This window comes from Marinobacter sp. G11 (genome assembly GCF_021282325.1).
Taxonomy (GTDB): Bacteria; Pseudomonadota; Gammaproteobacteria; order Pseudomonadales; family Oleiphilaceae; genus Marinobacter; species Marinobacter vinifirmus.
This window is the reverse complement of record NZ_JAJSPB010000001.1, coordinates 113,429-169,947: the sequence shown is the minus strand read 5'-3', so window position 1 is coordinate 169,947 and position 56,519 is coordinate 113,429. Positions and strand designations below refer to the sequence as shown.

51 protein-coding genes (2 of these 51 running past the window's edge) are annotated in these 56,519 nt (G+C 58.5%); 24 read left to right on the top strand and 27 right to left on the bottom strand.

From position 1 onward, the window contains the following. Nucleotides 1-806: the 3' portion of a succinylglutamate desuccinylase/aspartoacylase family protein gene (locus LWH94_RS00765; RefSeq protein WP_058340343.1), read on the top strand. It extends 262 nt beyond the left edge of the window; the window shows 806 of its 1,068 coding nt (coding positions 263-1,068); the start codon falls outside the window, past its left edge; its stop codon occupies nucleotides 804-806. A 30-nt stretch (nucleotides 807-836) separates the two neighbouring features. Then, nucleotides 837-2,306, top strand: coding sequence for a succinylglutamate-semialdehyde dehydrogenase (gene astD / locus LWH94_RS00760; protein WP_232900813.1), 1,470 nt, complete (start codon nucleotides 837-839; stop codon nucleotides 2,304-2,306). Between the two features lie 7 nt (nucleotides 2,307-2,313). On the opposite strand, the gene LWH94_RS00755 is transcribed toward astD, so the two are convergent. The 7 genes from LWH94_RS00755 to LWH94_RS00725 all read right to left on the bottom strand — a co-directional run bounded on the left by LWH94_RS00755 (nucleotide 2,314) and on the right by LWH94_RS00725 (nucleotide 12,016). Beyond that, nucleotides 2,314-3,267 carry a biotin-dependent carboxyltransferase family protein gene (locus tag LWH94_RS00755; protein ID WP_232900811.1) on the bottom strand — a complete coding sequence of 318 codons (954 nt, stop codon included), beginning with the start codon at nucleotides 3,265-3,267 and terminating at the stop codon, nucleotides 2,314-2,316. Continuing rightward, a complete protein-coding gene (gene pxpB / locus LWH94_RS00750) occupies nucleotides 3,264-3,953 on the bottom strand; it encodes a 5-oxoprolinase subunit PxpB (protein WP_232900809.1) in 690 nt (229 codons plus the stop codon). Before pxpB ends, LWH94_RS00755 begins: the two co-directional genes overlap by 4 nt. Before the next feature lie 26 nt (nucleotides 3,954-3,979). Beyond that, the gene (locus LWH94_RS00745; protein WP_232900808.1) at nucleotides 3,980-7,078 is read right to left on the bottom strand and encodes a type I restriction endonuclease subunit R; all 3,099 of its coding nucleotides are present in this window, start codon (nucleotides 7,076-7,078) and stop codon (nucleotides 3,980-3,982) included. Next, on the bottom strand, nucleotides 7,075-7,992 hold the full coding sequence (locus LWH94_RS00740) for a virulence RhuM family protein (RefSeq protein WP_232900807.1): 918 nt from the start codon (nucleotides 7,990-7,992) through the stop codon (nucleotides 7,075-7,077). The genes LWH94_RS00745 and LWH94_RS00740 overlap by 4 nt, the downstream gene beginning before the upstream one ends. Before the next feature lie 154 nt (nucleotides 7,993-8,146). Next, entirely contained in the window at nucleotides 8,147-9,337 is a 1,191-nt protein-coding gene (locus tag LWH94_RS00735) for an AAA family ATPase (protein WP_232900805.1), read from the bottom strand. A gap of 1 nt (nucleotide 9,338) precedes the next feature. After that, complete coding sequence (locus tag LWH94_RS00730; protein ID WP_232900917.1) at nucleotides 9,339-10,439, bottom strand: restriction endonuclease subunit S; 1,101 nt, start codon at nucleotides 10,437-10,439, stop codon at nucleotides 9,339-9,341. Between the two features lie 14 nt (nucleotides 10,440-10,453). Then, a complete protein-coding gene (locus LWH94_RS00725; protein WP_232900803.1) occupies nucleotides 10,454-12,016 on the bottom strand; it encodes a type I restriction-modification system subunit M in 1,563 nt (520 codons plus the stop codon). Nucleotides 12,017-12,408: 392 nt separating this feature from the next. On the opposite strand from LWH94_RS00725, the gene LWH94_RS00720 reads away from it, so the two are divergent. The 4 genes from LWH94_RS00720 (at nucleotide 12,409) to LWH94_RS00705 (ending at nucleotide 18,856) form a co-directional block, all read left to right on the top strand. Further along, a complete protein-coding gene (locus LWH94_RS00720) occupies nucleotides 12,409-13,386 on the top strand; it encodes a TAXI family TRAP transporter solute-binding subunit (protein ID WP_094624636.1) in 978 nt (325 codons plus the stop codon). Nucleotides 13,387-13,465: 79 nt separating this feature from the next. Continuing rightward, nucleotides 13,466-15,661 carry a TRAP transporter permease gene (locus LWH94_RS00715; RefSeq protein WP_232900801.1) on the top strand — a complete coding sequence of 732 codons (2,196 nt, stop codon included), beginning with the start codon at nucleotides 13,466-13,468 and terminating at the stop codon, nucleotides 15,659-15,661. A gap of 94 nt (nucleotides 15,662-15,755) precedes the next feature. Next, nucleotides 15,756-17,507, top strand: coding sequence for a sensor histidine kinase (locus tag LWH94_RS00710; protein ID WP_232900916.1), 1,752 nt, complete (start codon nucleotides 15,756-15,758; stop codon nucleotides 17,505-17,507). Continuing rightward, complete coding sequence (locus LWH94_RS00705; protein ID WP_232900800.1) at nucleotides 17,504-18,856, top strand: sigma-54-dependent transcriptional regulator; 1,353 nt, start codon at nucleotides 17,504-17,506, stop codon at nucleotides 18,854-18,856. Before LWH94_RS00710 ends, LWH94_RS00705 begins: the two co-directional genes overlap by 4 nt. Nucleotides 18,857-18,862: 6 nt before the next feature. On the opposite strand, the gene LWH94_RS00700 is transcribed toward LWH94_RS00705, so the two are convergent. The 5 genes from LWH94_RS00700 to LWH94_RS00680 all read right to left on the bottom strand — a co-directional run bounded on the left by LWH94_RS00700 (nucleotide 18,863) and on the right by LWH94_RS00680 (nucleotide 25,019). Then, nucleotides 18,863-20,521, bottom strand: a complete 1,659-nt coding sequence (locus LWH94_RS00700; RefSeq protein WP_232900799.1) for an acetolactate synthase large subunit — start codon at nucleotides 20,519-20,521, stop codon at nucleotides 18,863-18,865. A gap of 52 nt (nucleotides 20,522-20,573) precedes the next feature. Beyond that, nucleotides 20,574-22,187: an FAD-dependent oxidoreductase gene (locus tag LWH94_RS00695; protein ID WP_232900797.1), complete on the bottom strand. Its 1,614-nt coding sequence runs from the start codon at nucleotides 22,185-22,187 to the stop codon at nucleotides 20,574-20,576. 110 nt (nucleotides 22,188-22,297) lie between these two features. Beyond that, nucleotides 22,298-23,683 carry a PhoH family protein gene (locus tag LWH94_RS00690; protein ID WP_206768803.1) on the bottom strand — a complete coding sequence of 462 codons (1,386 nt, stop codon included), beginning with the start codon at nucleotides 23,681-23,683 and terminating at the stop codon, nucleotides 22,298-22,300. Between the two features lie 24 nt (nucleotides 23,684-23,707). Then, the gene (locus tag LWH94_RS00685) at nucleotides 23,708-24,199 is read right to left on the bottom strand and encodes a CBS domain-containing protein (protein WP_232900795.1); all 492 of its coding nucleotides are present in this window, start codon (nucleotides 24,197-24,199) and stop codon (nucleotides 23,708-23,710) included. A gap of 82 nt (nucleotides 24,200-24,281) precedes the next feature. Next, nucleotides 24,282-25,019 (bottom strand): START domain-containing protein, encoded by a 738-nt coding sequence (locus tag LWH94_RS00680; RefSeq protein WP_094624643.1) that lies wholly within the window; start codon nucleotides 25,017-25,019, stop codon nucleotides 24,282-24,284. Between the two features lie 137 nt (nucleotides 25,020-25,156). On the opposite strand from LWH94_RS00680, the gene LWH94_RS00675 reads away from it, so the two are divergent. Further along, the gene (locus LWH94_RS00675) at nucleotides 25,157-26,164 is read left to right on the top strand and encodes a DUF2804 domain-containing protein (RefSeq protein WP_022988928.1); all 1,008 of its coding nucleotides are present in this window, start codon (nucleotides 25,157-25,159) and stop codon (nucleotides 26,162-26,164) included. A gap of 14 nt (nucleotides 26,165-26,178) precedes the next feature. On the opposite strand, the gene minE is transcribed toward LWH94_RS00675, so the two are convergent. The 5 genes from minE to LWH94_RS00650 form a co-directional block, all read right to left on the bottom strand. After that, nucleotides 26,179-26,430, bottom strand: a complete 252-nt coding sequence (gene minE, locus LWH94_RS00670) for a cell division topological specificity factor MinE (RefSeq protein WP_094624645.1) — start codon at nucleotides 26,428-26,430, stop codon at nucleotides 26,179-26,181. Between the two features lie 3 nt (nucleotides 26,431-26,433). Beyond that, on the bottom strand, nucleotides 26,434-27,246 hold the full coding sequence (minD, locus tag LWH94_RS00665; RefSeq protein ID WP_094624646.1) for a septum site-determining protein MinD: 813 nt from the start codon (nucleotides 27,244-27,246) through the stop codon (nucleotides 26,434-26,436). 65 nt (nucleotides 27,247-27,311) lie between these two features. Further along, nucleotides 27,312-28,082 carry a septum site-determining protein MinC gene (gene minC, locus LWH94_RS00660; protein ID WP_232900793.1) on the bottom strand — a complete coding sequence of 257 codons (771 nt, stop codon included), beginning with the start codon at nucleotides 28,080-28,082 and terminating at the stop codon, nucleotides 27,312-27,314. A gap of 23 nt (nucleotides 28,083-28,105) precedes the next feature. Next, the gene (locus LWH94_RS00655; RefSeq protein WP_058340326.1) at nucleotides 28,106-28,468 is read right to left on the bottom strand and encodes a HopJ type III effector protein; all 363 of its coding nucleotides are present in this window, start codon (nucleotides 28,466-28,468) and stop codon (nucleotides 28,106-28,108) included. Then, complete coding sequence (locus tag LWH94_RS00650; protein ID WP_232900791.1) at nucleotides 28,468-28,746, bottom strand: DUF1244 domain-containing protein; 279 nt, start codon at nucleotides 28,744-28,746, stop codon at nucleotides 28,468-28,470. The genes LWH94_RS00655 and LWH94_RS00650 overlap by 1 nt, the downstream gene beginning before the upstream one ends. A 114-nt stretch (nucleotides 28,747-28,860) precedes the next feature. Between LWH94_RS00650 and dinB the strand changes: the two genes are divergently transcribed. Next, nucleotides 28,861-29,925, top strand: coding sequence for a DNA polymerase IV (gene dinB, locus LWH94_RS00645; RefSeq protein ID WP_232900790.1), 1,065 nt, complete (start codon nucleotides 28,861-28,863; stop codon nucleotides 29,923-29,925). Here dinB and LWH94_RS00640 read toward each other — a convergent pair. Both LWH94_RS00640 and LWH94_RS00635 read right to left on the bottom strand, forming a co-directional pair. After that, the gene (locus LWH94_RS00640; protein WP_232900788.1) at nucleotides 29,900-30,481 is read right to left on the bottom strand and encodes a phosphatase PAP2 family protein; all 582 of its coding nucleotides are present in this window, start codon (nucleotides 30,479-30,481) and stop codon (nucleotides 29,900-29,902) included. The genes dinB and LWH94_RS00640 overlap by 26 nt on opposite strands. Beyond that, on the bottom strand, nucleotides 30,447-31,694 hold the full coding sequence (locus LWH94_RS00635) for a glycosyltransferase family 4 protein (RefSeq protein WP_232900786.1): 1,248 nt from the start codon (nucleotides 31,692-31,694) through the stop codon (nucleotides 30,447-30,449). The genes LWH94_RS00640 and LWH94_RS00635 overlap by 35 nt, the downstream gene beginning before the upstream one ends. Before the next feature lie 101 nt (nucleotides 31,695-31,795). Here LWH94_RS00635 and LWH94_RS00630 point away from each other — a divergent pair, with 101 nt between their 5' ends. The 4 genes from LWH94_RS00630 to LWH94_RS00615 all read left to right on the top strand — a co-directional run bounded on the left by LWH94_RS00630 (nucleotide 31,796) and on the right by LWH94_RS00615 (nucleotide 36,187). Next, nucleotides 31,796-32,833, top strand: a complete 1,038-nt coding sequence (locus LWH94_RS00630; RefSeq protein WP_232900784.1) for an NADP(H)-dependent aldo-keto reductase — start codon at nucleotides 31,796-31,798, stop codon at nucleotides 32,831-32,833. A gap of 196 nt (nucleotides 32,834-33,029) precedes the next feature. Beyond that, the gene (locus tag LWH94_RS00625; protein WP_058340321.1) at nucleotides 33,030-33,383 is read left to right on the top strand and encodes a hypothetical protein; all 354 of its coding nucleotides are present in this window, start codon (nucleotides 33,030-33,032) and stop codon (nucleotides 33,381-33,383) included. 114 nt (nucleotides 33,384-33,497) lie between these two features. Next, complete coding sequence (locus LWH94_RS00620) at nucleotides 33,498-35,711, top strand: acetyl-CoA hydrolase/transferase C-terminal domain-containing protein (protein ID WP_232900782.1); 2,214 nt, start codon at nucleotides 33,498-33,500, stop codon at nucleotides 35,709-35,711. Beyond that, a complete protein-coding gene (locus LWH94_RS00615; RefSeq protein ID WP_232900781.1) occupies nucleotides 35,711-36,187 on the top strand; it encodes an FKBP-type peptidyl-prolyl cis-trans isomerase in 477 nt (158 codons plus the stop codon). The genes LWH94_RS00620 and LWH94_RS00615 overlap by 1 nt, the downstream gene beginning before the upstream one ends. Here LWH94_RS00615 and LWH94_RS00610 read toward each other — a convergent pair. Together LWH94_RS00610 and LWH94_RS00605 are read right to left on the bottom strand one after the other, a co-directional pair. Continuing rightward, nucleotides 36,147-36,959 carry a lysophospholipid acyltransferase family protein gene (locus LWH94_RS00610; protein WP_232900779.1) on the bottom strand — a complete coding sequence of 271 codons (813 nt, stop codon included), beginning with the start codon at nucleotides 36,957-36,959 and terminating at the stop codon, nucleotides 36,147-36,149. The genes LWH94_RS00615 and LWH94_RS00610 overlap by 41 nt on opposite strands. Nucleotides 36,960-36,965: 6 nt before the next feature. Continuing rightward, nucleotides 36,966-37,727 (bottom strand): GNAT family N-acetyltransferase, encoded by a 762-nt coding sequence (locus LWH94_RS00605; RefSeq protein ID WP_232900777.1) that lies wholly within the window; start codon nucleotides 37,725-37,727, stop codon nucleotides 36,966-36,968. 243 nt (nucleotides 37,728-37,970) lie between these two features. On the opposite strand from LWH94_RS00605, the gene LWH94_RS00600 reads away from it, so the two are divergent. From LWH94_RS00600 to glpK, 3 genes are all read left to right on the top strand, one after another. Further along, nucleotides 37,971-38,705 (top strand): response regulator, encoded by a 735-nt coding sequence (locus tag LWH94_RS00600; protein ID WP_094624656.1) that lies wholly within the window; start codon nucleotides 37,971-37,973, stop codon nucleotides 38,703-38,705. A gap of 53 nt (nucleotides 38,706-38,758) precedes the next feature. Beyond that, the gene (locus LWH94_RS00595) at nucleotides 38,759-40,327 is read left to right on the top strand and encodes an ATP-binding protein (RefSeq protein WP_232900775.1); all 1,569 of its coding nucleotides are present in this window, start codon (nucleotides 38,759-38,761) and stop codon (nucleotides 40,325-40,327) included. Nucleotides 40,328-40,586: 259 nt separating this feature from the next. Then, nucleotides 40,587-42,068 carry a glycerol kinase GlpK gene (gene glpK / locus LWH94_RS00590; RefSeq protein WP_094624658.1) on the top strand — a complete coding sequence of 494 codons (1,482 nt, stop codon included), beginning with the start codon at nucleotides 40,587-40,589 and terminating at the stop codon, nucleotides 42,066-42,068. Nucleotides 42,069-42,079: 11 nt separating this feature from the next. Here the strand turns inward: glpK and LWH94_RS00585 are convergent, their stop codons facing one another. Both LWH94_RS00585 and argF read right to left on the bottom strand, forming a co-directional pair. Beyond that, nucleotides 42,080-43,153, bottom strand: a complete 1,074-nt coding sequence (locus LWH94_RS00585) for an ABC transporter ATP-binding protein (RefSeq protein WP_232900774.1) — start codon at nucleotides 43,151-43,153, stop codon at nucleotides 42,080-42,082. Between the two features lie 3 nt (nucleotides 43,154-43,156). Further along, nucleotides 43,157-44,071, bottom strand: a complete 915-nt coding sequence (gene argF, locus LWH94_RS00580) for an ornithine carbamoyltransferase (protein ID WP_022988909.1) — start codon at nucleotides 44,069-44,071, stop codon at nucleotides 43,157-43,159. A gap of 207 nt (nucleotides 44,072-44,278) precedes the next feature. On the opposite strand from argF, the gene grxD reads away from it, so the two are divergent. Beyond that, nucleotides 44,279-44,605, top strand: coding sequence for a Grx4 family monothiol glutaredoxin (gene grxD, locus LWH94_RS00575; RefSeq protein ID WP_036219402.1), 327 nt, complete (start codon nucleotides 44,279-44,281; stop codon nucleotides 44,603-44,605). A gap of 9 nt (nucleotides 44,606-44,614) precedes the next feature. On the opposite strand, the gene LWH94_RS19365 is transcribed toward grxD, so the two are convergent. The 4 genes from LWH94_RS19365 to LWH94_RS00550 all read right to left on the bottom strand — a co-directional run bounded on the left by LWH94_RS19365 (nucleotide 44,615) and on the right by LWH94_RS00550 (nucleotide 49,864). Further along, nucleotides 44,615-45,367, bottom strand: coding sequence for a TonB family protein (locus tag LWH94_RS19365; RefSeq protein ID WP_269802438.1), 753 nt, complete (start codon nucleotides 45,365-45,367; stop codon nucleotides 44,615-44,617). Between the two features lie 5 nt (nucleotides 45,368-45,372). Then, entirely contained in the window at nucleotides 45,373-47,574 is a 2,202-nt protein-coding gene (locus LWH94_RS00560; RefSeq protein WP_232900772.1) for a DUF1631 domain-containing protein, read from the bottom strand. Nucleotides 47,575-47,701: 127 nt separating this feature from the next. Further along, nucleotides 47,702-48,982, bottom strand: a complete 1,281-nt coding sequence (locus LWH94_RS00555) for an HlyC/CorC family transporter (RefSeq protein WP_232900770.1) — start codon at nucleotides 48,980-48,982, stop codon at nucleotides 47,702-47,704. 75 nt (nucleotides 48,983-49,057) lie between these two features. Further along, entirely contained in the window at nucleotides 49,058-49,864 is an 807-nt protein-coding gene (locus LWH94_RS00550) for a cytochrome C assembly family protein (RefSeq protein WP_094624664.1), read from the bottom strand. A gap of 159 nt (nucleotides 49,865-50,023) precedes the next feature. Here LWH94_RS00550 and ffh point away from each other — a divergent pair, with 159 nt between their 5' ends. The 8 genes from ffh to LWH94_RS00510 form a co-directional block, all read left to right on the top strand. Further along, nucleotides 50,024-51,409, top strand: coding sequence for a signal recognition particle protein (gene ffh / locus LWH94_RS00545; RefSeq protein ID WP_232900769.1), 1,386 nt, complete (start codon nucleotides 50,024-50,026; stop codon nucleotides 51,407-51,409). A gap of 164 nt (nucleotides 51,410-51,573) precedes the next feature. Then, the gene (gene rpsP / locus LWH94_RS00540) at nucleotides 51,574-51,813 is read left to right on the top strand and encodes a 30S ribosomal protein S16 (protein WP_058340306.1); all 240 of its coding nucleotides are present in this window, start codon (nucleotides 51,574-51,576) and stop codon (nucleotides 51,811-51,813) included. A 29-nt stretch (nucleotides 51,814-51,842) separates the two neighbouring features. Further along, nucleotides 51,843-52,370, top strand: coding sequence for a ribosome maturation factor RimM (gene rimM, locus LWH94_RS00535; protein WP_022988901.1), 528 nt, complete (start codon nucleotides 51,843-51,845; stop codon nucleotides 52,368-52,370). 3 nt (nucleotides 52,371-52,373) lie between these two features. Next, nucleotides 52,374-53,132: a tRNA (guanosine(37)-N1)-methyltransferase TrmD gene (trmD, locus tag LWH94_RS00530; protein WP_058340305.1), complete on the top strand. Its 759-nt coding sequence runs from the start codon at nucleotides 52,374-52,376 to the stop codon at nucleotides 53,130-53,132. A gap of 25 nt (nucleotides 53,133-53,157) precedes the next feature. Further along, nucleotides 53,158-53,514, top strand: a complete 357-nt coding sequence (gene rplS, locus LWH94_RS00525; RefSeq protein WP_022988899.1) for a 50S ribosomal protein L19 — start codon at nucleotides 53,158-53,160, stop codon at nucleotides 53,512-53,514. Between the two features lie 99 nt (nucleotides 53,515-53,613). Next, the gene (gene xerD / locus LWH94_RS00520) at nucleotides 53,614-54,525 is read left to right on the top strand and encodes a site-specific tyrosine recombinase XerD (protein WP_022988898.1); all 912 of its coding nucleotides are present in this window, start codon (nucleotides 53,614-53,616) and stop codon (nucleotides 54,523-54,525) included. Between the two features lie 127 nt (nucleotides 54,526-54,652). Further along, nucleotides 54,653-55,387 carry a DsbC family protein gene (locus tag LWH94_RS00515; protein WP_232900767.1) on the top strand — a complete coding sequence of 245 codons (735 nt, stop codon included), beginning with the start codon at nucleotides 54,653-54,655 and terminating at the stop codon, nucleotides 55,385-55,387. Between the two features lie 145 nt (nucleotides 55,388-55,532). Next, nucleotides 55,533-56,519, top strand: the 5' portion of a protein-coding gene (locus LWH94_RS00510; protein WP_058340303.1) for a homoserine dehydrogenase. The gene runs 315 nt beyond the window's last position; only the first 987 of its 1,302 coding nucleotides appear in the window; the start codon lies at nucleotides 55,533-55,535; the stop codon falls past the right edge of the window.

Here is a 56,519-nt window from a genome sequence, read left to right as displayed (position 1 = left end):
TCGTCAACATTTTCGGCTTTGTGCAGCGCACCCGCTACCTGCCGGACCGGCGTGACCTGAACCGGTGTTTCCCCGGTAGCGAGAGCGGTTCGTTGGGTGGCCGTATTGCCTACCTGCTGCGCACCCAGATCATGGAAAACGTGACCCATATTATCGACCTGCACACCGGGGCCATTCACCGGTTCAACCTGCCACAGATCCGCGCCGAGCTGAAAAACCCGGAAACCTCCCGCATGGCAGACGCCTTTGGTGCGCCTATCATTATCAATGCCGGTTTGCGGGAAGGCAGCCTGCGGGCCTACGCCGACTCACTGGATATCCCGGTGATCACCTTTGAAGGTGGCGAAGCCCTGCGCTTTGATGATGTAGTGATTGCCAGCGGCGTAAAAGGCATCATCCGGGTGATGCGCGAGCTGGAAATGGTGCCTGCCAAGAAAGGCCCGAAAGCGCCGAAAAAACGCTCGGAAACCGCTGCGAACTCACAGTGGGTGCGGGCAGATATGGACGGCATCATGCGCCCGGTGGCCAGCCTTGGCCAGAAAGTGCGTAAAGGCCAGAAGCTGGCCATGGTGGCGGACCCCTTCGGCGAAACCGAAGTGGCCATTACCTCGCCCTGTTCCGGTATTGTTATCTGCGTGAATAACCTGCCGCTGGTGAACGAGGGCGAAGCCATCTACCACATCGCCCGCTTTGACGAGCTGGGTGAGGCAGAAAAAGCCATGGACTATTTCCGAAGCTCGTTCGAGAGTGAAGTATCGGAAGACGCAGTGGTGCCCGTACACCCGTGGGATGAACTGCAGAAATAGTTGTGATGGCCGCCCAAAGGAGTGCCAGATATGACATTACCGGTTCTTATCAATAACCAGTGGCAAGAAGGCAACGGGCCTTCGCTATCTTCCCTGAATCCGGCCACGGGAGAAGTGCTCTGGCAGGGTAATGCGGCCGATGAAGCCCAGGTGGCCAGTGCCGTAGAAGCCGCCCGGGCGGCCAGTACTGGTTGGTCCCGGGCCGGGTTTGAACATCGGGTGGCCATAGCCCGCCGTTTTGGCGAACTGCTGGGCGAAAATAAAGAAGCCATGGCCCGCTGCATCGCCTCGGAAACCGGAAAGCCGTTCTGGGAAGCCCTGACCGAAGTGGCGGCCATGATGGGCAAAATCGAAATTTCGGTGAAAGCCTACAACGAGCGAACCGGCCAGCGCAGTACCGATATGCCGGGCGCAAAGGCCGTGCTTCGGCACAAACCCCACGGCGTGGTTGCAGTATTTGGCCCCTATAACTTCCCCGGCCACCTGCCCAACGGGCATATTGCTCCGGCCCTGATTGCCGGCAACACCGTGGTGTTCAAGCCCAGCGAGCAGACGCCGGCCGTCGCCGGCAAAACGGCCGAGCTGTGGCTTGAAGCCGGGTTGCCCGCCGGAGTCCTGAACCTGGTGCAGGGCGCCAGGGAAACCGGCATCGCCCTGGCCAATCATCCGGATATTGATGGCCTTTTCTTTACCGGCAGCTCCCCGACCGGTGAAATTCTGCACCGGCAATTCGCCGGCAATCCGGGCAAAATCCTGGCCCTGGAAATGGGCGGCAACAATCCGCTGATTGTGGATGACACCGTAGACGTTACCGCCGCGGTGCATGAAACCATCCAGTCTGCCTACATCACTTCTGGCCAACGCTGCACCTGTGCCCGACGTCTGATGGTGCCGGCAGGAGAGTGGGGCGACAACTTCCTGGATGCCCTGGCCCGGGCCGTGGAAGCGATCCAGGTGAGTGGCGCCTTTGACGAGCCGGCGCCGTTTATGGGCAGTGTTATTTCCGAGGCGGCCGCGCAGGGTGTGCTTGAGGCCCAGAGCCGGCTGCTGGAACTGGGTGGCCGTGCACTGGTAGCGAGCCAGCACCTGAAACCCGGCACAGGCCTGCTGTCACCGGGGCTGATTGATGTCACCTCTGCTGTGAATGTGCCCGACGAAGAGATCTTCGGGCCGGTACTTCAGGTTTACCGCTACCAGGACTTTGACGAAGCGATTCGACAGGCCAACAACACCCGTTTCGGGCTGTCTGCCGGTTTATTCAGTGAAAGCCGGGAGCGCTTTGAAGATTTCTACGACCGGATTCGGGCCGGCATCGTTAACTGGAACAAACAGCTGACCGGTGCCTCCAGTGCCGCGCCCTTCGGTGGCATCGGCGCCAGCGGCAACCACCGTGCCAGCGCCTACTACGCGGCAGACTACTGCTCGTATCCGGTGGCGGGTATTGAGGCCGACAAACTGGCGTTGCCGGCCAGCCTGTCGCCCGGCCTTAAAATTACTTAAACAGGCTTTAGCGCCGGCTTCCGGTTGCGGCGAAGAAGGAGAGAAACTGTTTCTCCTCGATCTGAGCCTCGTGCAGCGTAACCGGCCGGAACCTGAGCGTTGTGCCCGGTGTTCGCTGGGCCAGGGCATCCAGGCTGCGGGGTGTAACGGCTCCGAGCTTTGGATATCCGCCGATGGTCTGGCGGTCATTGAGCAGCACGATGGGTTGCCCGTCGGCCGGAACCTGAATGGCGCCCAGGCTGGTGCCTTCCGATATCAGGCGTTCTCCCAGCGGTTCCAGTGCCGGGCCTTTCAGGCGCGCGCCCATACGGTCGGTTTGCCGGGTCAGGGTGTAGGGATTGTTGAAAAAGGTGTCGAGAACGGACGCAGGAAAACGGTCGACCTGGGCGCAAGGAATCACCGAAAGCACCAGCTCTTCCTTATAGTCCGGCCGCCAGCGCTCCGAGACTTTTCGGTTCAGAACCCTGGCGCTACCCGCGTGGCAGGGCAGGTGGTCGCCTTCCTGCAGTGGGCGACCGTCCTGATTCAGGCCTCCGAGGCCCTCCCGCGTAAACGTGGCACAGCTGTTACCTAGCCCCGGCGCTACCTGAAACCCGCCAAGCACTGCCAGATAGCTTCTTATCCCAACCTTCGGTGCACTGAGGGCAATTCTGTCGCCGGCCTGAATATTGATAACGCTCCAGAGCGGCCGGGACTCGCCGTTAACCCGGCATTGTACTTCTGCTCCGGTAATCGCGATCTGGGTAGCAAGGTGACTGGTGAACTCAACCCCGCCGAAGGTGATTTCCAGCGCGGGCGTGCCGAAGGGATTATCCAGCAACCGGTTGGCCCAGGCCCAGGCGTTGCGGTCCATGGCGCCGCCAGTCGCCAGCCCCAGGTGCATAACACCCCGACGCCCGCCATCCTGCAGCAAACTGAGAAAGCCGGGTTTTGTAAAAGTCAGGCCTGGCTGGGTGCTCATAGCTGGCCTCCGAGTGCCAGGTATTCCTCCCGGCCGATGGGCCGAAAGCGAACCCGCTGGCCGGCTTGCAGCAGGGAAGGCTGGCCCCGGCCAGGATCAAACAGCGTCAGAGGCGTTCGGCCGATCAGGTTCCAGCCACCGGGGGACTGCAGCGGATAGATGGCGGTTTGGGTATCTGCAATGCCCAGGGTTCCGGCTGGTACCCTGGCGCGTGGCGTTGCCAGGCGAGGCGTTGCCAACTCCGCCGGTACTTCGCCCAGATAGGCAAACCCGGGCGCAAAGCCGATGGCAAACACGTAGTACTCTTCAGCAGAATGCTTCTGGATGACCTGTTCCCTTGATAACCCGGCCCTGGCCGCAACCGCGTCGAGGTCCGGCCCTGTGGAGGGATCATAGTAAACCGGAATTTCAACAACACCGCCTTTGGCCGCGTTGGTTGCAACCTCGGGAAGTGTTGCTAACGCGTCGGTGATATCCGCCACCAGCGAGGCCAGGTCATCTTCCAGCAAGTTGTAGCGCAGCAGCAGCGTGGTATAGGAAGGCACCATATCGATCAGCCGGGGCCCCAGCCTGTGCGAAAGTGCCTGGGCGGCCCGCTGGATCCGCTCGGTCAGCGCAATATCAATAGCGTCACCGAAGTGAAGCGTAATGGTATCAACGCCGGTTACTTCATATCGCCAGAACATTGCGGCTGTTCTCCGGAAAAAAATCCCTAGACCTTCCCGCCCACGCCTTTGAACTTCTCTACAAACGCCGAAACTTTTTCGAAAACGCTTTGTTTCTTGGTGAGGTATTGCGGGTTCAACGGGCTCATTTTCGGCAGAATGTTATTGAGCTCCGTGCCATTGTCGCTGGCATGCTCTCGTTTCAAAGACGTGGCGATGTAGCGCCTGGCCGCTTCCGCGTTGAGCTTCTCGGCCGTAATCAGTGCCTGTGCTTCACGCTGTTGTTCGGATCGTGCGTAAGTGAAGAATGCGTCAATGACACTCGCTTTGTCTGGAATCTCATCCAGATCTGCTTGGTTGATAAAATCGACCACCAAACTTTCCTTGGCTCTGTTGCCAAGGCTGGCCCGAATCAGGCGGCGCACTTCGTCAATCAGGTCTGACTTGCTTTTAGTTTTCTTATTGTGCTCAAAGATCAGCTCCAGAATGTAGTCCAGATTGATTTCCTGTGACTTGAGCAGATCCACCTCGAAGACCACATCATCCCATTCGATGCTGGACTGGTTGTTATCGTTGCCGGCTTTTTCGCGGCGCAACCAGTCGCGAATGTCGTTGTAGGTGGAGCGATAATCCTGAATCTTGCGCTCGGAGGGTAATCGGATGTTCTGTAAGACGGCGAGATCATCATCGCTCAGATAATGTTTCGCCTTGAATGCCTCCACCTCTTCAGGGTCACTTGTATCAATCGTTTGCAGCGCTTTCAGGCTGGCAAATTCATCGAAATTCTGCAGAATGTTTTCAACGCGCAGGTACTCGCCGAACAGCTTGGCAAACGCCTTCTTATCTTTTTCTTTGATAATCTCATCCGGGGCAGGGAAGCGCTGTTCCAGCTCCGCTACCACAGTCATGAAGCCCCGCCGTGCTTCGCCGGTGACGAGATCGGTGAAGCCTTCCATGTATTCCTTATAACTCTTCTCCAGCACCACGTTCTTGGTGTTTTTGTCGCCAAACAGTGTGATGGCGTCAATGGTCGCTTGCTCCAGATCACGGAAGGTTACGATATTGCCAAAGGTTTTGGTGGCGTCATAAATCCGGTTGGTGCGCGAAAAGGCCTGGATCAGGCCGTGGTAGCGCAGGTTCTTATCCACGAACAAGGTGTTGAGCACTGGCGCATCAAAGCCGGTCAGGAACATGCCCACCACAATTAACAGGTCGATGTCTCTGGTTTTAACGCGCTTGGCCAGATCGCGGTAGTAGTTCTGGAAGCCGTTGCTGTCGACACTGAAGCTGGTTTTGAATAAAGCGTTGTAGTCGGCAATCGCGGCGTTTAAAAACTCCTTGGCGCTGCTGTTCATAGCCGAGACTTCAAAGCTCTCGTCAGCAATATCGCCAATGGCATCCTGTTCCTCGTTGGCGGCAAAGGAAAAAATGGTGGCAATTCTGAGTGGTTTATCACTCTCGGCTTGAAGTTTGTTCAGCGATTCATAATAGAGCTTTGCGGCGTCCACGCTGCTGACGGCAAACATTGCGTTAAAGCCTATGGCACCCGCTTGTAAACGATGGGTCTTCTGCCGATAGTGATTCAGAATGTACTGCGACACTTCCCGGATACGTTCGGGGTGCAGCAAGGCCTGCCGATTTTCCGCTGCCGTCAGTTTTGTCTCGTCCTGCTCGGTTTCAATGGCTTTGAACTGGGGGCGCACATCGTTGTAGTCCACCTTGAACTTGAGCACCTTTTCATCGCGAATGGCGTCGGTGATCACATAGGAGTGCAATTCACGACCAAACACGCTGGCGGTGGTTTCTGCACCCAGAGCGTTCTGGGGGAAAATGGGGGTGCCGGTAAAGCCGAACTGATAGAACCGCTTGAACTTCTTCTTAAGGTTTTTCTGGGCTTCACCAAACTGACTGCGGTGGCACTCGTCAAAAATAAACACGACTTGCCTGGTGTAAATTGGCAGGTCGTTTTCGCTCTTCATCAGGTTATTGAGCTTTTGAATGGTGGTGACGACGATCTTGTTATCTTCTTTGTCCAGATTGCGCTTCAGCCCTGCGGTGCTGTCCGAGCCGTTGACGCTATCGGGGGAGAACCGCTGGTACTCCTTCATGGTCTGGTAGTCCAGATCTTTCCGGTCCACCACAAAGAATACCTTGTCGATAACGTCCAGCTCGGTGGCCAGTCTTGCTGCTTTGAAGCTGGTCAACGTCTTGCCGGAGCCTGTGGTATGCCAGACATAGCCCCCGCTTTCTGGCTTGCTCCAGTTCTTGCTCGCATGGGAGCTTTTTATTTTCCACAGGATACGTTCGGTCGCGGCAATCTGGTACGGGCGCATTACCAGCAGGGTGTTGCTGACATCGAAAACCGAGTATTTCAACAGCACTTCCAGCAGAGTGTTCCTCTGAAAGAAAGTGGTGGTGAAGTCTTTCAAATCCTTGATCAGGCTGTTGTCGGCCTTTGCCCAATGCATGGTGAAGTCAAAGTTGTTCTTGTCCCGCTGGGTGGTGTTAGCAAAGTAGCGGGTATCAGTACCATTGGAAATCACAAACAGCTGCAGATACTTGAACAGGGAATGCTCGCTGTTGAAGCTCTCTTTGCTGTAGCGATGTACCTGGTTAAAGGCCTCGCGAATGGCTACACCGCGTCGTTTCAGTTCCACCTGCACCATGGGCAATCCATTGACCAGAATGGTGACATCGTAGCGATTGGCATGGCTCCCAGTTTGCTCAAATTGCTTGATGACCTGTAGCTTGTTGCGGGTAACGTTCTTTTTATCCAGTAGGTAAATGTTCTGGATTCGGCCATCATCGAATACAAAGTCGTGAATATAGTCGTTGTGAATTTTGCGGGTTTTATCGATGACGGTTTCACTGGGCCGATCCAGAAAAGTTTCCACAAAGCGCTGCCATTCGCTCTCGGAAAACTGCAGTTTGTTCAGGGTTTGTAGTTGCTGGCGCACATTGGCCAGCAGTGCATCCGGGGAGTTGAGGTCCGGCAGATATTCATACCCCTGGTTTTCAAGGTCGGCTATAAATTCCCGTTCCAGGTCGTATTCACTTTGATAGGTTTCACTAAGCTGAACGCACTTGGTATATCTATCCAGAACGATAAATTGATTGGTTTCGGCAATGGCCTTGTAGTCAATCACGTATCCGCGTCCTTTCTTTGAAGCAGCTTTTTCACTTCGCGATCGAAGTCCGATTCGATGTGTTGCTGCTTGTTGAACTTGTCATACTCCGCAAAGGCCTTTTGCTCAGCCTGCTTTCTGCTAACGGTGCCGTAGCCTTCCAGTATGCGGTACTCATTGAAGGCAAGAAATTTGTTGACGCTCTCAGCAAAGCTTTCCATCGTGAAACTGTTTCGCCGCTCGATGATGCCTTCGATATAGTCGAAAAAAGCCGAGACTGCCCGCTCGAGTTTTTTGATCTCGGCTTCGCTCAAATAATTCTTCGCGACCACGGTATCTGACTTTAACACCCGGCCAGCCGGTGCATTTTTGTACGTGTTCATGCCCATCAAAGGCTTGCTGGCATCGGCTTTGAGTGAAATGATTTCTGCGGCGGTGTGGCCAGTAATGGCGTAATGAAACTTGTCCTGAACGTGGGCATAGAACAACTGGGTGGTTTTCGATCTGGGGTCGTAATCAATGCTGCATTCAGCAAAAATATCGGTAATCTTCTGGTAGATGCGCCGCTCACTGGCTCGAATGGAGCGCACCCGCTCCAGTAATTCGCGGAAGTAATCTTTACCAAAGTAGCGGCCATTTTTCAGGCGCTCATCATCCATGGCAAAGCCCTTGATGATGTACTCTTTGATCAGCTGCGTCGCCCAGATGCGGAATTGGGTGGCCTGTGCCGAGTTGACCCGGTAGCCAACCGAAATCACGGCATCCAGGTTGTAGTATTTGACCCTGTTAGTCTGGGTTTTCCCGGCCACAGCGCCGTGTTCAGTGGTATGTTCCAAAATGGAACATACCACTGATTCCTCTAACTCTCCGCTTTCAAAAATGTTCTTCAGGTGCTTGGTAATTGCCGGGCGCTGCACACCAAACAGCTCAGCCATTCTTTCCTGAGTCAGCCAGATGGTCTCATTGCTGAGCACCACCTCTACCTTTATCTTGCCGTTGGGTGCGGTGTAGAGCAGAAATTCTGTGGTTTGATCTTCCAGACTTAGATTGGGCACAGGGTTCCTTCCTTATGCATTAATGTCAGTGAGTTCAGTCATTGGCTTCGACCTGCTTCCAAAAGCCATATTCATTCTTCAAGTGATTAAGCAGTAACTTAACAGTCTGCTTCTCGGGTTCTGTTGGCTCGGTGACCGTGTCATTTGTCAAGGTTGAATGACTGGAGAACTGGATGATGCGGTTCAAATACGCCTGCTGGTCACCCGGTAAGAGCTCAGACCATTTCGGATAACCGAGGAAGCTTGCTGTTTTCTCGTACAGGTTACGCAAGAGCGTAAAATGGTACCTTTGCACCTGGTTTTCCGCGACTGCCTGCTCAAGAACCTGTTTTAGATATAGATGGTAGGAAAAGCTCTGGTTGGAATCCCCATATTTGGTGTTCAGAAGGTAGCTGCCATTCTCAAAACGTTCCAGTAGATAGCAGCCTTCTTTTTTACCATTTTTGTTCAAACCAAGTTCATTATGGAGCACGTTATAAAAAAGAGGGCTGTGAGTTGTGATAATAAACTTCAGCCCAGACTGACTGGATTTGATCAAGCCCGCCAAGTTGACGGCCAACTCAATCAGATGATTTTCATCCAGTGAGCTGACCGGATCATCAATAAAGACATATTCCAGCTGGTCAAACTGGTTTGTCTCACGCTCAGTGGGCTCAGCAACGTTGAGAATTGTAATAACCTGATCCAACAGGGTGTAAAAAATGCTCCAGATAAAGTTGCTCTCTTCACCTTTGGAGATTTTCAGGTTGCCGGAATGTTCGTTATCGCCACGCTCAAGTGAAAAGGCCACTTCGGTCAAGTCTTCGCTAAAATGCGGGGTTAATTTATCATTGGCATAATGTTGAAAGTATTTAATAATATTCGCATCTTGCCCCAAGTCTTTTAGTAGCGTAAGCAGCCAGTCGGTGTAGGTGTTGGGCTGGATTTTCAGCTTAGGGGCGGAATCCCCTTCCAGATCGTTATCCCAGTAAAAGAGATCCTCAGTGAAAGCGTTATAATACAGGATCTTTTCCCGGGGCGATGTTTGGTCTCCATCGTTACTGATTTTCGAAGTGATATTTCTCTTGAATTCACGGGACAGGCGCGTTTTCCCTGTCCCGTTAAAAGCATAGATGATTTGTACTTTTGGGACCTGTGCTGTTACCTGAACTTTGGTCGTTTTCTTACTCCTGACCTGCCTTGGTGTGCTCAACTGCTTTGCGATGTCCGTCAGTGTCTTGCCCATATCAGTTAGCCACCTCGACAGACTCGGGGAAGCTCATCAATAGGTCCCGATAGTATTCATATTGCTTCTGGCTCAATTCGATTTCTCGGGGTAAGCCTTGGCTGATAGAGCTTATCAGGGTATCGAATTTGTCGAGGATGACTGCTATGCGCGCCTGTTCTTCAAGCGATGGCATAGGTATTGGGAAATTTAAAAACATTGGCCTACGAAGGGAGGTGACTGATGAGCTAACCGATGCTTTTTGGATGTACGCGTGAAAGTATGCTGCTATGTAGTGATATACAAATCTTGGTTCCATAAATTCATTTGGGACAATGCGATACGCTCGCTGATGCAATGCATATTTCCCTTGGGCATAATGGAATACTTTTCCTACCCCAGCGCCGTCTCCAGCAGTGATGATTGCGGTTTCATCAAAGTCAAATACGTTCAGTCTTAACGGATCTCGACCGCGCGCATAAAAAACATAATCACCATCCTCTATGGCATCTTTTGTATCATGATTACCCGTACCGATTACGGCCACCTCTCCAAGATTAGTCCATTTTATATCGATGCCTTCAAAACTCAGAAGCTTTTCACGGTAGTAGTTGAACTGTTTTTTTCTTAAGGTAAGCTCGGCTGTAAGCTCGGCTGTAAGGGAGGTAAATGCGTCCAAAACTCGGACGAGTTCTGCTTGAATCTCAAGGGATTTTTCAGGGTCTTCTGAGCACGGGATGGGGACCTGAATTTGATTCAAGATTGCCTGTGTCAGGCTGGGCCTTCCCGACCCAGTATCCAAAGCCATCAAATCGATGGTTTTAATAAAATAGTACAGAAACTTTGGAACCATTTTGTTGGTGTCGATTTCTGTGTAATAAATCGTGTCGACATTCCAGAAGGGTGTCTCGACATAGAAAATATTAGTGATCGAGCCTTTTCTGGGTATCAGGACTGTTGGTTTGTCGTAGGAACACTCACCGACATAACCCATGATACCCCCGGAGCCATAGACAGGAATTTCGCCTAAACTAAGGCCTTTCCAGTCCTTGCCATGCTTGATCTTGGCGATACTATGTAACGGCTGCCACTTTACTGATCTGCCATCCAGCAGTTTCTCCATAAAACTCACGTGGCTCATACCTCCGGCCCTACACCTTCAATCTCCGTCACAATGGCATCAATCTCGGTGCGCAGTTGGTCGATTCTGGCCACGGTGGTTTTCAGCTGAGCATTGAGCTTAGCAATGTCGATCTGCTCCCGTGTGTCTTTGGCTTCTACATAGCTGCTTACCGACAGGTTGTAGTCGTTGTCGGCGATCTCCTCAAGCGGCACGGACCGTGCAAAGTGCTCAATGTTTTCCTTGCGGTCGAACGCCTGCATGATGTCTTCAACATGCTGATCGGTCAGGAGGTTGGTATTGGTTTCTTTTTTGAAGTACGCCTCGCCGCTGGCATCAATGAACTGTGTGGTCGTGTCAGTTTTGTGTTTGGATAACACCAGGATGGTGACCGCGATGGTGGTGCCATAAAACAGGTTGGGGGCGAGCGAGATCACCGATTCTACGTAGTTGTTGTCTACCAGGTACTGACGAATTTTCTTTTCAGCACCGCCCCGGTAGAAAATGCCAGGGAAGCAGACAATCGCTGCACGGCCTTTAGCCGATAGATAGCTGAGCGCGTGCAGCACAAAGGCAAAGTCGGCTTTGGATTTAGGGGCCAGCACCCCGGCCGGGGCAAAGCGGTCATCGTTTATTAAGGTAGGGTCGTCGCTGCCGATCCATTTCACCGAATAGGGTGGATTGGAGACGATGGCGTCAAAGGGTTTTTCATCGCCAAAATGCGGATCGGTCAGGGTGTTGCCCAGCTGCACGTTGAACTTGTCGTAGTTGATGTTATGCAAAAACATGTTCATGCGAGCCAGGTTGTAAGTGGTGTGGTTAATCTCCTGGCCGAAGAAGCCCTCTTCAATAATATGGGCATCGAAGTGCTTCTTTGCTTGTAGCAGAAGCGAGCCGGACCCACACGCAGGGTCGTAAATCTTGTTAACGCTGGTTTGCTTATGCATGGCGATCTGTGCAATCAGTTTTGATACATGCTGCGGGGTAAAAAACTCGCCACCGGACTTGCCTGCATTGGCTGCGTAGTTGGAGATCAGGAATTCGTAGGCATCGCCAAACAGATCGATATGGGCACTGTCAAAATTCCCGAAATCCAGGCCGGCTACACCTTTGAGCACAGCCGCCAAGCGGTAGTTCTTTTCCTTAACGGTGTTGCCGAGTCGGTTGCTGGTGGTGTCGAAATCGGCAAACAGGCCCTTTATGTCGCCCTCCGATGGGTAGCCGTTAGCGGAGGCTTCGATGGCAGCAAAGATGGCCGCGAGATCGGTATTCAGGCTTTCGTTGTTGTTGGCACCCTTGGCAATATTGACGAACAGCTGGCTTGGGTAAATGAAGTAGCCCTTGGTTTTGATGGCATCGTCTTTGATGTCCGGCGTGATGACGCTGTCGGGCAGCTCTGCGTAGTTGATGCTGTCGTCATCGGCCTCGATGTAACTGGCAAAATTCTCGCTGATAAAGCGGTAAAACAGGGTGCCCAGCACATACTGCTTGAAGTCCCAGCCGTCGACAGAGCCACGTACGTCGTTAGCGATCGCCCATATCTGGCGTTGCAGGGCTGCGCGTTGTTGGGTGCTTGTCATTCGGTTTTCCTGTTTCAATCCGGTTTAAATCGCCGTCGGCTCAAATCTGAGGTGGGTAGTATACGAGATAAGGCGCACCAAACTCATCGTTCGTTGCTCGCTACAACACGGGAGGGCATTGATGTCGGGAGTTGAAAAGCAACTCTACAGACTAACTGTCTAGTGAAACAGTAGTTGGTAGCTGGGGCAATGGGTGGATATTCACCCATTGCCAGGTTCCTTGTGGGTGGTTAACCACCCAAGAATAGTTGGTTGTTTTTCTGTCGATATTTCAATTCTTTGTTTTATAAGTATTTTTCCTGACTGGCCCGCTACTTGCTCCCTTATTTTCTAGCGAGGCCATCATGGTCTCTCCAGCACCCAACCAACAAAATGAATCGGGAGCATTCTTTATGAAACTTCAAACCGTTCTGGCGGCTGCGCTCGCCACCTCCGTTGTTGCAGGCCCTGTGGTTGCCCAGGACCGTGACGGCTGGCCGGATAACTTCACTGTCGGTACGGCCAGTCAGGGCGGCACCTACTTTGCCTACGGCTCTGGCTGGGCGAACTTCGTGGCTGAGAACCTGGGCGTATCCGGCGGTGCCGAAATCACCGGCGGCCCGGTTCAGAACATGGCGCTGGTGCACACCGGTGACCTGAAGTTTGGCCTGACCACCATGGGCCCGGCCCGGGAATCCCGTGACGGCGAAAGCCCGCTGGCTCCGGGTATGAAGATGGATAACGTGTGCGCGATGTTCCCGATGTATGAAACCCCGTTCTCCATTACTGCCCTGTCCAGCTCCGGCATTGCGTCTATCTCTGATATCCCGGATGGCGCCACCATCGGCTTTGGCCCGGCCGGTTCAACTTCTGACACCTACTTCCCGCGCATGATGGAAACCCTGGGTGTGAAGTTCGAGCGTCGTAACGGTAGCTGGTCTGATCTGGGCGGCCAGCTGCAGGATGGCCTGATTGATGTAGTGGCCTTTGCCGCCGGTATTCCGATTCCGGCTGTTAGCCAGCTGGAAGTGCAGACTGACGTGAACATCATCGGCATGAACGATGACGAGGCGAAGAAAGTGATCGAGAACTTCCCGGTCTCCGAGTTCATCATCCCGGCCAGCACTTACCAGTCCCTGGAGGAGCCGTCCCGCGTGGTGTCCATGTGGAACTTCGCCATGGTCAACTGCGACATGCCGGAAAGCTTTGTGTATGAAATCACCAAGCTGACCATGGAAAACAATGACAAGATGGTGTCTATCCACAAAGCCGCCCGTCATTCCATTCCCGAGAACTACACCAAGAACAACGTGCTGCCCTGGCATCCGGGTGCTGCCCGCTGGTTTAACGAAAACGGTTACACCATCGAAGCAAGCGCCATCAAGCAGTAAGGCCTGAGCCCGGGGTGCCTGCATGGCGCCCCGGGACTGGTTGTTCGAATTACCGCCTTACCTCCAGGCAGGACTTAACATGACCAAAGAACACACGCATTCCGAGGGTGAACAGCAACTGGCTGAGAACCTGACGATCAACGAAGACCACCTGCTTGCCCACAACGTGGATGAAGAGCCGGTTGAAGCTAACCGACGCTTGTTCACCGGGTTGCTGCTCAAGTTTGTGGTGATGCTGGCCATCGCTTACTCGGTGTTCCACCTGTACACCCTGAACGTAGCGCCCATGGAAACCTGGTCGTTCCGGATTGTGCACGTTGCCGGTGCCCTGGTGCTGGGCTTTATCCTGTTTGCCGGCGCCCGTTTTGTATCGGCCGAGGAAGGCCCCGCCCGACACAGGTGGACCACCTGGATTGCCGGCGCAGCGATGATTCCTGCGTTGTACGCCCTGTATCAGACATGGTCGTTCAACCAGATGATCCAGAGCGGCACCATGCGTATTCCGGCCGAGCTGGAAACCTGGCACTTCGGCTGGCCGTTGCTGGCGGCCTCTGCCATTGGCATTGTGATGAGCTGGTTTCACCAGCGTGACCGCGCCCGCTTCAGCGTGCCCGACCTGGTTCTGATAGTGTGCTCCGTGGCGGTTGCCGCGTACCTGCTGATTGTCTTTAACACTTCCATGCGGATGACCACCGGCACGGCGTTTGCCCCGGTCGGCATTTCCTTTGCCGCAGTTGCCGGCACCGCGCTGATTATGGAACTGACCCGCCGGGTGGCTGGCCTGGCCCTGGTGGTTATCGGGCTGGTGTTCCTGGTTTATGTGTTCGCCGGGCCGTACCTTCCGGGCTTCCTGGGCTATCCGGGGCTGTCTGCCCAGCGCTTTTTCAGCCAGGTGTACACCGATGCGGGCATTCTTGGGCCCACCACAGCGGTGTCGTCTACCTACATTATTCTGTTCATCATCTTTGCGGCCTTTTTGCAGGCCTCCAAGGTGGGTGACTACTTTGTGAACTTTGCCTTTGCGGCAGCCGGTCGCTCCCGTGGTGGCCCTGCCAAGGTGGCGATCTTTGCCTCCGGCCTGATGGGCATGATCAACGGCACCAGTGCCGGTAACGTGGTGTCTACCGGTTCCCTGACCATTCCGCTGATGAAGCGGGTAGGGTACAGCAAGGAATCGGCCGGTGCGGTGGAAGCTGCAGCGTCTACCGGTGGCCAGATCATGCCGCCGATCATGGGTGCCGGCGCCTTCATCATGGCGGAGATTACCGGTATTCCCTATACCGAGATTGCCATTGCCGCGATTATTCCGGCCATCCTGTACTTCGCGTCTGTGTTCTTCATGGTGGACTTTGAAGCCAAGAAGCTGGGCATGCGCGGTATGCGCAGTGACGAACTGCCGAACCTGCGGCTGATGATGCGCCAGGTGTACCTGTTTGCGCCGATCATTATCCTGATTGTGGCGCTGTTCCAGGGCTACTCCGTGATCCGGGCCGGCACCCTGGCGACCGTATCTGCAGCGGTGGTGAGCTGGATTTCGCCCAACAAGATGGGTTTGAAGTCTATTCTTCGGGCCTTTGAAATTGCTGCCTACATGTCTATCCAGATCATCGTGGTGTGTGCCGCGGCCGGTATCATTGTGGGGGTTATCTCCCTGACCGGTGTGGGTGCGCGTTTCTCGGTGCTGCTGCTGGATGTGGCTGCCCACAGCCACCTGCTGGCACTGGTGTTTGCCATGTTCATCTCGATCTTGCTGGGTATGGGCATGCCAACCACGGCCGCCTATGCGGTGGCTGCCTCTGTGGTAGCGCCGGGCCTGGTGCAGCTGGGTATCGAGCCGCTGACCGCGCACTTCTTCGTGTTCTACTTTGCCGTGGTGTCTGCCATCACGCCGCCGGTTGCCCTGGCGTCTTACGCTGCGGCCGGTATTTCCGGTGCCAATGCCATGTCTACCTCGGTAGCGTCGTTCCGTATCGGTATTGCCGCGTTCATCGTGCCGTTCATGTTCTTCTATAACGGCGCGCTGTTGATGGAAGCCGGCTGGGTCGAGATTGCCCGGGCACTGGTTACCGCTACCTTTGGCGTGTACCTGTTGTCTGCCGGTGTGCTGGGCTGGTTTGCCCGCTCTGCCGCCCCGGTTCTGGTGCGCCTGTTGCTTGTCGCCGCTGCGCTGATGACCATCGAAGGCGGAGTGTGGACAGACCTGGCCGGTATCGGGCTTGCGGTGGTGGCGTTCCTGATCCAGCGCAAGCGGGCACCCGGGTTGGCTGCGGCCTGATATGGCAAGGCAAGGGCAGGGCAGCGGTCATGACGGCCTGTTGTCCTGCCCGGATTCCGGCGCTAGTCTAGAGGCTTTGCCGGAATCCGAACTCATGCTTAACCGGATCAGCATTACGGTTGTTCTGATTATTACCCTGCTGCTGTCCTGGCTGCTCGGGGGCTGGTCTGGTTACCGGCAACTGGAGCAGGACAGCCTGCAGGAAGCCTTTCGTTATCGCCAGCTGGTCGCCAACGAGCTTAACCGCTACCTGCCGGTGCCTGCCCTTATTGCCGAACACCCCCTGCTGGCGGACGCCCTGAAAGAACCGGATAACGCCGTTACCCTGCTCCGCGCCAACGAGCAGATGCAGCGGATGGCCACCATTGTGGGCGGCTCCGATATCTATCTGATGGACCTGACCGGGATGACCATTGCGGCCAACAATTTTGGCCAGCCAAATACTTTTGTGGGCAACAATTACGCCTTCCGGCCGTATTTTTCAGAAGCGGTTGCCACCGGCGGGTCGGTAGCCTACTTCGCCCTGGGCAATATCTCCTCGGAGCGGGGCCTGTATTTCACCAACCCGGTTCGTGACCAGCGCGGCAATATGCTGGGTGTTGTTGCTATCAAGGTTCTGGTACACGAGCTGGAATCCCAGTGGCACCGGCCGGAATCCCGCCAGCAGGCGGAGATGGTGGTGCTGGACGGCGACGGTATCAGCTTTTTGTCCAGCCGGACGGACTGGCTCTATCGGGATTTCAGGCCGACGGATAATGCCGAAGAGAATGCCAGGGTTCGCCAGCGCTATCCCGAGCGGGAACTGAAGCCCGTTGACTTTGTGGAGCAGGGCAAGCCCTGGGTGCTGGCGGACGAGTCAGCCCGCATCCGGTTAAGGGAAAGTGACAAGCCCGGAACCTACCTGACGGTTGAAACCGGTTTGCCCCGGCTGGACTGGAGCCTGCTGGTGCTGACCGACACCCGGCCAATACTGTGGACCCGCATCGGGTTTATGGCCGGTGGCCTGGCCCTGTTCCTGGCCTGTTTCTTGACCTGGCTGTACCTGCGAGAGCGTTACCGCCGGGAGCGGGAGCTGGCGCTCAGGGGTGAACAGCTGGAGCGCCGGGTTGCCCAGCGCACCGCAGACCTCCGTGAAACCCAGCAGGAGCTGATCCAGGCCGCCAAGCTGGCGGTGTTGGGGCAGATGTCTGCCGGCCTGAACCATGAAATCAACCAGCCCCTGACGGCGATCCAGGCCTATGCCCGTAACGGCCGGAAGTTCCTGGAGCGGGGTGCCACCGACATGGTGGATGCCAACCTGGGAGAGATTGTTGCCCTGTGCGACAAGATGGCGGAGCTGATCCGGCAGTTCAAGGTGTTCGCCCGCAAGTCTGAGGGGCCGCCGTCCGTGGTGGATCTGCGCCTGCCGGTTGATGCGGCGCTGAAAATTATCCGCGCCCAGAACGCCAGCGAGGGCATTAACATTCGCTGGCAGCGACCGGACAACCCGGTGATGTGCCACGGTGACCTGATCCGGGTGGAGCAGGTGATGGTTAACCTGCTGGCCAATGCGGTCCAGGCGGTGGAAGGCTGCGAGCAACCGCAGATTGATATCCTGGTTGCCGATGAAGACGACGACTGGCGATGCGTGGTGAAGGATAACGGCCATGGCTTGCCGGGGAATTCCGAGCAGGTGTTCGAGCCGTTCTTTACCACCCGTTCGGTCAAGCAGGGGCTGGGGCTCGGCCTGTCGATCTCCCGGCAGATTGTCGAAGCACTTGGCGGCAGCCTGACCGGCCAGAACCGGGTCGACGGCCCCGGGGCGGAGTTTGTTCTGACACTGAAACAGCGTAAGGCAGAGGGATGACAATACCATCAGTGATTTTTGTGGATGATGACCCGGATATCCGGCCGGTGATGGAACAAACCCTCACCCTGGAAGATATCCCGGTAGCCTGTTTTGCCGACGGAGCATCGGCGCTGAAGCTGGTGCAGCCAGAGTTCGAAGGCATCGTTCTGTGCGACTACAACATGCCGGGCATGGATGGCATGCAGCTGTTGCACGAGGTACGGAAGATTGATGAAGACATCCCGGTGATTCTGCTCACCGGCCAGGGCGACATCAGCACGGCGGTGTCGGCCATGCAGCAGGGGGCCTATGACTTCATTGAAAAGCCCTTTGACCACGATGAGCTGATCGAACTGCTGCGGCACGCCCTGGAAAAACGGCACCTGGCACTGGAAAACCGGCGCCTGAAGGCCCAGTTGCGGCAGCTGGCCAAGCCCGGGCCGCGGGTTTTGGGTGATTCGCCGGCGATGCAGGCGGTGATGTCGACCATCGGGCCGATCCTGGATATTTCCGCAAACGTGCTGCTGCATGGTGAAACCGGTTCCGGTAAGGATGCCCTGGCCCGGTACATTCACGAAAGCAGCCCCCGCAGTGCCCACAACTTTGTTGCCATCAACTGCGGCGCGGTGCCCGAAAACCTGATCGAGAGTGAACTGTTCGGCCACGAAGCCGGGGCCTTCACCGGTGCCGAGAAGCGGCGTATCGGCAAGATTGAGCATGCCCACCGGGGCACTTTGTTCCTGGATGAAGTGGAAAGCATGCCCATGGCGCTGCAGGTGAAACTGCTTCGGGTACTTGAGGAGCTGCGGGTGGAGCGGCTGGGCAGCAACCAGTCAATAGGTGTGGATGTGCGCATTATTGCCGCCACCAAGGCCGACCTGAAACAGCTCAGCGATGAGGGAGAGTTCCGGTCTGATCTCTACTACCGGCTGAATGTGGTGAAGGTGGATATTCCGCCCCTGCGGGAGCGCAAGGAAGACATTCCCACGCTGTTTCACCACTTTGCCCTGATTGCCGCCGCCCGTTACGACCGGGAGAGCGTTCCGCTGGATGCCCGCCAGGCGGCCCGCCTGATGCAGCACTCCTGGCCGGGCAACGTGCGGGAACTGCGGAACCTGGCGGAGCGTTACGTGCTGCTGGGGCCGGCAGCCCTGGATGGTGGTGACAGTTCCGAACAGGGCAACCTGTCCGGGCGCCAGACATTATCCGAGATGATGGACGGGTTTGAACGCACGGCCATCGTCAGCGCGCTCAACGCCAGCCATGGCAGTATCAAAGACACCATGCTTCAGCTCGGAATTGCCCGCAAAACCCTGTACGACAAGATGAAGAAGCACGGCCTGGACAAGGCCCAGTTCAAGGATTAGCGCCCCTCAGGGCGCAATCTTTTTCTTAAGGGCCTTGGTCAGTGGCCGTGGCAAGCTCGGCAGCGACTTCAGCAGCCAGGGCAGTACTTTCCGTTTAACGCCATTCAGCGATTCCGGCACCACTGCTTCAATCAGGTGCGGCCCGGGGTGCGCCTGGGCGTACTCCATGGCTTTGATCAACTCTTCCGCCGTGCGCACTCGCACACCGTGCACACCCATGCTCTGGGCCAGCTGGGCGTAGTGGGTGACCGGCCCGCTGATATCCAGCTGGGACTTGGCCTTGACGCCGGCTTCTTCTGCGCCTACTCGTTCCAGTTCCACGTTCAGGATGGAGTAGGAAGCGTTGTTGAAGATGATGCTGGTGACGTTCAGGTTTTCCCTCGCCATTGTCCACAGGGCCTGGATGGTGTACATGGCGGTGCCGTCGCCGATCAGGGCGAACACCGGGCGGTCCGGGCAGGCGATGGCGGCGCCCACGGCATTAGGCAGACCCTGTCCGATGGCGCCCCCGGTGAGGGTGATCATGTCGTGGCGCGGAGCGCCTGCGGTCATGGCGTTGAGCATCAACCCGGAGGTGATGGATTCATCCACGATGATGCTGTTCTCCGGCATCAGCTCGCCCATGGCCCGACACACTTTTTCAGCGGTCAGCTTGCCCTTGGGCAGGCCCGGCCGGCCTTCGGCCTGCAGCCTGGGCTCGGCACCGGCCGCGCCCAGGGCTTCAGCCAGCTTATTCAGGCTGGCGGCGGCGTCTTGCTCCGGAGTACTGAGCGTGTGGGCGGTGCAGTTGTCCGGCACCAGGTAACTCTGCTTGCCCGGGTAGCCAAAGAACGACACCGGCGCCTTGGCGTCTACCAGCACCAGGTGGTCGAATTCAGACAGCTGCAGGGTGGCCAGTTCAGCCAGGTAGGCAATCCGCTCCACCGGCGGCAAGCCGGCTCCCCGTTCAATTCGGGTCGGGAAGGTTTCGGCAAACAGGGTAACGCCTCTGTGGGCGGCAATGCGGGCTGCGGCCAGCAGGGCGGGCTCCCGCAGGGCCTGGCCACCAAGCAGCAGGGCAGTTTTCTTGCCACTGCGAATGGCTTCGGCGGCGGTCTGTATGGCGTCGTCGCCGGCTACCGGGGCTTGAGGTTGGGCTGGCACAGTGACCGGGGTGCCGCCTTCGCCCCAGGAAACATCCGCTGGCAGAATCAGGGTGGCCACTTGGCCGGGCAGGCCGCGGGCGGTGGTGATGGCTTCGGCGGCGTCCTGGCACAGGGCTTCGGTGCTTTGAGAGGTACGCACGAAACCGGGTGAGACGTTGCGGGCCACGGTTTCGATGTCGGATTGCAGCTGGGCGTCGTACTTCACATGGTAGGTGGCGTGGTCGCCGACAATGTTCACCACCGGCACCTTGCCTTTGCGGGCATTGTGCAGGTTGGCCAGGCCATTGCCCAGGCCGCAGCCCAGGTGCAGCAGCGTAGCTGCCGGCTTGTCGGCCATGCGGGCGTAGCCGTCGGCGGCACCGGTGGCTACGCCTTCAAACAGGGCCAGCACGGCGCGCATTTTGGGTTCGCTGTCCAGCGCGGCCACAAAGTGCATCTCGCTGGTGCCGGGGTTGGTAAAGCAGACTTCAATGCCGGCATCGACCAGAGTTTTCATCAAGGCTTGGGCGCCGTTTGGCATGTTCTCTCTCCTGATCCTGTCGGATTCTTGTTTTCGTTTGATAGTCGGTTACTTAACGGCCGCTGACGATGGACCTTGCCGCCGCCCGGGCGGTCATGATGCAGCCGGGCAGGAAGGTGCCTTCCAGTGATCGTTTACCATTGGCGCCACCACCACCAAAGCCTGCGGCTTCGCCTACACAGTAAAGCCCACTGACCGGCTGGCCGCTGGCGTCCAGAACCCGGCTTTGCAGGTCGGTACGCAGGCCGCCCAGGCTTTTGCGGGTGGTCAGCTGCATGTGGATAGCGATAAACGGCCCCGCGCCGGGTTTCTGCAGCGGTGCCGGCTTGCAGGTGCGCAGCTTGTCTGGCCCCCACTGGCGGGCGTGCAGGATTTTGCGGATCTGCGGGTCGTTATTCAGCTGGCTGCCCTTGCTGAAATTGGCGTCGAAGGCATCGGCGGTGGCTTTCAGGGTGGCGGGGTTGATGTCCAGCGAGCTGGTGAGCGCGTTCATTTTCTCTGCCAGTTCTTCCAGGGTGTCGTCCACCAGGAAGTGCGGGCTTTCGTGGGCCATCTGGTTGACCAGCGGTTTGTTGCCCAACAGCAGTTCTTTCAGGAACAGCGGGAACTGCTTGTCGCGGATGCGGGCGTTGTGTTCGGCGCCGGAGATGGCAAATTCTTTCAGGGCAATGCGCCGGTTCAGCAGGTGCCAGGTCCAGGGCTTTTCCTGCTCGGCTACGCGCTGGCACAGCCAGTGGGTGTCGAAACCGGTTACCAGGGGCTCCGGCCCGATGCGCTCACCACGATGGTTCAGCCACAGGGCGGATTTGCACGGAATGGTCGACAGACCGTGGCCGGGAAAGTGCGGGTAGGGGTGGGGAAAGCCTGCTGCGTAGTTCCACATTTCGCCGGCGTGGGTGATTTTGGCCCCCAGGTGGTCTTCGGCCCAGTGGTGCAGCTTGCCGTCGGCAAAGGGGTGGGCGCCATTGAGTAGGGTGGCCGGTTGTGGTCGGTTTTCGGGCCAGTTGGCCCGGCATTCGGCATGGCTGCCGTTGATGCCACCCATGGCCAGTACCACGGTGGGTGCGCTCAGCCGGACTTCCTCGCCGGTGGATTCCTTGATGGCTACGGCGCCGCTGATGCTGCCCGCCTGTTGCTCCAGGGCCGTTACCTTGTGTCCGTGCAGGATGGTCAGGCCATGCCGGGTGTCGGCGTTGTGCAGGGCGTCGATCATGCAGCGGGTCAGTTCCCGGGACGTGCCCCAGACTATGTGGTAGCGGGGTACGGAGTTGCCGTCACCAAACCGGCCGCGTTCTACCCAGTTGACCGCCGGCATGAATTTCAGGCCTTCGTTGATCAGCCAGTCGTGCACGTCGGTGAGGGAGTTTTCCACGTAATAGCGGGCCCACTGCATGGGCCACTCGTCGGCCGGGTCCAGCTCGCCGAAGCTTATCCAGTCTTGCAGGGCCCGTTCCGGGGAATCGGCAATTTTCATGCGCCGCTGCAGGGGGGTGTCGATCAGCGCCATGCCGCCAAAGGCCCAGAGTGCAAGCCCGCCAAGGCGCTCCGGAGTGTCCCGGTCGACAATGGTCACGGTTTTGCCGGCCCGCAGGGCTTCCAGGGCGGTGACGATGCCAGCCAGGCCGCCTCCGGCAATCACGATGTCTGAGGCTATGTGTCTGGCCATTAACGCTATCCCCTTTGTTTTTTGGTGTTTTTATAGAAGAGACAATATACCGCAAGACAGGATTCTGAATTGACCTTCGAGGCCAACATGGTTGGCCTCAAATGCCATGGTCAGAGGTTGGCTTCGGCGAACTCGGCCAGTACCGAGCGCGGTACGCCCTGCAGGTGGATGTGGCCACCATGGCGGAAGCCCTTGAAGCGTTCGGTCATGTAGGTCAGGCCGGAGCTCAGGGGGCTCAGGTACGGGGTGTCAATCTGCGCCAGGTTGCCCAGGCAGATCACCTTGGAGCCGTTACCGGCCCGGGTGATGATGGTCTTGATCTGGTGCGGGGTCAGGTTCTGGGACTCGTCAATAATGATCAGGCTGTGCTGGAAGCTGCGGCCCCGGATGTAGTTCATGGACTTGAAGTGCAGCGGCACCTTGCTGAGGATGTAATCCACGCTGGCGGTCATGTTCTCGTCGTCTTCATGCAGGGCTTCGAGGTTGTCCACGATGGCGCCCAGCCAGGGCTCCATTTTCTCTGCCTCGGTGCCCGGCAAAAAGCCGATATCTTCGTCCAGCCCCTGGGTAGATCGGGTGGCGATGATGCGCTTGTACAGCTTGCTGGCCACAGTCATTTCAATGCAGGCTGCCAGGGCCAGGATGGTTTTACCGGAGCCGGCAGAACCGGTCAGGTTCACCAGGTGGATATCCGGGTCCAGGAGCAGGTGCAGGGCCATGGCCTGGTAGATGTCCCTGGGTACCAGGCCCCAGACTTCTTCGTTCATCAGGTCATGCTGGTGCAGGTCTTTGATCACCAGTTGGTCGTCCGAGATATCCACCACCTGGCCGATAAAGCCCCGCTCATCGATCACGAATTCGTTGATGTTCAGCCTGGCCAGTTCGCCTTCCCGCTTAAGCAGGTGTTCGGTTACCCCTTCCCGCTGTACGGTTTCCACCTTGGCAATGTTGTCCCAGAAGGAGTTCGGAAATTCCTTGTAGCCCCTGGGCAGCAGGTCGATGTCGTCCAGCAGCTGGTCGTTGTGGTAGTCCTGGGCTTCTACGCCAAAGCCCCGGGCTTTCAGCCGCATGTTGATGTCTTTGCTGACCAGGATGATGTCTCGGGATTTGTGCCGGGCCTGCAGGGCAGCCAGGGTGTTGATGATCTTGTTGTCGTTCAAGTGTTCGGGCAGCGAATGGGTGCCGGCACCCTCGGTACTCATGATGATCGACAGGCTACCCAGTGGATCCGCCTTTTTGCCGCGCAGAATGGGTACGCCTTTTTCAATGTCCTTCGGGCTGGCATCGCCCAGCAGTTTGTCGATGTTGCGAATGGCCTGGCGGCAGTCGGCCGCAACGGTCTGTTTGCCGGACTTCAGGCTGTCGAGTTCTTCGAGGACGGTCATCGGAATGATGACATCGTGTTCTTCGAAATTCAGGAGGGCATTCGGATCGTGGATCAGGACATTGGTGTCGAGGACGTACATCTTCTTGCGAGCTTGCGGTGCTCTGGGCATAGGGTGAGTTACCTCTCTGGTGGCTCAGTCGTTCTCGGCGCAGCGCCGGCTCAGTTCCTGGTCGGAAACCAGCTTCAGCATGTCGTAGGTAGTAATGATGCCGGTGATTTTTGAATCCTGGGTGACAAAGATCCGGTGCAGGTGCTCGCGCATCATGATGTTGGCAATGTCTCGCACCGGGGTGTCCTCGTCAACCGAGAGCACGATGGGGGTCATGATATCGCGCACTTCCACCGGTACCTTGCCCATTTCTTCGAAAATCACCATGCGCAGCCGCCGGGCTTCTTCCTGCTCTTCTTCGGTGAGCTTGGGCTGATCTCCGGAGCGGGCAGCATTCCAGCGGAATTCGGTGATGTCTTTGAGGGTGGCAATGCCGATGATATCGCCGTTGTCATCGGTTACCGGGCTGCCGGTAATTTCGTTATCGGTGAGGAATCTGGCCAGCCTGTCCATGGTCCAGTGGTGGGGGACGGCTTTGATGGTGGGGGTCATGATCTCATGGGCGAGAACAGTCATTGGCAGGCGTCTTCCATTTGCGGTGCTTTTGCTGAAAGCTTAGCCGTTCCGTGGCCTGCCGTCACCCTTGTTTGTGCGCCGGTCAGCGGTTGTCAGGCACAACGCCTTGCAGGTTGCCGTCTTCGGCCCACTCCAGCCGGTAGCCCTGATACTTTTCAGACCGAGCCACCGCTTCCAGTGCTTGCATGGATTTCACCGGGATGTCCACCAGCAGGTTGTTCACCAGCCAACCGGGCAGGGAGCCGTTGGGCTCGGTGTGCTGTACCCATACCATTTGAGTCTCTTCGCCCCGGGGCGTGAACTGGTAGAGAGTGTTGGAAACATCTACCCGCACCCGGCTGCTGTACTCTGCCCGCATGCCGGGGGTTGCGTTGAGGTCCATGATGATCTGGCCGGTGCCGGCGTCGCCCCGGGTGCGGATGCGCAGAACATAGTCCCGGTCGGTGACCGGCCAGGGCATGTCGTTGACCGAGTAGGCGTAGCGGTCGTGGAAATCTCCCTGGCCAAAGGCATAGGATTCCGAGCAGTTGAGCACCCATTCCTTGCAGGATTCCGGGTTGATCATGACCGCCATCAGGTTTTCGACAGAGGCGTCTAGTTCGGCGACGGCTTTGAAAGCCTGGAAGCCGGAACCGGGCTGGTCCATGGTGTAGATGCGTATGTTGTCGACTTCTTTCTGCAGGGCCCATTGTTCGGCGTCGATGGCCGGCAGGCTGCCTGGTTCGGCGCCAGTGGCGGAGGCAGACAGGACAATGCCGGTAACAAGGCCGGCCAGACTGATCAAGGAGGCCCTGAAGCCAAGGGCTCTGGTAAACAGCATAAGCTACACTTTGATGAGGAAGTTGGCGGCAGTCTAGCACGGAGCCCTGGCGGCCTTTGCTGCCGGAACAAGGGTTTGTGAACCAGGTAACTTACTGAATCGCCCGAGGGCGCAATTGGCCTGATCTGACGGAAAATATGACAAAACAAACACTGATCGATGCAAAAGGGCGGTTTACCCCCGGGGTTCTGGACCAGCCGGTGGAAACCATCAATTACCTGGATTACGACCTGCGTACGGTGATGGACAAGCCGCGGTCCCGGCTGGCAAAGCGCTGGCGGTTCAACCAGTTCCAGTTTGTCAGTGCCATGGCGCCGGGCTGGGTGTTCGGCATGGCGATTGTGGACCTGAAGCTGCTGGGCAGCGGGTTTTTCTACCTGTTCGATTTCGAGAGCGGGCAGATGTTCGAACAATCGTTCATGCAGCCGTTGGCCCGGCACACCGTGATCGAGCCATTCCCGGAACATGGCGCGTCCCGCTTTCGCAAGGGCGAGGTGAGCCTGTCCATCGAGCCGACGGAGGGTGGCCGCAAGGTACAGGTGACAGCACCGGGAACAATCCGGGTAGACCTGACGTTGCAGGATACCGACCAGCCCCTGCGGCTGGTGTGCCCGGCTGGTTACAACGGCTGGGTGTTTACCCGGAAATCCGCCGGGCTGGCGGTGGAAGGGGAGGTACGCTGGGGCGGGCAGGCGTGGCGTTGTGACGAGCAAACCCGGGCGTCCATCGACTGGAGTTGTGGCTTTATGCGCCGGGAAACCGCCTGGAACTGGGCCTGCCTGGCCGGTGTGGCCGAAGATGGCACATCCATCGGCCTGAACCTGGCTGCCGGGGTAAACGAAACCGGTATGACAGAAAACGCCCTGTGGCTGGATGGCCAGTGTATCAAGCTGGGGGCAGCCCGCTTTGTGTTCGACCGGTACCGGACCGGCAGTGAATGGCGGGTAACCACCGGGGACGGCCGGGTAGACCTGGCCTTTGAGCCGGCTGGCGTGCGCAAGGAGCGGCTGAATGCCTGGGTGCTGGCATCCAACTTCCGGCAGTTTGCCGGCACCTTTCGCGGTACGGTGACGGATGAGACGGGCAAAAAAATCCCCGTAGCCGGGCTACGGGGATTGGTGGAAGATCACTTCGCCCGCTGGTAACGCGGGCGCTGCCGTTATTTTTCCGGCAGGGTGACGTTCAGTTCCAGTACCGAGCAGCTTTCGTTACGGTCTACATCTACCTGGACCATGTCGTCGCTGATCTGCACGTATTTGCGAATCACATCCAGCAGTTCCTGCTGCAGCTGTGGCAGGTAATCCGGCATGTCGCGCTGGCCCCGTTCGTGGGCCACGATGATCTGCAGGCGTTCCTTGGCCACGCTCGCGGTGTTGTTCTTCTTGCTTCTGAAGTAATCCAGAAAACTCATCCCTTAGCCCCCCTTGAACATCCGTGAGAAGAAACCCTTTTTCTGGGCCGTCATGAAGCGGTGCTCCCGGTCTTCACCCAGCAGCCGCGCTACCGCGTCGTCATAGGCCTGGCCGGCATCGCTGTTTTCTTCCAGGATCACCGGAAGGCCCTGGTTGGAGGCGTTCAGTACCACCTGGCTTTCCGGGATAACGCCCAGCAGGGGGATGGCCAGGATTTCTTCAACGTCTTTTACAGACAGCATTTCGCCACGGTCTACCCGGTCCGGGTTGTAGCGGGTCAGCAGCAGGTGTTCTTTCACCGGGTCCTGGCCCATTTCGGCGCGGCGGGACTTGCTCTGCAGAATGCCCAGGATGCGATCAGAATCCCGCACCGAGGACACTTCCGGGTTGGTCACCACGATGGCTTCGTCGGCATAGTACAGGGCCATCTGGGCGCCGTGCTCGATGCCGGCCGGGGAGTCGCACACGATGTAATCGAAGGTCTGCGACAGCTCGTTGATGACTTTCTCTACGCCTTCCCGGGTGAGGGCTTCTTTTTCACGGGTCTGGGAAGCCGGCAGGATGTACAGGGTTTCCACCCGCTTGTCCTTGATCAGCGCCTGGTTCAGGGAGGCTTCGCCCTGGATCACGTTTACGAAGTCGTAAACCACCCGACGCTCGCAATTCATGATCAGGTCGAGGTTACGCAGGCCCACATCGAAGTCGATTACGACGGTCTTGTGGCCGCGCTTGGCAAGGCCGGTGCTGATTGAAGCGCTGGTGGTGGTTTTACCAACGCCGCCTTTTCCTGAGGTAACGACAATGATTCTAGCCAAGGTTCAATTCCTGTTTCGCAGTGGATTCGTCATGTCTTCATATGTTGTTTTTGGCTGTCACAACATCAGGCCTTGTCCAGTGGCGTTACCACCAGCAGGTCGTCCCTGAGCTGGATCTGCACAGCGCTTTTCCAGCCATTGTCCTGAAGATCTTCGGAGATTTTATAGTGTCCGGCGATGGACACAAGCTCCGCTTCAAGTGACTGGCAGAATACCCGGGCGCTCTCGGCACCGTGGATACCGGCCAGTGCCCGCCCGCGCAGGGGGCCGTACACGTGAATATTGCCTGCGGCCAGTACTTCGGCACCTGCCTGCACCGGCGCCAGGATAATCAGGTCTCCCTCCGGGGCATACACCTGCTGGCCGGAACGCACCGGCTGGCTGATGATGCGGGCCGGGGCCGGTTCTGCGGTTGACGCCGCAGCGGCCGGCACTTCAGCCACCGGGGCCTCTTCGGCCGCGGCTTCCGGTTCCGGGGCTGCCGTTTGTGGCTTTTCGCGTACCGTACCGCCTGGCAGCAGGGCCAGGGAAGCGCCCCGGGCCAGTCGGCGCTGGTCTTCATTGCCGGCACGAACACCAATCACGTGGATGTTGTGACGGCGACAGGTACCGATGATCTTGAAGAAATCCAGTTCGCTGTCCAGGCCTTCGTATTTTTCCAGGCTGATGATCAGCGGGATGTCTTTGAAGAAACCCGGTGCCTGGCTGATCTTGTCCCGCAGGTTGGCTTCGAACTCATCGTTGTCGAAGTAGTAAAGCTCCAGGGCCGTCAGTGAGACGTTTGCGCTTTTCAGCTGGAAACTCTGTTTTACCCCGGAGGTGGCGGTATCGCTCATGAATAGCAGTCTTCCCTGGTGTTTTACGAGTTGGTTTCGTTTCTCGGGCGCAATGGCTGGCCGTCAAAGCGGATTCCGGACCAGCCGGTACTGATGAACTGGCGGATGTTACCGTGGCTGTCGCCGGCCGGGTCGCCCAGTACCTGCTGGTAGTGCTGGGCAAACAGCTGGAGGGTATCGGCTTCGTTCAGGTTGCAGTACTGGCCCAGGGCAAACACCCGGCAGGAACCGGCGTTCTCGCCGGCCTCGTTACGCAGCGGACCGTTGTTGAAACCGGTGGGCTGGAACTCGAAGTGCTGGTCGATCAGCGCCAGGGTGTCGTCAAAACTGGCGTGGCCGCCCTGCAGTGAGGCCAGGTGAATGCGAACGGCTTCAGCTGCGTTCATTATTTGTGGTCCTGTTTCGGGCCGGTCTGGTACTTCGCTTTCCAGTCTTCGTACGGCATGCCGTAGATTTCTTCGCGGGCGGCCGGGTCTGTGATCTCGAACCCGCGTTCGGCGGCTTCGGCGCGGTACCACTTGGACAGACAGTTGCGGCAGAAGCCGGACAGGTTCATCAGGTCGATGTTCTGTACGTCGGTGCGCTCGCGCAGGTGCGCAACCAGGCGGCGGAAGGCGGCCGCTTCGATTTCAGTGCGATCGTTCTCGGGGATGGGATTAGTCATGGAGCCTCACAGTGATGTACCGGGTTATGTTCTGGGTTTCCTGACATTCTCGGCATGTTACCGTAAGATACAAGGCTGTATAAACGTACAGATTGTTAACGTGAGCCTGCCTGTATGGCCCAGCGCAAGATCATCCATGTAGATTGCGACTGTTTTTACGCCGCAGTCGAGATGCGTGACGACCCGTCTTTGCGGGACGTTCCGCTGGCTGTGGGCGGCGCCGGCGGCCGTGGTGTGGTGACCACCTGCAACTATAAGGCCCGGGCTTTTGGCGTGCGCTCGGCCATGCCGGGCAGCGAAGCCCGGCGCCTGTGCCCCGGGCTGGTGATGGTGCCACCGGACCTGGGCAAGTACCGGGCGGTTTCCCAGCAGGTGATGGCCATTCTTCGTGATATGACCGACCTGGTGGAGCCGCTGTCGCTGGATGAAGCCTTCCTGGATGTCTCCGACATTACCGACCATAAAGGCAGTGCCACCCTGATGGCCCGGCACCTGCGGGAGCGGGTGAAGCGGGAGGTGGGCATCACCGTTTCCGCCGGTGTGGCACCAAACAAGTTCCTGGCCAAGATTGCCAGCGACTGGCGCAAGCCCGACGGCCTGTTTGTGATCACACCGGAGGAGGTGCAGGCGTTTGTAAAGGCGCTGCCGGTGGAAAAACTGTTTGGTGTGGGCCAGGTAACGGCAGGCAAGTTGCACGCGCTGGGGGTCGAAACCTGTGTTGACATGCAGGCTTTAGGCGCCGATGTGCTGATCGAGAAATTCGGTAAGCAGGGCTACCGGCTGTTCGAGATGGCCCATGGCCGGGATGAGCGCCCGGTGGTGGTGTCGCGGGTAGCGAAATCGGTCAGCGTAGAGCGCACCTTCTCCCAGGATTTGCCGGGCAAGGAGGCCTGTGAATCGGTGATGCCGGCGCTGGTGGCCGATCTCAACCTGCGCCTGTCCCGCAAGGGCCGGGACAAGCCCATCCACAAACTGTTCGTGAAAATCCGTTACAGCGATTTTTCGACTCACACCCTGGAGCGGGTGCGGGATACGGTGGCGGAACCGGCTCCGGAGGATTACCAGCCGTTACTGGATGAGCTGGTCAGCAACAGGGATCGGCCGGTGCGGTTAATGGGGGTAGGGGTGCGTTTTCGGAACGATGAAGCGCCGGTTACCCAGCTGCGACTGTTTGACTGAGCTGCAGCAGATCGCCGAACAGCTGTACCGAAGTCCAGCCCATCAGGCCGCCAATCAGGGCGCCGGCCGCCACGTCACTCGGATAGTGCAGCCCCAGTACCACCCGGGAGGCGGCTACAGACAGGGTAAATGGCAGGATGGCCCAGGCCAGCGCCGGCAGGGTGGCAAACAGCATGGCCTGGAAACACACCGCGTGCAGGGTGTGGCCCGACGGGAAGCTGTAGCGATCCAGTGGGGGTGTAGTGCAGTTGATGGCCGGGAAAGAAATAAATGGCCGCTCGCGGATCAGCCAGTGCTTGAGGCCTTTATAGCTAATGGTGCAGGTCAGCCCGGTAAACGCCATCAGTACAGCGATGTTCTGGCCGTGGGCCGGTGCCATAAAGGGAATAGAGAGAATCAGTGCGTACCAGAACCAGCCATCACCCAGCCGGCTGACCAGCTGGAAGTAGCCTTTTACCGGCCGGAAACGAATGGTGCGGTTGATAGACTGGCACAGGGCGTATTCACGCTGGTCTGCCAGTTCAAAGAGTCTGGATGCTTTGCTTGTTGACGCCATGGTATCGGGCCTGTGCAGGTTGGTTGAGTACCAGTTGTTCGAATTGTTCTATCTGGCTGTGCCAGCTCAGCTCCAGTGCGTCCAGCCGGGCCTGGGCCCGAATCCGTTGCAGCAGGCTGGGTTGGTCTGCCAGTCGCAGGGCGTTGTTGATAAAGCTTTCGTCTTCGGTGAGCGGCGCTTTCAGGCCGTTCTCCTCGTGCCGGATGTGTTCCGCCGCAGCGGCATCGTCAAACGCCACTACCGCCAGGCCGCTGGCCATGGCTTCCAGCACCACGTTGCCGAAGGTGTCGGTTTTGCTGGGGAACAGGAACAGGTCGCCGGAGGCATAGTGCCGGGCCAGGTCGTCGCCTTGCCGGGTACCACAGAAAATGTAGTCCGGGTGTCGCTCTTCCAGCTGACGCCGCAGTGGCCCATCGCCCACTAGGATAAACCGGGCGTTGGCATGCAGGCCTTTGATGCGCTCGAAGCAGGCCACGGCTTTACGGATGTTTTTTTCCAGTGCCAGGCGCCCCACATAGAGCACGGCCTTGTCGTTTTCGCCCAAGCCCCAGCCCTTGCGCAGGCCTGTATCACGCTTGTGGGGAGCAAAGCGCTGACAATCCACCCCCCGGGCCCACAGGCCGGCGTTGGTGATACCCATGCTGCGGGTAACCGCCTGCATTTTCCGGGTTGGCACCAGGGTGAGGGCCGTGCGGTTATGGAACCAGCGGCCGTAGGCGCACAGCAGGCGTTCCAGTGCGCCCACGCCGTAGTAGCGGGAGTAGCTGTGAAAGTTGGTGTGGAAGCCGGAGATGACCGGGATCTGCAGTTTTCGTGCAGCAGACACAGCGGCAATCCCGAGGGGCCCCTGGGTTGCCACGTAAACGGCATCCGGCCGGTGGTTCTGCCACAAATTCTTCAGGGTGGCGGGGCGGCACAGGCCGAACTGCAGGTCTTTGTAGCCGGGCAGGGGCAGGCCGGAAACAATCAGCTGCCGGGAACACAGGCCGTCGCCGTTACAGTCGAACAGGCCGTTGCCTTCCCGGCGCTGGCCAGGGCGAACCACCGTAACCACATGCCCACGCTGCACCAGCCCCTGGCACAGGTGCTTCATGGTGTTGGCCACGCCATTGATTTCCGGCGGAAACGTCTCGGAAACAATGGTAATGTGGTGCGCGCGCCGGTCAGTTGGCGGGAGTTCTGTCACGGCTTGTCCTGAAGGTTTTTCTGTCATGCCTCCACTATGGAAACCGACCATGACAGTAATGCGACAGCCCTGTGACAATCCCTTTACGTATTGTGGTTACTGATCTCTCATTAAAACGAGGAGAATTCATGCAAACGCGAAAACTTGGAAACACCGACATTGATGTCAGTCTGATTTGCCTGGGCACCATGACCTGGGGCGAACAGAATACCGAGCAGGAAGCGTTTGAGCAGCTGGACTACGCCACCGGCGCCGGCATCAACTTTATCGACGCCGCCGAGATGTACCCGGTGCCGCCCCGGGCTGAAACCCAGGGCCTGACCGAAACCTACCTGGGCAACTGGCTGGCCAGCCGGGGCAAGCGAGATGACCTGGTGATTGCCAGCAAGGTGGCAGGGCCCGGCAATGGCCTGGGTTACCTGCGTGGCGGCCCCAGGCTGACCCGGGATCACATCCGTGAAGCCTGTGAAAGCAGCCTGAAGCGCCTGCAAACGGATTATATCGACCTGTACCAGGTGCACTGGCCGGACCGCAGCGCCAATTTCTTCGGCAAGCTGGGTTATGTGCGCAACCCCGGTGAAACCATGACGCCGATCGAGGAAACCCTGGGTGCCCTGGACGAGCTGGTCAAAGAGGGCAAAATACGCCACGTGGGCCTGTCGAACGAGACGCCCTGGGGCACCATGGAGTACCTGCGGCTGTCACGCGAGAATGGCTGGCCCCGGGTGGTGTCCATCCAGAACCCGTACAGCCTGCTGAACCGTTCGTTCGAATCCGGACTGGCCGAGTTTGCCCACCGTGAAGGCACCGGGCTGCTGGCGTATTCGCCGCTGGCCTTTGGCATGCTTACCGGCAAGTACCTGGGTGGCAAGTGGCCGGAAAAGGCGCGGCTGACCCTGTATGAGCGTTTCAGCCGGTACACCGGAGAGCATGCTGCCGACGCCACCCGGGCCTATTGCGAACTGGCGCACCAGAATGGATTGTCGCCGGCCCAGATGGCGCTGGCCTGGGTAAACAGCCGGGAGTTTGTTACCAGTAATATCATCGGCGCCACCAGCATGGAGCAGCTGAAGGAGAACATCGGTTCTGCCGAGATTAACCTGAGCCAGGACCTGGTCGCTGCGATCGAGGCGATCCACGCCGAGTTCACCTACCCCTGCCCGTGATCGGTGTTGCCCGGGTAACCGGGCAAATGTTACAGAATGCAAAATAACTGATCATTTCTTGACAAAAAAGTGCCGCAAATGCGCCAGATTGCTGGCGCATTTGTGTGCAAATTCACATCAATTTCGTGGATAATCACTAGACTTTCGTACAGTAGCCTTTCGGCCAATTTAACGAACCCAGGTCTGTTGTGTTGTCATGATTATCCGCCTGTTTCTGATTCTTCTGGTGCTCAACCTGGTTGCCTTCGCGGTACGCGCAGAGGCGGCAGAACCGGTTTTATCCGAGCCCATGCTGTCGGAACGCATGATGGCCGAGCGTGATGGTGCCATGTCGCCCGAAGATATCTACGAATTCCAGGAATGGATGTCTGGGGATGTTGAAGAAGACCGCAGTGATGCCTTTGCAGCCATTGGCTCCAGGCTTCTGAGCCTCGGCCTTGTGCGCTCCCGCAATTCCGGTAAATCCTACGCATCTGACGGTGCCCAGGCTGACCACGGTATCGCCCTGCTCAATGAAGGTGCGTGCCTGAACCTGCGCTGGAATTTCTGATCCCCTTTTTTACCTCCGCTTTCTGCCGTTTCTCCTGATCTGACGCATTGTCAGCCTCGTTTGCTCGTGTGATCATCACGACTGTTGAGATTCTCATCGAACGAGGAGCCGGAAATGGCCGAGCAGAACGGAATCTATTCCGATAACGCAAATGACTGTGTAGACCGCGTGATCGAGCGGGTAGGCAAGCGGATTACCCTCGGGTTGCCGCTCGGGCTGGGCAAACCGGTGCGCTTTGTGAACGCCCTCTACCAGCGCGCCAAGGACGACCCGGAAATTCAGCTGCACATTGTCACCGCTTTGTCCCTGCTTGCCCCGGAAGGCAGCTCCTCCCTTGAAAAACGCTTTATGGGCCCGTTTGCACGGCGGCTTTACGGCAACATTCCCGAGCTGGCCTACGCCCGGGATGTGACCAACAACCGGTTGCCGGCAAACGTGACCGTGTCTGAATTCTTCTTCAAAGCCGGCAGTTACCTGAATAACCGGGACCAGCAGCGCAATTACGTATGCACCAACTACACCCATGCGGTGCGTGACCTGATGGCCCAGGGCATCAACGTGATCGGCCAGTTGATGTCGCCGGGCGCCGAACACGACCGGCCCGGCGATTTGAGCTTCAGCTGCAACCCGGACCTGACGCTGGATATCCTGCCTTTGATGCGGGAGCGGGAAGCGCAGGGCACCCCGGTGGCCATCGTGGGCGAAGTAAACAGCAACCTGCCCTGGTTCGGCCACGACGCGGCGGTGCCCGAGAACCAGTTCGATGTGGTGCTGGCAGATTCCAGAACCGATTATCCCCTGTTTTCAGCACCCCAGATGGCGGTCAGCCCCGCCGACCATATGATCGGCTTTTACGCCAGCACATTGCTTAAAGATGGTGGCACGCTTCAGGTGGGCATCGGTTCCCTGGGGGCCGCGCTGGTGCACAATGCCATTCTGCGCCACCACAGCAATGACGCCTGGCAGGCGGTGTACAAACACCTGAACGTGGCAGATGAGTTTCCGGTGGCCAGCGAGTCTGGCGGTACCGGCCGCTTTGACGAGGGACTGTACGGCTGCAGCGAAATGATGGTGGACGGCTTTCTGTACCTGATGCAGGAAGGCATCCTGGAGCGGGAGGTGTTCGACGACGCCCGCCTGCAAGAGCTGATCAATCAGGGCGATATCAGCGGGCAGCCTTCGCTGGATATGCTGGATGCACTGCTCAAGGAAGGGCTGATCGAGTCACCCCTTCGGGCCCGGGACCTGCAGTGGCTGATCCGCTACGGGGTGATCCGAGCCGGTGTCGAGTTGCGCGGCGGGCGCCTGGTCCTGGATGAACAGCTATCGGTTCAGGCCGACCTGGCCGATGCGGAAACCCGTCAGGCACTGGCAGAGCATGCCCTTGGGGACAAACTGGCGGGCGGCATTGTCATGCACGGCGGTTTCTATGTGGGCCCCGAGAAGTTCTACCAGGCCCTGAGGGAATTGCCCCCGGAGCAGCGGGACCGCGTATGCATGACCAGCGTGAACTATATTAACCACCTGTATGACCACCGCTTCGGTAACCAGCGGCTGAAAGCCGCCCAGCGGGTTCACAGCCGGTTTATCAATTCTGCGATGATGTACACACTGAACGGCGCGGCGGTGTCTGACGGCCTGGCCGATGGCCGCGTGGTCAGCGGTGTGGGTGGCCAGTACAACTTTGTCTCCATGGCCCATGAGCTGCCGGGTGCCCGGTCTATCCTGGCCCTGCGGGCAACCCGTGTATCCCGCGGCGAAACCGTTTCCAACATCGTCTATAACTACGCCCACTGCACCATTCCCCGGCACCTCCGGGACATTGTGATCACCGAATACGGCATTGCTGACCTGAGGGGCCAGAGCGACGAGCAGGTGATGCTGCGGCTGATCCGCATTGCAGATGCCCGTTTCCAGGAAGGGCTGCTGAAACAGGCCAAGCAGGCCGGCAAGGTGCGGGCTGACTTCAAGATACCGGCACACTGGAAAGACAACACGCCGGCGGCCGTGCGTAACGCCATGAATGCGGCGGGTGAGGGCGACTGGTTCCCGGCCTTCCCGTTCGGCCGGGATTTCACCGACGAAGAACTGACACTGGGGAAAGCCCTTAAGGGGCTGAAGGCCGCAACCGGCTCCCGTCGTGGTAAACTCGCCACCCTCTGGCAGGCCCTGCGGGCCGAGGATGAGGAAGGTCGCTACCAGGCGCTGCTTGAGCGCATGGGGCTGCAGCGGCCCTCCGGGTTGCGGGAAAAGCTGGATCGCAAGCTGGTCATCCACGGCCTTGAACGCCTGGAAACTCCGACACCGACAGGAAAGCCGAAAAACTGATGCAAGCACAAACCCCGCAAGAAAAGCCGGAAGTCTTTACCGTCCACTATGTGCTGAAAAACCGCATTGGCGAACTGGTGGATACCTCGGAAGGCAGCGAGCCGCTGCACTTTCTTTATGGTTCGCCAGAGATTATCGAAGGTATCCAGGAAGCGGTGAAAGACCGCAAGGTGGGAGACTGCCTGGAAGTGACGATTCCGCCGGAGATGGCCTACGGTGAATACCGGGACGAACTGGTACGCAAGGTGCCCCGCTCGCTGTTCGAAGGGGTGGAAAACCTGGATGTGGGTATGCGCTTCCAGACCAATTCCGGTGACGAAGCCCAGGTGGTCCAGGTGGTCGCGATTGACGGCAACCTGGTGAAGGTTGACGCCAACCACCCGTTGGCAGGATTCACCCTGTATTTTGACCTGGAAATCGTCGGTCGCCGCGAGGCTACGGAAGACGAGATAGCCCAGGGCCTGCCGCTGTTCTGACCGGCAGCGGTTCGCAGGTATCGAATTCGCCGGAATGAATCCGCTTCAGGCCGGCGCTGATCTCCTGGTGGATATGACGGCTAAGTTCGTTCACCGGCTGGTCTGCCGTGACCGGCGGGTGAAACACGATCTCGATGCAGGTTGGCGGCAGGCTGAGCAAGCGCACCAGGTGCCGCTGGAAGCTGTCGTCACCCACGAAGGGCGCAACCGGGTCTGGCCGCTGGTTACGCCGGTAACCGATGGTGACCGGCTGAACAGGAACCCCGGCGTCCCGCGCCGCAGTCAGCAGTAACCCGTGCATCGGCAATACCGCAAGCCCGGAACTGGTGGTGCCTTCCGGGAACACCAGGACCGATTCCCCCGCCTGCAGGTGCTCCACCATTGTTTTCTTTATTCTCCGTGCCTGGCCGCCACCGCGTTTGATAAACAGGGTGCCGGCCTGCCGGGCCAGCCAGCCGATCACCGGCCAGTTGCCAACTTCAGCCTTCGACAGAAACCGCAACGGGGTGAGGCTGCCGAGTGCCGGAATGTCTGACCAGCTGATGTGATTGGCTACGTACAGGGCATTGCCGGAGGCGGGCTGGCCATGCACCTGTACCTGCCAGCCCAGGCACCGGCAAGCCTGCCGGAAACAGAAGGTGGCCCAGGCATTCTTGTCTGTGGGCTGCTTTCTGACCCGGTCGGCCGCTAACAAAGCCAGGGTCAGCACACAGGTGCCACACAGGAACACGGCAAAGGCCAGCAACCGGGTGACCAGTCGAATCCCGCTCATCGCGGCTCAGGCCGGTTTGCGCAGGAAGTGCCGGCTGTAGCGGCCGGCCAGGTTGCTGACTTCCAGCAGTACCAGCACATCCGCACAACGGAACTCCGGGTCCCAGCAAGGCTCGCCGCAGACCTTGGCGCCCAGGCGCATATAGGCCCGGATGAGCGCGGGGATGTCTTCGGCTTTATGGGTTTCCGGATGGGTCAGGTGGGGCAGGGGGCGCAGCGGAGTAACCCGGCACTCCTGCGCAGATAAATACTGCTGCTGCAGGTGTTGGGCAATGCGCCAGGCCCGGCCGCCACCGTCCGCCATGCTGATGCTGGCACAGCCGATCAGGTAGTCGACCTGTCTTTCGGTGAGGTACTCGGCAATGGCCGCCCACAACAAGGTTATGGTGCCGCCATTGCGGTAATCCGGGTGCACACAGGTGCGGCCCAGCTCGGCCATGGTGCCGGGCAACTGGCCCAGGGCGGCCAGGTCAAACTCTCCGGCCGAGTAGAATCCGCCGATGGCAGCGGCGTTCTGCTGGTGCAGGATTCGGGTGGTGGCAACGGGTTCGCCGGTGTCTTCGTCCGTGACGATCAGGTGATCACACACAGCGTCGTAGGCATCGGCATCCAGCCCCGGAACCGTGGCGCCCAGGTCGCTGCCGTATTCCTCGGAAAACACCCGGTAACGCAGGCGCTGGGCGGCCTCTACCTGGTCCGGGCTGCGGGTCAGGCTGATTTTCAGGTTACGGCCGCGGCGTGGTTGCGTGCGTGCAGTTTGTGCGGTCATGGCGTTGCCTCGTTGTTTCTTGTTCAGGTCAAGGCTATGAACCGCGTATGACAGGCCGGTGACTTACCGGTGACGTGTCTGTGACAGCCGCAGGGGTGTGGCAAAAAGAGGAACTGTGTCACAAGCTGTAACCCCTTGCCGGTTCCATGTATATTTCTGAATAGCATGTATAATTGCTGTAACTGAACGTTGCCTGTATTGTCAGGGGCTGTAACCCCGAACAACGGTCACATAACAACAGAGATGGATGGCGTGGAGCAGACAAACGAGAGTTGGCGAATCCTGATCGTAGAGGATGACGAGCGGCTGGCGGATCTTACCCGCGAGTACCTTGAGAGCAATGGCCTGACGGTCTCTCTGGAAACCCACGGTGGCGCCGCCGTTGAACGTATCCGCAATGAGCAGCCGGATCTTGTGGTTCTGGACCTGATGCTGCCCGGAGAAGATGGCCTGTCGATCTGCCGGCGGGTTCGGCCTTACTATTCCGGCCCGATCATCATGCTGACTGCCCGCACTGACGACCTCGACCAGGTTCTGGGCCTTGAAATGGGCGCTGATGACTACATCGGCAAGCCCGTTCAGCCCCGGGTTCTGCTGGCCCGGATCCGCGCCATGCTGCGCCGGGTAGAGAACACCCCGATGGCGGCTGAGGAAAACTCCGGCGAAGAACCTGTGCGTTTGCAGTTCAATGACCTGGTGGTGGACCGCTCCATGCGCGAAGCCTGGCTCAATGAACAGAGCATTGACCTGACCAGTGCCGAGTTCGACCTGCTGTGGCTGCTGGCCAGCAATGCCGGCCGGGTACTGAGCCGGGAAGAGATTTTCACCGCATTGCGCGGCATTGAATACGACGGCCAGGACCGCTCCATTGACGTTCGCGTGTCCCGCATTCGCCCGAAGATCGGTGATGACCCGATACACCCGCGCCGTATCAAGACTGTGCGCAGCAAAGGCTATCTGTTCGTCAAAGAAGCCTGATCGCCCCAGGCGCCGCCCGTTCGGGGCGGTGCCGGTTACCAGGGTTTGTTTCCATGTCCCTGAAGTTCTTCCTGAAAATCTACGCCCGACTGCTGGCCATTACCGCTGCAGTGCTGGTGCTGTGTGTGCTGTTGTTCAACGGCATCAATTCCGTGCGGGGCCAGTACTGGCATGAACAGGCCGCCGAGCCGCTGATGCGCTGGCTGGCGGCGGTTCCTGACCCGGCCCGGCAATACCACTGGATGCCTTCGCTGTTCGGCCTGCACACGCTGCTGCCAGAACAGTTGCAAGATGCCCCGGTACTGGCTGAACGCCTGGCCTATGGCCAGGTGGTCGCGGAGCCGGCGGGCACCGGCTACCGGTTTTTTGTGCGTGCCGGCGACGGCAGCATTCTCGGCCTGGCGCTGGAGCAAACCTACCCGGAACTTACCCGTGCGCTGGCCCTGCTGGTGCGCTGGCACCTGGATACGGCTAATCCGCAGCAGCTGAACCATGTATCCGAAGAACTGGGGCAATCGCTGAATGTGTCTATTGGGCCATTGCAGTCAGCGGATCAGTTACCGGACCAGGCGGTGTTGCAGGACCTGGGCGACCGCGGCTTTTCGGTGTTCCATGAGGGGCGCCGTGCCAGTGTGCTGCTCCGGTTGTCGGAGGGCGACCTGGTGCGAATGACCATGCCGGCGCCGTTCAATCCCTGGGGCTGGCCAATGCTGGTGCTGCTGGCTGCGGTGATTGGTGGTGTGCTGGCTCTGGGCCTGTATCTGGGATTACGTTTTGTGGATGGTCGCCTGCGCAAGGTCGAGGCGGTGGCCGTGCGTATTGCCCGGGGGGAGATGGGCGCCCGGGTGGAATCCGAGGCCGGTACGCTGGTGTCCCGCCTGGCCTCTTCGTTTAACGGCATGGCAGAACATATCGAGCGCCTGGTGCAGGTGCAGCGAGAAATGATCCACGCGGTGTCCCACGAGCTGAGAACGCCGGTAGCACGTATCCGCTTCGGTGTGCAGATGATCGAATCGGCCAGTTCCCCGGAGACCATGGAAAAGCAGTTGTCCGGTATCGATGGTGATATCCAGGAGCTGGACGAGCTGATTGACGAGATTCTCACCTATGCCCGGCTCGAGCAGGGCGGGCCGGTGTTCAGCCTGCGGGAAGGCTCGGTTACCGATATTGCCCGGCAGGTGGTGGAGGAGCAACGACAGATCCGCGAAGGCATCAACATTGAGTGCCGTATTGATAAGGCTTCTGAACGTTGGGCGCTGGCGGACATGGAGCCCCGCTATATTCACCGGGCCATCCAGAACCTGGTTGGCAACGCTGCCCGCTACGCCGACAGCCGCGTGGTGGTGAACTGCCAGCTGGATGAAAATACCTGCCGCATCGATGTAGAAGACGATGGCCCCGGCATTCCCGAACAGGATTGGGAGAAAGTCTTCACCGCCTTTGCCCGCCTGGATGACAGCCGTACCCGAACTTCCGGCGGTTATGGCCTGGGCTTGTCGATTGTTCGCCGCATACTTTACTGGCATGGCGGGCAGGCGTTTCTGGGCCGTAGCGACGAGCTGGGCGGAGCCCGGTTCAGCCTGGTCTGGCCCCGTCGTAAGCCGGTGGACTCAGTTTTGTGAACCAGTGCTCGCGGCCTCACCAGATGTAACAAACCTCTACAGAACCGCTACTGAACCCGTGGGGCGGCTGGTCAATAATCGAAAACGTAAGGGATGACTTTTGAGGTTGTAGTTCTTACGAACTTTCCTTGTTTCATTCGTCATTTGAGGGCCGGTCTTTTCCGGCCCTTTTTTTTGCTTCCGGTTTTTGTCCCTTGTATCTGTTCCCCTCCACACAGCCCCGGCTGGTAGAATCTCCTGAAAACAACAGGAGAGTTAGATGTCCCGTTATCTCTTAGCCATTGATCAGGGCACCACCAGTTCCAGAGCGATTGTCTTTAACGAAACCGGTAACCAGGTTGCCGTGGCCCAGCAGGAATTCCATCAATACTTTCCGAAAGATGGCTGGGTAGAACACGATGCCCGGGAAATCTGGGACAGCACGCTGACGGTTTGCCGCGGTGCGCTGGACAAAGCAGGCCTGCAGGCGTCAGACCTGGCGGGAATCGGCATTACCAATCAGCGGGAAACCACCATTATCTGGGACCGGGCGACCGGAGAGCCAATCCATCACGCCATTGTCTGGCAGGACCGTCGCACGGCCTCTCTGTGCACCAAGTTGCGGGCCGATGGCTACGAATCGCTGGTGGTGGACCGCACCGGATTGCTGATAGACCCTTACTTCTCTGCCACCAAGATTGCCTGGTTGCTGGACAACGTGGAAGGTGCCCGGCAAAAGGCAGAGGCAGGCGAGCTGGCGTTCGGTACGGTCGACAGCTGGCTTTTATGGAACCTGACCCGGGGCGAAGCCCACCGCACAGATGCCACCAACGCTTCCCGAACGGCCCTGTTCAATATCCACACCCAGGATTGGGATGACGAGCTCCTGAAGCTGTTCCGGGTGCCTGCCGCGCTGATGCCCGAGGTGCTCGACAGCGCGGATGAGTATGGCCAGACCGCCGAGGAATGGCTGGGGGCAGCGGTACCGGTTGCCGGTATTGCCGGTGATCAGCATGCCGCCCTGATTGGCCAGGCCTGTTTTGAGCCGGGCATGGCCAAGAGCACCTACGGCACCGGCTGCTTCCTGATGCTCAATACCGGCGACAAGGCCCTGCGCTCGGAGAACCGCCTGCTGACGACCATGGCTTACCGGCTCAACGGCAAGCCCTGCTACGCCATTGAAGGCAGTATCTTTGTGGCTGGTGCTGCCATGCAGTGGCTGCGGGACGGCTTACAGCTGATTGCCCACGCCAGCGAATCGACCAGCCACGCCGAGGCTGTGGGCGCCGACAATGCGGTGTACCTGGTGCCAGCCTTCACCGGGCTGGGTGCGCCTCATTGGGATCCGAATGCCCGCGGTGCCATTCTGGGACTGACCCGGGATACCGGCATTGCCGAAATCGTAACCGCTGGCCTGCAATCCGTCTGTTACCAGACCAAGGACCTTGTGCGGGCTATCCGTAACGACGGTGCCCGGCTGGAGTCCTTGCGGGTGGACGGTGGCATGGCGGTGAACGACTGGGTTATGCAGTTCCTGGCCGACATCCTGAATGTACCGGTAGACCGGCCCAGGGTGACCGAAACCACGGCACTGGGGGCGGCTTACCTGGCCGGATTGCAAACCGGTGTGTTCGAGAACCTGGAGCAGATTACCGGAATGTGGGAATGCGAGCGCCAGTTCCGGCCGGATATGAAACCGGCTTTGAGGGAATCCCTCTACGCCGGCTGGCTGGATGCTGTGGAGCGGGTGTGTAATAACTGAGCGCGACCGACTCAGGCGGTGCGCTCGAAAGCGATCAGGTGGTCGGCCTCGACCCGCACCGGCACCTGCTCGCCAATGTGGAAATCTAGGTGGCTGCGGAACAGAGCTTCAAATTCGGAGTCTTCCGAGCACCGGAAACGGTACAGGGTAGAGGTGCCGGCAAAGGTCTTTTCCACCACTTTGGGCTTGAGGTCGGAGTGTTCATCGTAAACGATGTCGTCGGGCCGGATCAGCACGTCTACCAGGGTTCCCTCTTGCCACTTGTAGGCACGGTTACCATGAATAATGCCCAGCTCGGATTCGATGATATCCGGCCCCAGGGCCTTGCCGGGGATGAAGCCGCCCTGGCCGACAAAGCTGGCCACAAAGCGGTTGGAGGGTTCATGGTACAGGTTGTAGGGCACGTCCCACTGCTGGATCTGTCCGCTTTGCAGCACGGCAATCTGGTCACACATGGCAAAGGCTTCCTGCTGGTCGTGGGTGACCAGGATGGCGCTGATGCCCAGTGTTTTCAGAATTTCCCGCACGTCCAGGCTTAGCCTGCGGCGCAGGTCGGTGTCCAGGTTGGAGAACGGCTCATCCAGCAGGATCAGGGTAGGTTCCGGAGCCAGGGCCCGGGCCAGGGCCACCCGCTGCTGCTGGCCGCCTGACAACTGGTGCGGATAGCTGTCGGCAAGGTCCTGCAGGTGCACCAGGTTCAACAGTTCCATGACCTTCTCGCGGCGCTCGGGCTTTTTCAGGTCTTTCAGGCCAAAGCCGACGTTATCGGCAATGGTCAGGTGCGGGAACAGGGCATAGTCCTGGAAGACCATGCCGATCTTGCGCTTTTCCGGCGCCAGCGTGCGGCCGGGCAGGCTGATGGCCTGGCCCTGCAGCTGGATCTCGCCATGGCTGATGGGCAGAAAACCGGCCAGGGCCCGGAGAATGGTGCTTTTGCCGCAACCGCTGGGGCCAAGCAGGCAGCCGATGTCACCATGGCTAAGGGCAAAGCTGACGTCCCGCACCACGGAATCGCCGCCGTAACCACAGGACAGGTTGTTCACTTCCAGTAACCAGCCGGAAGCCGGTGCCGGTGTATTGACCATGGATCAGTCCAGACGGTTCAGAATGAGGAATTCGAGCAGGGCTTTCTGGGCATGCAGGCGGTTTTCGGCCTCGTCCCATACCACAGAGCCGGGATGCTCCATCATGTCGGCGGAAATCTCTTCACCCCGGTGGGCCGGCAGGCAGTGCATGAACAGCGCATCCTTGTTGGCCTGGCTCATCAGTGCAGGGTTGATCTGGTAGTCCCGGAATGCCCGTTCCCGGGCCTTCTGTTCGTCTTCCTGGCCCATGGAGGCCCAGACGTCGGTTACCAGCAGGTCGGCGCCGGTGGCCGCTTCGCCCGGTGTGCGGTATACCGTCACCCGGTCGGCGTGGTCGGCCAGCAGTTTCGCGTCCGGCTCGTAGCCTTCAGGGCAGGCTACGTTCAGGTGGAAATCAAACTGTGCTGCCGCGTTGATGTAGGAATGGCACATATTGTTGCCATCGCCAATCCAGGCCACGGTAGCACCCTTGATGCTGCCCCGGTGTTCCCGGTAGGTCTGCATGTCGGCCAGCAACTGGCAGGGATGGAAATCGTCTGTCAGGGCATTGATGACCGGCTTGCTGGAGGCAGCGGAAAAACGCTCCACGGTTTCATGAGCGAATGTACGTATCATCACCGCATCCACCATGCTGGAGATCACGATGGCAGAGTCTTCGATCGGCTCGCCACGGCCCAGCTGTGTATCACGGGGTGACAGGAACATGGCAGAACCGCCCAGCTGGGCCATGCCCGCTTCGAAAGACACCCGGGTGCGGGTGGATGATTTTTCGAAGATCATCGCCAGGACTTTGTTTTTAAGGGAATCTCTGACGTTGCCCGCACGCCAGTCCCGGCGCAGGCGGGAGGCATGGTCCAGCAGGTCTTCAAGTTCGCTGGTGGACATGTCATTCAGTGTCAGGAAATGTCTTACTGCCATGGAAGGCCCCTTCAAGGAAACTCCGGAACGGATTGGTTCTGAAAAGGGCATCAAGTCTAGCCCTTCGCAACCGCTATGACAACGCTGCCCGGCAGGGCTTGCTCCGGATCAACCGGAGCCGCTTGGTGTGCGCTCCGGCAGGTGTGTACAATAGCCAACCAGAGCCGGAATGCGGCGCCCCCTATTTTCAATCAGAGGTGTATGTTCATGGACATCAATGAAACCATTAAAAGCCAGCTGGAAGAGAACCCGGTCATTCTGTACATGAAGGGTACTCCCCAGGCTCCGCAGTGCGGCTTTTCTTCCCGTACCGTCCAGGCCCTGATGGCGTGTGGCGAGCGTTTTGCGTTTGTAAATATCCTGGACAACCAGGAACTGCGTGAAGCCCTGAAAATCTACTCCAGCTGGCCGACCTACCCGCAGCTGTACATCAACGGCGAACTGCTGGGTGGCTGCGATATCGTCCTGGAAATGGCTGAAAGCGGTGAGCTGGCCAAGGTTGTTAAAGATGCGGTAAAGCAGGCCGAAGCCTGATCTGACCCTTCAGGTCCGTTTCGGGGTGAACACCAGTTTTACCTCGAAACGGTCCGATTCCTCTCCTTTCGGCTCCGGATAGGGGCTGGCGGCCAGCGCGGCCCGATAGGCGGCCTCGTCTATTCTTTGTATCCCCGTTGATCTGATTACCCGGGCCCGGGTCAGGGCACCGTTGGGCAGTAATGTCAGCTCAAGTTCCATACTTACCTGTTCCCCAAGCTGGGAGATTGCGGGTACCCGTTGCTGGTCCAGTTGTTCGGCCAGGTGGGTGGCCAGCAAAATCAGGTAGGGATCGCGCTCAGCGGGGGAGTCGGTGATCCGGGCAATGGTGTCGGCAGACTCCGGCTCGCCGGTGCGCGGGGCTGACTCGATGCTTGGCGTACTGGCCGGTGCTGGTGCCGGTTCCGGCCTTGGCGCGGGCTGGGGCGTTGGTTCGGGAGCTTCCAGGGCCGGCTCTGGCTCCGGTTTCGGCGCTGGCCTGGAAGGCGCGGTAGTGGTGACGGCTTCCGGTGTGGTCGGTACTTCGAACTCGGGGTGCCGCGGCGGCCGGGCCGGGGAGCTAGCCGGGGTACTGGCCCGGGTGGCCTCAGAGGGTGCGCTGGCCAGACGGAAAACAACCCGGTGGCTGACCTCGCGGACTTCCTGCAAGGGGGCAGGAAGTCCGGCAAGCAACAGGGTGTGTGCCATAAAGGCCAGGGAGAGTGCCAGGGCCAGCCGGTAATGTGCCGGAATTGCCGGGGCGGGTGGTGCTTTCTCCGGCATTACGATCAGGCGGTCTTGGAGCGCAGGCTGCCAACCATTGCGTTAAGCGCACGATCGATGAGGGCACCCTGTTCCAGCAGTGTCAGCCGGCCTCTGCGCATTTCATGTGCCAGCTCCACCCGGGTTTTCTCGATCACTTTCAGGCCCATGCGGTTCACGAACACAAAACAGTCGGCTTCATCAATGATGGCGGACAGTTTGCAGCGGAAGCTGGTGCCGTTCACCAGGCTGAACTCTACCCAGTGGCCGATTTCCAGCTTGTCGAGCTGGGTAACGAACTCGGCGATGGCTGCGTCGTCCAGCTCCTGCTGGTACTCGGCCTTGGAGTGCAGTGACACGGTGTCTTCCTGCACCGGTTCCGGCTCCTTGCGGGCCTTGATGGACGAGTTGGTGCGGAAGGCATCTGCCAGTTCGTGCTTGAGCTGGCCCATCATCTGGTCGAGCCGGTTGGCGTTGTAAGACACTTCTTCGAGCCCGGCGCGCAGGGTTTTCAGCAGGCCAGGTACAACCCGTACCCACTGGTCGCGCTCTTCGTCTTCTTCGTGGGGATGCAGGCACCAGATCAGGTCGTCGACCACCTTGGCGGTTTCCTGCCAGCGGTGCTCGGCATCGTCCCGCAGGTAGGCCAGGAACATTACCCGGCTCCAGCCGTGTACCAGGATATCGTGTACGGATTCCGGCAGGTCGTAGCGGGCAACCTTTTCCTTCAGCAGGCGGTCGACCGCTTCCTGGGCTTTCTGGGATTTGATGCGGCCGCGTTCGGATTCCCGGGTACGCTGCTCAACCAGTGAGGCTTTGCGGTTTTCCCGCTCCAGAAACTGCTCGAACTCCTGGTTCAGGGTTTCAAACAGGCTGATGTCGCCATCGAACTCGTTGAGGATACGCTGCACCACGGTGTGGATCTGGTCGTACAGCTTGTCGCGGCTTTTCTCGTCGCTGCTGCTCCAGCCGATACCGGCGCGGGCCAGGGAGTTCAGGAGCTTGCGGGCCGGATGGGTGGCCTTGCTGAAGAAGCCCTTGTCCTTGATGACGACTTTCAAAATCGGGATCTGCAGGCGGCTGATCAGCACCTGCACCGGCGACGACAGGTTGTAGTCGTCCAGAATGAATTCGAACAGCATGGACACCAGGTTGATGAGATCTTCATCCACCTCGCTCAGGGCGGCGGTTTTCTCGCCCTGGGCAGCATTTCGGGTAATCAGGCCCTGAATAACCTGGCGCAGGTCTACCGACACCGGTTCGCCACTGCTGAGATCACCGGACTCCGGCCACATCTGCTGTGCCGGCAGGGCGCCGAGCAGGTTCATCAGTTCCTGGCCACCGATCACCCGCACTGATGGATCGGCACGGCGGGTCGGCATGCCCGAGTTGGCCCTTTGCTGGGCGAGCATTTGACGGATCTGCTCAAACAGTGCGGAATCTTCTGCGCTGGGCTGGTAGCTGCTTTGTTGTTCCGGCGTGGCACCCGACGGTTCCCCGGCCTTGGTGGTCGCGGCTTTCTGCTGGCCGGTTTTGCCGTGGTAGCGGAAATTGGGAATGATGCCCGCCTGAATCAGGATGCGGTTGGCTTCATCCAGCAGCATGCCCAGGTTGGAGACCACGTAACGGTCAAATTGCTTGAGCACAATCAACCGTTCACGAATCTGGATTTCCAGGGTCTGGATGGCTTCGACAAAGGCGCTGCAAAGGTGTTCCGGAGCCATGGGGTTAACCGGGGCAGTTTCGCTGGCGTCCGGATAGACTTCGGTAAACCTGGCCTGAAGCTGTAGCAAGGGGCCTTGAAAGTGTGCCTTGGCCTTGCTGACCATGGCGTTCAGTGCCACCTGTTCTTCCAGGTCGTCGTCACCCACAAGGGACAGGCTGTCGGCATTTGTTGGCCGGGAAGCCTCTTCGGTGCGGACTTGACCGGTTACCGGTGGTGTCGCAAAGAACCGGGCAACGGCATTCTGGAAGTGGCGTTCGACGCCTTTACGCTTGATACGGATTTCCCGCATCGCCTCGAAGTAACGGTTTTGTTCATTGTTACTTCTGGAATTGTTTGCCAGCTCGAACAGGGAGTCGTCGACAGCATCGAACGCTCCCTGCAGTAAATCACCCAGCCCCGCGACAACGGTGTCACGGATACGGGCGACCTCCGGTGGAACCGGGCGGGTACTTGCCGCTTCCCTGTGTTCTCGGAGGTAATGTATGCCGGACTGCTTTTTCATGGCCGACTCCTGTTTACGCCTTTAACCGGATACATGACCGAGCTGGATTCTTGCCTGTTCTGATTTTGGTTAAATTTAGCGCATTTTACGCCGGAATGACATGATTAATCATCATTCCGGGTTCCGGTTATGAGCCGGTGCCGCGCTTCTTCTTTTTTCGCGGGTGGACGATCGCGGCCTTCACCACGTTGTCCTTGATTTGCAGGACCTCCACCCGGTGGCCGTCTACTTTCAGGCAGACGTTGGTGTCCGGGATGTTCTCGAGGGTTTCGGTGATCAGGCCGTTGAGGGTTTTAGGGCCGTCGGTGGGCAGTTTCCAGCCCAGGGTCTTGTTGATCGACCGGACGGCGGCGCTGCCATCGATAATAAAGGTGCCGTTGTCCTGGGGAATGATGTCCATGGAGGTGGCTGCGAAGTCAGTGGTGAATTCGCCGACGATTTCCTCGAGGATGTCTTCCAGTGTGGCCAGCCCCAGTACGTCTCCGTACTCGTCCACGACAATGCCAAACCGGCGCCGGCCCTTCTGGAAATTCAGCAGCTGGGTGTTCAGCGGTGTGCTTTCCGGGATGAAGTAGGGTTCGGCGCACAGTTGCAGGACCATGTCTTTGTCGATGTCGTCCTGCTGCAGCAGGCGAGCGACGCTGCGCAGGTGCAGAATGCCCTGGATGTTGTTGATGTCGCCGCTGAACACCGGAAGCCGGGTGTGCTGGCTGGTCTTGAGTTGCCGAAGGATGACATCGGTGTCGTCTTCCAGGTCGACACCGACCACTTCATTCCGGGGCACCATGATGTCGTTCACGGTGACGTTGTCCAGGTCCAGGATGCTCACCAGCATGTCTTTGTGCTTGGCAGGAATCAGGGCGCCCGCTTCATTCACCACGGTACGCAGTTCTTCCCGGCTCAGGTGATCCTCCGAAGCCTGGGCTGATGACACTCCGAGCAGTCGCAGGATTATGCCGGTAAACAGGTTGACGGCCCATACCAGCGGGTAAAGGATTTTCAGCAGCGGCCCCAGTACGTGGCTGGCCGGAAAGGCTATCTTTTCCGGGAACAGGGCTGCCAGGGTTTTCGGCGTGACCTCGGCGAAGATCAGGATAACGATGGTCAGCAGAACGGTGGCAATGGCGATGCCGGCATCGCCCCACACGCGAATGGCAATCACCGTGGCAATGGATGAGGCGAAGATGTTGACGAAGTTGTTGCCGATCAGGATAACGCCGATCAGCTGGTCGGTCCGGTTCAGCAGGTTCTGCGCCCGGCGTGCGCCCTTGTGTCCGCTTTTTACCATGTGTTTCAGGCGATAGCGGTTCAGGGACATCATCCCGGTTTCGGAGCTGGAAAAGAAGCCGGACAGAATGATCAGGCCGACGAGGAGGATGAACAGCGCCGTGAGCGATGTTTCGTTCAAAAGAGGAGCCCTTACGTTGACGACAAGTTGCGAAAATAGGGGGTGTGAAGCGCCGGTGTCAAGCGGTTTGCGGGATTACAGGCCCCGCTGAAACAGTACTTCCAGCACGAATTTGCTGCCGTAAAAGGCCATCATCAGCAGGGCGCAGCCGGCCAGGGTCCAGCGGCTTGCAGTCATGCCGCGCCAGCCCTTGGTGTAGCGGCCCACCAGCAGGCCGACAAATACGGCCAGGGAGAGCATGGAAAACAGGGTTTTGTGGGCCAGGTCCTGGGCAAACAGGTCTTCAATAAACATGGCGCCGGTAATAATGGCGAGGGTCAGCAGGACTACGCCCGCCCAGACCAGTTCGAACAATACCGATTCCATGGTTTGCAGTGGCGGCAGGTTGCGCACCAGCAGGCTGTTGTAGTTCTGCTTCAGCTGGCGGTTCTGGAAGTACAGCAGGGCGGCCTGGATGGCGGCCAGGGTAAACAGGCTGTATGCGGTGATCGACAGGGCGATGTGGGACAGCATGCCGTAGCTTTCATCCGGCACCAGTCGCGACGGCGTATGGGTGATCAGCGCCATGACTATGGTGGCCGCCGCCAGCGGATAAGCGCCCAGGAACAGGCTGCCCACCGGCTTGGAGAGATTCAGGCCCAGGAGCAGGAAAACGATCAGCCAGGCAATCAGTACCGAGCTTTTGAAGAAGCTGAAATCGAAGCCGCCATCCAGGTGGACCGTCTGGGCAATGAGCAGGCCGTGGCCTATCAGTGCAAGTACGCCAATCAGGGTGGTCAGTGCCAGGTTGCTTTGCACCTTGCCACGAAAATGGAGGGCCTGCAGGGCAGTGCCGACGCTGTACAGGAAAAGTGCGGTAACCGCGAGGATCAGCGTTCCCATGACGTCCTTTATGTTTGCCTTTTAACGTGAAAGCGGCGTGGAGTTGTTCAGAGGCTCCGTAGTCTGGGTATAATGTCGCGATTATGCAACAGGAATCAAGCGGCCGGCGCCGGCTTCTTGATTTGTGTGAACAATTTCTCCGGGGTACGGAAGAGCAACATGTTTGAGAATCTCCAGGACCGGCTATCCGGCAGCTTGCGCAAGATCTCTGGTCAGGCGCGCCTTACCGAAGACAATATCAAGGAAACCTTGCGTGAAGTGCGCATGGCCCTGCTGGAGGCAGACGTTGCGCTGCCGGTGGTCAAGGCGTTTATCGAAGGAGTGCGCGAGCGGGCCATCGGCCAGGAAGTGCAGCGCAGCCTGACGCCGGGCCAGGTATTTGTGAAAGTCGTCCAGCAAGAGCTGGAGCGGGTGATGGGCGAGGGCAACGAGTCCCTTAACCTGTCTACCCGGCCGCCTGCCGTTATTATGATGGCGGGTCTGCAGGGTGCTGGTAAAACCACCACCGTGGCCAAGCTGTCCCGCTTCCTTAAAGAGCGGCACAAGAAATCCGTGCTGGTGGTCAGTGCCGATATCTACCGCCCGGCGGCCATTCGTCAGCTGGAAACCCTGGCGGGTGAAGTGGGTGTCGAGTTTTTCCCCAGCACCACCGACCAGGACCCGGTCGACATCGCCAACGGCGCCATCGAAGCGGCGCGCCGCAAGCACATTGATGTGGTGATTCTGGATACCGCGGGCCGCCTGCACGTTGATGAAGGCATGATGGGTGAGATTGGCCGCCTGCATAAGGCGGTGAATCCGGTGGAAACCCTGTTCGTGGTCGATTCCATGACCGGTCAGGACGCCGCCAACACTGCCAAGGCCTTTAACGATGCGTTGCCGCTCACCGGTGTGGTGCTTACCAAGACCGATGGTGATGCCCGCGGTGGTGCGGCCTTGTCTGTTCGCCACATTACCGGTAAGCCGATCAAGTTCCTGGGTGTGGGCGAGAAGTCCGATGCCCTCGAGCCTTTCTATCCGGATCGGGTGGCTTCCCGCATCCTGGGTATGGGTGATGTGCTCTCCCTTATAGAGGAAGCAGAGCGCAAGCTGGACAAGAAGAAGGCCGAGAAGCTCACCAAGAAGATCAAAAAAGGTAAGGGCTTTGATCTGGAGGACTTCCGGGACCAGCTTCAGCAGATGAAGAGTATGGGTGGTATCGGCGGCCTGCTGGACAAGCTGCCGGGCATGGGTCAGATGGCCCAGATGGCGCAGCAGCAGGTCAATGACAAGTCTGTAGGCCAGATGGAGGCGATCATCTGCTCCATGACGCCGAAAGAGCGCCGTTACCCGGATGTGATCAATAATTCCCGCAAGCGGCGCATTGCAGCCGGTTCGGGTACGCAGATCCAGGATGTGAACCGTCTGCTCAAGCAGCATAAGCAGATGTCGAAGATGATGAAGAAACTTGGCAAAAAAGGCGGAATGGCCAACATGATGCGCGGTCTTGGTGGTATGATGCCGCCCGGCGGCGGTGGTGGCATGCCCCCGTTTGGCCGTATGTAAAAAGCCTTACATATAAAATGGGGAAACCACGCGTTTCCCTGTTTTCATTGGCGCGTTTTTGGCATAGAATAGCGCCCCTTTCGAGTATGGGTCTTCTCGTCAGCCGTTCTCGGCATGACGTGAATCGTACAAAGTTCGTACAACAGAACAGGATATTGGTCGAAATGGTAACAATCCGTTTGGCTCGTGGCGGCTCCAAGAAGCGCCCGTTCTACCATCTGACAGTCACTGACAGCCGTAACTCCCGTGACGGCCGTTTCATTGAGCGTGTTGGTTTCTTCAACCCGGTTGCCCGCGGTCAGGAAGAGCGTCTGCGCGTTGACCGTGATCGCGTTGAGTTCTGGCTGGGCCAGGGTGCTCAAACCAGCGATCGCGTTGCCCAGCTGCTCAAGACTGCTGAGTAATTGCAATCTGATACCGGGGTTTGACAGGCATGGCACAGCATCCACAGGAAACTGTGATCGGCCGGATCACCTCGGTGTTCGGGGTCAAGGGTTGGCTTAAGGTCTTCTCTTATACAGATCCCAAAGAAGGAATACTGAACTACCGCGACTGGACCCTGGTTCTGGACGGCAAGCGTATTCCTGCAAAGCTTGAGGAGGGTCGCCGCCAAGGGCAGGGGATCGTCGTCAGGCTTAAAGGTATTGATGATCGTGAGCTGGCCCGCAGTTATGGCGGTGCCGAGATCCGGGTTCCGACCGAGTTGCTGCCGGAGCTTCCCGAAGGGGAGTTCTACTGGCATCAGCTGGAAGGCCTGGAAGTGTTCACGGTTGACGGTGAGTGCCTGGGTAAGGTGCATCACCTGCTGGAAACAGGCTCCAACGATGTCCTGGTGGTGCACGCGACAGCGGGCTCCATTGACCAGCGCGAACGGCTCATTCCCTATCTGCCGGATCAGGTAGTTCAGGGGGTGGATCTTGAAAGCTCGCGTATGGTGGTGGACTGGGATCCGGAGTTCTGACGGGTGTGGATTGGCGCAGTCAGTCTGTTTCCCGACATGTTTTCTGCGGTGACAGATTACGGGATTACCGGCAGGGCAGTTCGTGAAGGTCTTTTGACCTTTAACAGCTGGAACCCCCGGGACTTCACGCATGATCGTCACCGTACTGTGGATGACCGGCCTTATGGCGGCGGCCCCGGGATGCTGATGAAAATCCAGCCCCTGCGGGATGCTATCCATGCGGCCCGGACATCGGCACCCGGCAAGGCCTGTGTGGTCTATCTTTCGCCCCAGGGTGAAAGGCTGGATCAGTCGGTAGTGGAGTCTCTCGCTGCCGAACAACAGCTGATTCTCGTTGCCGGTCGTTATGAGGGCGTTGATGAACGCCTGATATCGGCGGAAGTCGACCGGGAAGTGTCCCTGGGTGATTTTGTGCTCTCAGGTGGCGAACTGGCGGCGATGGCTGTGATTGATGCGGTAACACGCCTCATCCCCGGAGCGCTGGGTCATGCGCAGTCAGCAGAGCAGGACTCCTTTGCTGACGGTTTGCTGGATTGTCCGCACTACACCCGGCCCGAGGTATACGAAGGTCAGGCGGTGCCGGAAGTTCTTTTGGGCGGTCACCATGAACAGATCCGGCGTTGGCGATTGAAAGAATCGTTGAGGCGAACCCGGGAGCGACGCCCCGACCTGCTGGAACAGCGGGTGCTTACGGAAGAAGAGCGTCAGCTTCTGGATGAAATTTTGAACGAACCGGGTGCCTCTGAATCATCAGGGCATTGAAAGATTGGGTATCAGGAGCATTACGATGAGCGGCAAGAACAACATCATCAGTCAACTTGAAGCAGAACAGATGACCAAGGAAATCCCTGCGTTCGCGCCGGGTGATACCGTGGTTGTACAGGTTCGCGTAACTGAAGGTAACCGTGAGCGTCTGCAGGCGTTCGAAGGCGTTGTTATCGGCAAGCGCAACCGTGGCATGAACTCTTCCTTCACTGTTCGTAAGATCTCTTACGGCGTGGGTGTTGAGCGTACTTTCCAGACTTTCTCCAAGCTGATTGACAGCGTAAGCGTGAAGCGTCGTGGTGACGTGCGTCAGGCCAAGCTGTACTACTTGCGCGACCTGTCTGGTAAGGCAGCTCGTATCAAGGAAAAGCTTAACTGAGTTTGGCCTTCCGGCCAGCCAGTTTGAAAAAAGCAGCCTCAAGAGGCTGCTTTTTTTGTGCTTTAATGCTGCCCAGACAGACATTAATGAGGTAATACCTTGCCGCGGCCGGATGACGAGCAGCTGATCAGCCAATTCTCGGATGCCATATGGCTCGAGGATGGTCTGGGTGAGAAAACCCGCCAGGCCTATGCCAGTGACCTGGCCCGGCTTTCCGGATGGCTGGAGCAACAGCCCGGAGCGCCCAGCTTGCGGTCCGCTAAAAGGACCGATCTTCTGGCCTGGATGTCCCGTGGGCTGGCGGAGGGCCTAAAAACCAGTACGGCAGCCCGGCGGCTTTCCGGTATCCGGCGTTTTTACCGGTATTTACTGCGGGAAGGTCTCATCGCCGAAGATCCTACCTTGCGAATCGACAGCCCGAAGTTGCCCCGGCGTTTGCCGGATACCCTTACTGAAGCCGATGTCGAGGCGCTGCTGACTGAGCCGGATCCGGAAATACCGCTGGAGTTGCGGGACCGGGCCATGCTGGAAATCCTGTATGGTTGTGGGCTGCGGGTGTCGGAGCTCACCGGGCTGACCGTAGACCGGGTCAACCTGCGCCAGGGCGTAGTGCGCATCAGTGGTAAAGGCGGGAAAGACCGGTTAGTGCCGCTGGGGGAAGAGGCTATCGACTGGCTGCTGAGCTATATGAAGGAAGCCCGGCCGGAATTGCTCAAGGGTAAGAGCAGTGATGCCTTGTTCCCCGGGAACCGGGCCAGTGCCATGACCCGCCAGACCTTCTGGTACCGGATCAAGCACTACGCGGTGCGTGCCGGTATCCGCAAGCACCTGTCGCCCCACACCCTGCGCCACGCCTTTGCCACCCATTTGCTCAACCATGGTGCAGATTTACGGGTAGTGCAGATGTTGCTCGGGCATTCTGACCTTTCGACCACCCAGATCTACACCCATGTGGCCCGTCAACGGCTGCAGGATTTGCACCAGGCCCACCATCCCCGTGGTGGTGACTGATCTCGGGGTGAACTTTTGCCGGGGCGCCCTGTCGCAAGGTTCGGGAATGATGCCGGTAGTTGCGTACGAAGGCCCCGGGCAAGCAAAATGCCTGAATCTATTAACCGGAAAAGGTAGTTTCTGACCCATGAATCTTAAAATTGCGGCCGCGGTAACCGGCCTGATGATGTCCTTGGTGGCAGTGCCCGCCGTGTTGGCCGGTGAAACCGAAGACGCCATCGCCAAGCGGCTGACTGATGCGGTGCCGGGCCTGAAGATCAGTTCCGTGCAGAAGTCCGAAGCGGAAGGCCTGTACGAAGTGCTGAGCAGCAACGGCGACACCATTTATACCACGGCCGATGGCGCCTACCTGTTCACCGGCGACCTGCTCAAGATTACCGATACCGGTATTGCCAACGTAACCGAAGAGTCCCGGGCGACCAGTCGTCAGCAGCAGATGGCAGCCTTCGGTAAGGAAGGGTTGATCTCATACCCTGCCGATGGCAAAGAAAAAGCGGTTATCGACGTCTTTACCGATATCGACTGTCCGTACTGCCGCAAGCTGCATGACGAAGTTCCCCAGCTCAACAGCTATGGCATTACCGTCAACTATTACGCCTTCCCTCGATCCGGCCCCGGCACAGCGTCGTTCCGCAAATATGAGTCGGTATGGTGTTCGGACGACCAGCAGGCGGCCATGGATGCTGCCAAGGGTGGCAAAAACGTACCTCAGCAGAGCTGCGATAACCCGGTTGCAGACCAGTACCGCCTGGGTGGCCAGGTCGGTGTAACCGGTACCCCGGCAATTCTGCTGGAAGATGGCAACATGATTCGCGGCTATGTGCCGGCCAGGAACCTGGCCGAAGGTCTGGGTCTGCTCTGACCCGTTATCGGAGCCGCAGCGCGGCTCCGGACTTCCTGTGTGACTTGTGACCGATTCAGGGCTTATTCAGCGGGCCCTGAACCGGTATACTATCCGGCCTTATTGCAATCCATCAGCACCCCGCATCGGGATCAGAGGTGAGAGCTTGAAAGACGTAAATGTCGGAATCTGCGGATTGGGAACCGTTGGCGGCGGTACATTCAATGTCCTGAAACGCAATGCAGCGATTATTGCCGGCCGTGCAGGCTGCAACATCCGTGTTGTCCGGGTAGCCAGTCGCCGCAGCCGGGATGACCTGGCGCTGGGCGATGTGCCCTTCAGTACCGACATTTTTGATGTGGTGAATGATCCCGCCGTTGATATTGTGGTTGAGCTGATTGGCGGCTATGACGCCGCAAAGGAGCTGGTACTGGCCGCTATTGCCAACGGCAAGCATGTGGTAACCGCCAACAAGGCGCTGATTGCCGTTCATGGCAACGAGATTTTCGAAGCCGCCGAAAAGGCCGGTGTGGTTGTTGCCTACGAAGCTGGCGTGGCCGGCGGTATTCCTGTCATCAAGGCCGTGCGCGAAGGCCTGGCGGCCAACCGCATCGACACCATTGCCGGCATTATCAATGGCACCGGTAACTACATCCTGACCGAAATGCGCGCCGGACGGCCCTTTGAAGAGGTGCTGAAAGAAGCGCAGGCGCTGGGTTACGCGGAAGCTGATCCGACCTTTGATGTGGAAGGCATCGACGCCGCCCACAAACTGACCATCCTGGCCGCGTCCGGTTTTGGTGTGCCCCTGCAATTCGACAAGGCTTTCACCGAAGGCATTTCTGCGCTGACCCCGAACGATATTGCCCACGCTGAACTGCTGGGTTACCGGGTAAAGCACTTGGGTATTGCCCGCCGCCGTGAAGACGGCATCGAGCTGCGTGTGCATCCGACCCTTGTGCCCAAGAGCCACCTGATTGCCCAGGTAGACGGTGTTCTGAACGCTGTTCTGGTGGATGGCGATGCGGTCGGCCAGACCATGTATTACGGCCCCGGTGCCGGTGACGAAGCCACGGCCTCTGCGGTGATTGCCGATGTGGTCGACGTTGCCCGTGCGGTAGCCAGCAACAGCCAGCAGCGAGTGCCTTATCTG

Excerpts from the sequence above, each read along its gene's own strand:
- LWH94_RS00515 (WP_232900767.1), top strand. The coding sequence starts at position 54,653 with ATGAATCTTAAAATTGCGGCCGCGGTAACCGGCCTGATGATGTCCTTG.
- rimM (WP_022988901.1), top strand. The coding sequence starts at position 51,843 with ATGGCACAGCATCCACAGGAAACTGTGATCGGCCGGATCACCTCGGTG.
- grxD (WP_036219402.1), top strand. The coding sequence starts at position 44,279 with ATGGACATCAATGAAACCATTAAAAGCCAGCTGGAAGAGAACCCGGTC.
- LWH94_RS00725 (WP_232900803.1), bottom strand. The coding sequence starts at position 12,016 with ATGACAAGCACCCAACAACGCGCAGCCCTGCAACGCCAGATATGGGCG.
- LWH94_RS00620 (WP_232900782.1), top strand. The coding sequence starts at position 33,498 with ATGGCCGAGCAGAACGGAATCTATTCCGATAACGCAAATGACTGTGTA.
- LWH94_RS00675 (WP_022988928.1), top strand. The coding sequence starts at position 25,157 with ATGACAAAACAAACACTGATCGATGCAAAAGGGCGGTTTACCCCCGGG.
- LWH94_RS00585 (WP_232900774.1), bottom strand. The coding sequence starts at position 43,153 with ATGGTCAATACACCGGCACCGGCTTCCGGCTGGTTACTGGAAGTGAAC.
- LWH94_RS00755 (WP_232900811.1), bottom strand. The coding sequence starts at position 3,267 with ATGAGCACCCAGCCAGGCCTGACTTTTACAAAACCCGGCTTTCTCAGT.
- LWH94_RS00605 (WP_232900777.1), bottom strand. The coding sequence starts at position 37,727 with ATGACCGCACAAACTGCACGCACGCAACCACGCCGCGGCCGTAACCTG.
- LWH94_RS00610 (WP_232900779.1), bottom strand. The coding sequence starts at position 36,959 with ATGAGCGGGATTCGACTGGTCACCCGGTTGCTGGCCTTTGCCGTGTTC.
- LWH94_RS00680 (WP_094624643.1), bottom strand. The coding sequence starts at position 25,019 with ATGCTGTTTACCAGAGCCCTTGGCTTCAGGGCCTCCTTGATCAGTCTG.
- LWH94_RS00615 (WP_232900781.1), top strand. The coding sequence starts at position 35,711 with ATGCAAGCACAAACCCCGCAAGAAAAGCCGGAAGTCTTTACCGTCCAC.
- LWH94_RS00690 (WP_206768803.1), bottom strand. The coding sequence starts at position 23,683 with ATGCCCAGAGCACCGCAAGCTCGCAAGAAGATGTACGTCCTCGACACC.
- LWH94_RS00625 (WP_058340321.1), top strand. The coding sequence starts at position 33,030 with ATGATTATCCGCCTGTTTCTGATTCTTCTGGTGCTCAACCTGGTTGCC.
- LWH94_RS00710 (WP_232900916.1), top strand. The coding sequence starts at position 15,756 with ATGCTTAACCGGATCAGCATTACGGTTGTTCTGATTATTACCCTGCTG.
- LWH94_RS00685 (WP_232900795.1), bottom strand. The coding sequence starts at position 24,199 with ATGACTGTTCTCGCCCATGAGATCATGACCCCCACCATCAAAGCCGTC.
- LWH94_RS00550 (WP_094624664.1), bottom strand. The coding sequence starts at position 49,864 with ATGGGAACGCTGATCCTCGCGGTTACCGCACTTTTCCTGTACAGCGTC.
- LWH94_RS00740 (WP_232900807.1), bottom strand. The coding sequence starts at position 7,992 with ATGGCTGAGCTGTTTGGTGTGCAGCGCCCGGCAATTACCAAGCACCTG.
- LWH94_RS00695 (WP_232900797.1), bottom strand. The coding sequence starts at position 22,187 with ATGGCCAGACACATAGCCTCAGACATCGTGATTGCCGGAGGCGGCCTG.
- LWH94_RS00650 (WP_232900791.1), bottom strand. The coding sequence starts at position 28,746 with ATGACTAATCCCATCCCCGAGAACGATCGCACTGAAATCGAAGCGGCC.
- argF (WP_022988909.1), bottom strand. The coding sequence starts at position 44,071 with ATGGCAGTAAGACATTTCCTGACACTGAATGACATGTCCACCAGCGAA.
- LWH94_RS00600 (WP_094624656.1), top strand. The coding sequence starts at position 37,971 with ATGGATGGCGTGGAGCAGACAAACGAGAGTTGGCGAATCCTGATCGTA.
- minC (WP_232900793.1), bottom strand. The coding sequence starts at position 28,082 with ATGAGCGATACCGCCACCTCCGGGGTAAAACAGAGTTTCCAGCTGAAA.
- LWH94_RS00635 (WP_232900786.1), bottom strand. The coding sequence starts at position 31,694 with ATGACAGAAAAACCTTCAGGACAAGCCGTGACAGAACTCCCGCCAACT.
- LWH94_RS00560 (WP_232900772.1), bottom strand. The coding sequence starts at position 47,574 with ATGAAAAAGCAGTCCGGCATACATTACCTCCGAGAACACAGGGAAGCG.
- ffh (WP_232900769.1), top strand. The coding sequence starts at position 50,024 with ATGTTTGAGAATCTCCAGGACCGGCTATCCGGCAGCTTGCGCAAGATC.
- minE (WP_094624645.1), bottom strand. The coding sequence starts at position 26,430 with ATGAGTTTTCTGGATTACTTCAGAAGCAAGAAGAACAACACCGCGAGC.
- astD (WP_232900813.1), top strand. The coding sequence starts at position 837 with ATGACATTACCGGTTCTTATCAATAACCAGTGGCAAGAAGGCAACGGG.
- LWH94_RS00640 (WP_232900788.1), bottom strand. The coding sequence starts at position 30,481 with ATGGCGTCAACAAGCAAAGCATCCAGACTCTTTGAACTGGCAGACCAG.
- LWH94_RS00705 (WP_232900800.1), top strand. The coding sequence starts at position 17,504 with ATGACAATACCATCAGTGATTTTTGTGGATGATGACCCGGATATCCGG.
- pxpB (WP_232900809.1), bottom strand. The coding sequence starts at position 3,953 with ATGTTCTGGCGATATGAAGTAACCGGCGTTGATACCATTACGCTTCAC.
- LWH94_RS00730 (WP_232900917.1), bottom strand. The coding sequence starts at position 10,439 with ATGGAGAAACTGCTGGATGGCAGATCAGTAAAGTGGCAGCCGTTACAT.
- LWH94_RS00700 (WP_232900799.1), bottom strand. The coding sequence starts at position 20,521 with ATGCCAAACGGCGCCCAAGCCTTGATGAAAACTCTGGTCGATGCCGGC.
- LWH94_RS00630 (WP_232900784.1), top strand. The coding sequence starts at position 31,796 with ATGCAAACGCGAAAACTTGGAAACACCGACATTGATGTCAGTCTGATT.
- LWH94_RS00735 (WP_232900805.1), bottom strand. The coding sequence starts at position 9,337 with ATGGGCAAGACACTGACGGACATCGCAAAGCAGTTGAGCACACCAAGG.
- LWH94_RS00595 (WP_232900775.1), top strand. The coding sequence starts at position 38,759 with ATGTCCCTGAAGTTCTTCCTGAAAATCTACGCCCGACTGCTGGCCATT.
- LWH94_RS19365 (WP_269802438.1), bottom strand. The coding sequence starts at position 45,367 with ATGCCGGAGAAAGCACCACCCGCCCCGGCAATTCCGGCACATTACCGG.
- LWH94_RS00720 (WP_094624636.1), top strand. The coding sequence starts at position 12,409 with ATGAAACTTCAAACCGTTCTGGCGGCTGCGCTCGCCACCTCCGTTGTT.
- LWH94_RS00715 (WP_232900801.1), top strand. The coding sequence starts at position 13,466 with ATGACCAAAGAACACACGCATTCCGAGGGTGAACAGCAACTGGCTGAG.
- LWH94_RS00655 (WP_058340326.1), bottom strand. The coding sequence starts at position 28,468 with ATGAACGCAGCTGAAGCCGTTCGCATTCACCTGGCCTCACTGCAGGGC.
- rpsP (WP_058340306.1), top strand. The coding sequence starts at position 51,574 with ATGGTAACAATCCGTTTGGCTCGTGGCGGCTCCAAGAAGCGCCCGTTC.
- rplS (WP_022988899.1), top strand. The coding sequence starts at position 53,158 with ATGAGCGGCAAGAACAACATCATCAGTCAACTTGAAGCAGAACAGATG.
- glpK (WP_094624658.1), top strand. The coding sequence starts at position 40,587 with ATGTCCCGTTATCTCTTAGCCATTGATCAGGGCACCACCAGTTCCAGA.
- dinB (WP_232900790.1), top strand. The coding sequence starts at position 28,861 with ATGGCCCAGCGCAAGATCATCCATGTAGATTGCGACTGTTTTTACGCC.